The following is a 57671-nucleotide window of genomic DNA, read 5'->3' as shown; positions in this document are numbered from 1 at the left end:
CATCGGGGGTTCTCGTTGTTTCAGCAAGCAATTTCGTTTTTTTCTTCTCTGCTACGGGGTAAATATGTATGCCGCAGATGGCAAGGTGCCTGTTCTGAATCATCCATGTGAGCCAAAAATATTTCCTGAACCGATTGCCATCCAGAGAAGTACAATATTGCCGCGCCAACTTCTATGACACCCCAAACAAGCCATTCTGTGCTCTAAGAGCAGTCAATACAAATCAGGGGGATGTCACGTTGTTCGTTAGCTTTTGTGAACGTTATCTCTCACTTGTTGGTTCAGTCGGTCCAGCGGCTTTTGCTGGGCGCTCTCATGTCGTTCACTGTTGCTGGTGTGCAGGTATTTCGAAGTGGTGTCGATGCTGTCATGTCCGGCATCGGCCTGTACGTGGGAGAGCGGCCGCCCGTGCAGATTGATGTCATGGGTGATCCCGGTATGGCGGATCGCATGGGGAGAGAGTTCCCGCATTTCGGCTGCATCCTGGGCAAATCCATCCTGCTCTGCCAATTCTGCGCCTTTACCGATGATCACCATGATCAAATCCCGTAGCTGGCGAATGCCAAGGTTGGCGTTGAGTTCTCCCTGATCGCGACCATGTGCTGCCGCTTTATGGCGAACGAACAGTGGCGTCTGTTCATCCGGTGTCGGCAAGGGAGAGAGACCGAGGAAACGGCGGTAGCGTTCAAGTGCCGCCAACAGTGCTTGGGATACCGCTACGGTACGCCGTTTGCCCCCTTTGCTTTGCGGAATAAAGTAGCCCCAGACGCCGGTTTTGCGATCCCGCCTGAACTGCCCCATCACAGGGGTAAAGCCCGGCCGGGCTGCAACTTCAGAGATCCGCAGATAGCAGGCGTACATCAGAATGGTGAGAAAACGGCTGCGCTCGTGCTGCTCCGGATGGTCGTTGGCAAGGGTATCGGCGGCCTGCATCACATATGACCACTGCAACTCGCTGAAGGCCTGCACCTGATCATCGGCCTCCTGTTGTTGCGGCCGTTTGACCCGCTGCAGCAGCAGAGCGGGATTCCTGTCCATGTACTCCTCCTGGATCAGGAACTGGAAGAAAGCCGACAGGATGGCGAGCTTGGTCTTCATCGCCTGCTCGCTCAGGCGATAGGGCAAGGTGCGGCCCAGCTCCCGTTTGCCCAAAAACGGTCGCCATTGCGGATTGGGCAACCGCTCTCCCCACTCCTTGTCGAGGACGAATTGCGCCACGTTGCGATAGGCGATCAACACGTCAGGGGGGGACTGACAGTAGTCGAGATAGCGGATCATGATGCGGCGAGTGAGGTCTTTCGGGCTGATGGCCGCCTCGCGAAAGCACCAGTGCAAAAAAGTGGTCAGTTCGCTGCGATAGGTTTTGTAGTTGTTTTCGCTGTTGCGCTGCTCCAGCAGCCAATCGACCGCCAGTTCGTAAACCAGCCCTGCATCGGGTACATCGTTGAGGCTGAGGTTGGCAAGGTACTGATTGACCTGCGGATTGCCAGCTTCCAGATAGATAAGGCTGTCAAACAGCGGCATGGCCGGCGGCAAGGATAATGGTTGTTTAATCATGGTGTTGCTTGTTGATGCTGAGATGAGTCGGATATGAGCCTGTGAGCCGAGTTGATAGAAAAGGGCTCGTGATAGATGAATGCGGCTTCTATTGGGATTGGTACTGCCTCTTGTTGCTGATTAAGGTCACCGGGAGCGATCTGGATAACGTTCTCTTCACTATTTGCTCATTATTTCCTCATAGTTCTGGCTGATGTCGCTCAGTGGTTCACGCTATTCAGTTATGCATTGGATATGCACCGTTGTTAAAAAAATCTCGGGGTAAATAGCCGTAAAAATGGTTTTAAATGCAAATAAAGTGAATGAATTGAGCCATTTATCCCGAGGAATAAGGTCTGTGCAATCAGGCCACCTGCTTTAGTGGCTTCTCCTTGCGCTTGGCTGCTGGGGCCTCTTCCTCTTTCGTGCCTGCCTGAACCTTGCCGCCACGCATCAGGGTTTGCAGCACATCACGCTGCTCTGCCAGGTAGAATGCCAGACTCTCTTGCTGCTCTGGCGCCAGCTCGATCGGGGCGCCAGCCAACAGGGTCATCAACTCATCGGCCGTATCCAGCAGCTTGTCATAGGCATCGGCCTCTTTTTTGCTGGCAAAGGTCATTTTTTCCACTCCCCCACGAACAACCACATATTTGATCTCGACAGCCATGATGGCCTCCTCTTGGTGATGATGGATAGAGTATATGTATGGATATACAGTATTGCAAATAACCTCACCGGAAAAGAGTTCGCCGGGGTTTAGCGACAAAAGCCGCGCTGGATCAAGCTGTCTCAAAGTGCCATTTGACTTCCACGCCTGACTGGTCGGATCATGGCCTTATGACGATCGTACGACACCTGTTTATCCTGCTGATGGTAGAGGTGCTGCTCCTCGGGAGTATCGCCCACTTGGTCGTGGGACTCCCCTGGTTGCTGACCCTGCTGTTTGTTGTGTTTGCCCTGCTTGGGTTGCGTTGTCTGGTGGTGCTCGGCAGCTGGCTGTTTACCCGCTTCTACCCCTCCCCGGCTATCGGCCCCTGGCGCAGGGTGAAGATGATGGCGCAGGAGATGCTGGCCTACCTTTACACCTTCACCTTGCTGTTGCCATTCGAGCCTTTGTTGATGGCACCCGATCGGCTGCGGCTATGCCAGCGCCCCGTATTGTTGGTGCATGGTTACGGTTGCAGTCGCGGGATCTGGCGCACCCAGCGCACCCGGCTGGAGACCGCAGGCCATGTGGTCGCCACCATTACCCTGATGCCACCATTTGGTCATATCGATGAGATGGTGCCGCTGCTGGCCACCCGGATTGACGATGTGTTGGCGCAGACCGGGGCTGACAAGCTGGTGCTGGTCGGTCACAGCATGGGGGGGCTGGTCTGCCGCGACTATCTGGCTATCCATGGCGGTGACAAGGTAGATCGCCTGATCACCCTGGCCACCCCCCATCAGGGCAGTCAGCTTGCCGCCCTTGGGCTTGGGGCCAATGCCCGCGAGATGGAGCCCGGTTCCGGCTGGTTGCAGCGTTTTGCCTCTGTGCCGCTTTGCGTGCCCGGCATTTCGGTGCGCACCAGTCACGACAATGTGGTGATGCCGCAGGAGCGGCAACGATTGGTGGGAATGGAAGATATCGAGTTGCCCGCCATTGGCCATCTCTCTTTGCTCTACTCCCGTCGCACGACTGATCTGCTGCTTGATCTGCTGTCCCGAGTCTGATTCTCCTTATTCGACCTTCAACTGTTATTCCAAATAAAACAGGGGCCTGATTGCTCAGGCCCCTGTTGATCTCTTTATCCCATCATCCGGTTAGAAGTGTATCCCCTTGATCAGGGTCGAGACGGCAACCTGATCGGCGGTGGCTTTGGATTTGTCGCCATCCTTGGGATCGGCAAAGGTGCGGAAGCTGGTGTTCATGATCACCTGGGCGACGCGTGGTGCCAGGGCATGCACCACCTGACCGAATACCCCGAGGCGAGTGGCCAGTCGCACATGCTTGTTGATGATGGTATCGCACACCAGATCGGCCGCCTCTTCCGGCGTCATCATCGGCACCTGCTCATAGACCTTGGTCGGCGCGACCATCGGCGTTTTCACCAGCGGCATATTGATGATGGAGAAGCTCACCCCTTTATCGGCAAACTCGGAGGCGGCGGTACGCACCCAGGCATCGAGGGCCGACTTGGAGGCAACATAGGCGGAGAAGCGCGGCGCATTGGTCAACACCCCGATGGAGGAGATGTTGATGATGTGCCCTTTTTTCTTCTCGATCATGTTGGGTAGCACCCCCATGATCACCTTGAGCGCGCCAAAATAGTTGAGCTGCATGGTGCGCTCCAGATCGTGGAAGCGATCGAAGGAGTCCTCGATGGAGCGGCGGATGGAGCGGCCGGCATTGTTGACCAGAATATCGACGCCACCGTGATCGGCCACGATGCGAGCGGTGAGCTCCTCGGCTTGCGCCAGATTGGAGAGATCCCCCTGATAGATCTCGATGGTCAGCCCCAGCTCGGCAAACTCCGCTTTAGTCTCGGCAATCTTCTGCTCGTCGCGGGCGATGGTAACGACGTTGGCCCCCGCCCCCGCCAGCTTGCGTGCGGTTGCACGGCCAATGCCGGAGGTGGCCCCGGTCACCAGCACCACCTTGCCCTCTACCCGACCACGCAGAGAGCGATCGATGAAGAGCTCCGGGTCGAGGTGACGCTCCCAGTAATCCCACAGCCGCCAGGCATAGCTGTGCAGCGGCGGCACTTCGATACCGGTCCCTTTCAGTACCCGTTGGGTTTCGCGACTGTCGAAACGGGTGGGGTAACTGATAAGACGGAACACATCCTTGGGCAGGCCCAGATCGGCGATGGCGGCATCGCGGATGCGGCGCACCGGCGCCATGGTCATCAGCATGGCGGTCAGGTGGCGAGGAATGAAGTTAAAGAGAGAGGCGTTGATGCGGATCGCGGGCTCCGGCGCATGGGCTGCGCGGGAGAAGGTGCTCAGCATGTCGCCAACCCGCATCGGGTTGGGGTCGGTCAGGTGGAAGGTCTTGTTCTCCTCGCCCTCTTGATGGGCGATATGCACCATGGCATCGACCACGAAGTTGACCGGCACGATATTGATGCGCCCGCCCTCAACCCCGATGGCGGGCATCCAGGGCGGCAGCAGACGGCGCAGCTTCTGGATGGTCTTGAAGAAGTAGTAAGGGCCGTCGATCTTGTCCATCTCGCCGGTATTGGAGTCACCGACAACGATCCCCGGTCGATAGACTCGCCACGGAACTGTGCACTCATTGCGCACAATCCCTTCCGCTTCGTGCTTGGTCTGGAAGTAAGGCATGTCGAGGTGTTCGGCCTCATCGAACATGTCCTCGCGAAACAGACCGTCAAACAGGCCCGCTGCAGCGATGGAGCTGCAGTGGTGGAACTGCCCCGCCGCCAGCCGCTCGGCAAGTTGAACAGCCTGACGGGTCCCTTCGGTGTTGACCTGCTGCTGGATCCCTGCCTTGGCGTTGAGATCATAGATGGCCGCCAGATGGAAGAAGTGGTCTATCTTGCCGATCAACGGCTCCTGTATCTCGACCGATACCCCCAGCAGCGGTTGCGTCATGTCGCCAAAAACCGGGACTGCACGCGATTCATCCACATTCCAGAATGCAAATAACTCCGGCAATTTATCCTGATGAGAGGCGCGCATCAGAAAATAGACGATACAGTCGGGATGCTGTTGGAATAACTTTTTGATCAATCGACGCCCGATAAAACCACTACCGCCAGTAATGAAATAGTTCATAAAGAGAATCCTGCTACTGATTAGGGTGTTACTAGGTTGTTAGATATATCACGATTCATATGGGAATCCGCAATTTGATTGTCGGTTCGTGAGCAAACCCTAATTTCGGTGGTGTGCCTGTTCCGTTATTAGGTAGAACCCTCTATTTTTTGTCCCTAGACTGAAGTTGAAAAATCAGTAATGCCACAACCCGATTGCAGTTTCGTTGTCGCCATTACATTTAACTGTCGTTATTCAAGGAGAAGATCATGGCTAAGAAATTGAAAGCGCTGGCAGGGTCAGTGACCGACAACCAACTCACCTCCACCATCAAGGAGTCCACCCAGCAGATCTGGTTGGCGGGTCTGGGTGCCTATGCCAAAGCGCAGGAAGAGGGTGGCAAGATCTTTGAAGCTCTGGTGCAGGAAGGGGAAGCATTGCAGGCCAAAACCCGTCAGAGCGCAGATGAGAAGATTGCCGCTGTGACCGACAAGACAGCCAATACTTGGGGCCGTCTGGAGCAGGTGTTTGAAGATCGCGTGGCCCGCGCTGTGGCCAGCCTCGGCATTCCGACCCGCAAGGATATCGACAAGCTCTCCAAGCGCATGGCCGAGCTGACCGACGTGGTCCAGCAACTGCTGGATGCGCAGGAAGAGGAAGCCCCTGCCGCTGAAGCCAAACCGGCTGCCGCCAAAAAGCCCGCTGCCCGCAAGCCTCCGGTAAAGAAGGCACCGGTAGCCAAGGCTAAAGAGGCCGTAGTTGAGCAGGCCGCCGATCTCCTCTCCGCTGCGGAAGATGCGGTGAAAGAGGTGAAGGCCAAAGCAGAGAGCGTCCTGCCCTGATCCCTCGTGGTGACGGAAGGTGATTGATACCGGCCCATGCCCTGCGCTGGGCCGGTCTTGTCATGGTGAATGTCATGGATAGAGAGGCGACGCTATGAGTACCATCGCAATTGCCCTTGCTGGCGGCGGGCCGCTCGGCGGCATCTACGAGATCGGTGCCTGCGCTGCCCTCTCTGACAGCATCAACGGCCTGCGCCTTGATCATGCCGACATCTATGTTGGCGTCAGTTCGGGGGCCGTGGTGGCCTCTGCGCTGGCCAACGGCATCTCGCCGGCTAAGCTGGTGCGGATCCTGCTCAGCGATGATTCGGGGGAGATGTTTGACCCGGCCACCTTGCTGCGCCCCGCCTTTCGTGAATATGCCGACCGTCTGACCTCGATCCCGCCGCTGGCGTGGCAGAGTCTGACCTACTATCTGGCGGCGCCCTGGAAACGCAGCCTGTTTGAATCGCTGCAGGGGCTCTCCAAGGCCATTCCGACCGGACTGTTCGACAATCGCGGGGTGGATCGCACCCTGACCCAGTTTTTCTCTCGTCCCGGTCGCAACAACGATTTCCGCCAGCTGCGCAGCAGACTGTTTGTGGTCGCTACCGAACTCGACACCGGCCATCCGGTCGCCTTCGGCAGCCCGGGGCTCGATGACGTGCCCATCTCTGCGGCGGTACAGGCGTCAGCCGCCCTGCCCGGCCTCTTTCCCCCTTCATTGATTAACGGGCGTTACTATGTGGACGGGGCGCTGATCAAGACTCTGCACGCTTCGGTAGCGCTGGAAGAGGGGGCGGATCTGGTGTTCTGCATCAATCCGCTGGTGCCCTATGATGCGGACATGGCCGCCGGCGCGCCGACCAATCTGGTGGACAGCGGTCTGCCGGTGGTACTGGCCCAGACTTTTCGCGCCATCATCCACTCCCGCATGCATGTGGGGATGGATCGCTACAAGCACCAATATCCCGACGCTGACGCATTGCTGTTTGAGCCCTCTTCTGCCGATGGCGAGATGTTCTTCACCAATGTGTTCAGTTACCGGGATCGTCGTCGCCTCTGCGAGCACGCTTACCAGCATACCCGCCGCGATCTCTGGCAGCGTCGTGACGAGCTGGCGCCGGTGCTGGCCAAGCATGGCCTCGAGCTCAATCTGGCCGCACTGGCCGATGAAGATCGCACCCTGTTGGCCCCCGGCATTGGCTCGGTTGCCGCCCTCGACAAGTCGCTGGAGCAGTTGCAGCACTGGCTTGCCAAACGCTATCGCCACGGCGTGCGCCGTTCATCACCAAAGGAGTAGCATGGATCGCAAACCCAAACGTCGTACTCGGGAGCGGATCCTGACCACTGCCCTCGCCTGCTTCAATCGACAAGGGGAACCCAGCGTCACCACCTCGGCCATTGCGGCCGAGATGGAGATCAGCCAGGGCAATCTCTACTACCACTTCCACAACAAGGAGGAGATCGTCAACGCCCTGTTCTGCGAATTTGAACAGCAGATGGATCGCCTGCTGGAGGCGGTCAGCACCCCGTCCGATGAGCCCGAAGATATCTGGCTCTTTCTCCACCTGATGTTTGAAGCCATCTGGCAGTACCGTTTCCTCTACTACGATATCGCGACCCTGATGAGTGGTTATCATCAGGTGGAACAGCGCTTTTCCGCCCTGCTGCGCCGCAAGGAGCAGACTGCCATCGCCATTTGCAACCATCTGCAAACGGTCGGGCTGATGGAAGGCACGGCGCAACAGATGCGCACGCTGGCGGCCAATGTGGCGCTGGTTGGCACATTCTGGATCTCTTATCAGCGGGCACTGCACCCCAAGGCGGACGCCGATATTGCCCTCGGCGTCTTTCAGGTGATGCAGCTGGTTGCACCCTATTTGCGGGCCGATGCCCGCGCTCATCTGGGCGCCCTCGCCCACCACTACACCGACAAGGTTTGATTCACATGCTACAGGGAGAACAAGCATGACCACTTCACAACTCGAATTTGTCCCCTTCCCCTACGCGGATGCGGCCTATGAGTATGCTGGCCAGAAGCTGGCGGACAACTGGGATCGTCTCCATCAGGGGGATGCCGAACCCTGGCCCGAGGATGAGCAGGTACAGGATGCCTGGCGGGCCTATCATGCCGGGGATTTTGCCCGAGCCGTCGCCCTTGGTGAAGCGGCCGGTGAGGCGGGGCTCAATGTGGCAAACAAGGCACTGGTGATCCACGCCAGCTACCTGCTGGAGGACAAGTATGCCAAGCGCGCCGCCTTCGAGCGGGCGGCCAGCCATGCCGAGAAGCTGCAAAAACGCCAGCCCAAGAACGCCAACGCCTGGTATTTCCACGCGCTGGCACTCGGTCGCTACAGTCAGGTGATCTCCATCTCCAAGGCCCTCTCGCAAGGCATTGGCGACAAGATCAAGGCAAGCCTTGAGAAGGCGCTGGATCTGGCACCAGATCACGCCGAGGCCCATATCGCCTTTGGCGCCTGGCATGCGGAGATCGTCGACAAGTTGGGGGCCATGATCGGCGGCCTCACCTATGGCGCCAAGAAGGAGGAGTCCGAGCGTCACTTCAAGGAGGCGCTGGCGCTGATCCCCGACTCGGCTATCGCCCGCATGGAGTACGCCAACGCTCAGGTGATGCTGCACGGCAAGAGCCGCCTGAAAGCAGCCGAAGCCCTCTATGCCGAAGCGGCCGAGTGCGAACCGATGGATGCCATGGAGCGCCTCGATGTGGAGGCGGCGCGCGAAGAGCTGGAGGATTAATCCCCTGCTTTACGCAGCTGCGTCAGGCAACAGATAGCAAAGAGGCCAACCCGCGGGTTGGCCTCTTTTTATTGGGATTTTTACGTATCGGATCAACCCAGCAGTGCATCAAGGCCGTTGGGGTCAAACAGCAGCTCCGGCTCCATCAGCACCAGCAACAGCAGTTGCTCGAACTCCACCGCAAACCGCTCGACCACCCGATCCGGATCAGGTACCAGCTTCTTGTCGGTGATAAGGCCCAGCTGCACCTTGTGATCGTAAGAGAGGATGGAGACGCCGACGCCGATATCCCCCGATTGCGGCACCCAGAACAGCGGCTGACGCAATTTTGCTCCAGCCAGATAGAGGGTCTGCTGCGGGCCAGGCACATTGGTGATCACCGCGCTGGCCTTGGCCGTGAGCAGCTCGACGGCCTGCTGTTGCACCGCATTGGGGGCCATGCCAAGGGCATGTAACAGGTTGAGCACCACCACGGGTTGCAGCGAGGTGCGCAGCGCCTGCATCCGGTCACGCACGGTATAGAGCCGCTGCAACGGGTGTTCAACATCCAGTGGCAAGTCCAGGGCCACCAGCCCGAAGCGGTTGCCAAGTGCCCCCTCATCATCTGGCGCACGCATATTGACTGGCACCAGGGCGCGGATCTTGACCTTGTTGGCATCATCCCCCTTCTCCTGCAGGTAGTGGCGAAACGCACCTGCGGTGGCGGCGATCAGCAGATCGTTGACCGAGCAGCCCAGTACCTTGCCCACTGCCTTGATATCCGGCAGATCAATTTGCTCCGACCAGGCCACCCGCTTGGTGCTGGTGGTCTTGCCCCGCAGGCGGCAGGGTGAGTCATCACCGAGGGTGGCGATATTGCACAGCTCGCTCGCCACATCCCGTCCGGTCTTGAGGTAATCCACCGCCTTGGTGGGATGGGTGACCACTTCGACATATTTGGACCAGAGGCTACCGGTCAGCTTGAGGCCGGCCCGCACCAGACGGCTGCCCTGGTGGCAATCCTCCTCATCCTCGTCATCGCTGTCATCCAGTGGCTCCGGTGACAGTGGTCGCGGCGCCCCTTCCGGGGTGTTATCCATCATGGTCAGCATGGCCCGCACCAGCGAGAAGCCGTCGCCCATGGCGTGGTGAATGCGCACCACCAGCGCTTGCCCACCCAGCGACGTGTCGGTCAGGTGCATATCCCACAGGGGGCGCTGGTGGTTGAGCGGCGTCGAGGCGAGATCGGCCACCAGCTTCTCCAGCTCCAGCTTGCCCGCTTCACCCGGCAGGATCACTCGCTTGAGGTGTTGATCGAGATCGAAATCGGGATCATGGCGCCAGTAGTAGGAGCCCCCCTCCAGCATGGCCCGCTGATGAAAGCGGGGTTGCACCGAAATGGTGTGGCGCAATCCGGCCCGCAGACGCGTTTCATCAAGCTCTCCTTCAAACATCAGGACACCGATGATCTGCATCAGGTTGTTGGGTCTGTCCATGCGTAACCAGGCGGTATCGACGCAGGAGATAAATTCACTCAGTGGCATGGTTGTTTCCCTACAAAATGAATTTACCGAGGCGGCAAATTGCTCCTTCCCTCATATCCGGATGAAGGCTTGATGCAATCAGAATAACTTTAATGAGTGCCGACTCGAAATATGAAATAAAGATGAAAGATTACTTACAAAATAGAATCGAGACCTTGCCGAATAATAAATCTGACAAACCATATGGCTTGCCAACTTATTTTAAACAGCCATCGTTTACCGCTGGTTTATTTAAAACTAGTGCAACGAAGAGATTCAAACACGTTTGGGGCAAGGTAAGCGATTGTCGACATAATCGAGGATCTCTTGCTCCAGTACGCTGCGTACCGGCAACAGCATCAAGCCAAGATGTACTTCCAGTTCCAGGGTATCTTCGTCCAGGGTGAGAGTGCCATGTACCCCTGAGCCGCGAAAGTGTAGCTCGGTCTCCTCTTCATCCGCCCATTCGCAATCGAGTTGATAGCTCTCGCTCATGTCCGCAGCGATGGCTTCGGCCGCGATCCGGGCGGCGGCCAGTCCCAGCGGATGCTGACGGCTGATCTGGATGGTAGAGAGTGCGCTGCTGCCAGCGAGCGAGTTGAAGAACATGGTCGTTACTCTGGGTCATAAGTTAGTTATTGATATTAAACACATGTTCACAACAAATGAAAGGATGGTTCACATAAATGGGACTCACTTAACAGGGTCGAGAGGGATGCAGGCCATCAGCGGGGCATGGCATTTATTCCCTCCCCCGTGCGCGCTACACTTGTCACGGAACGGTCAGCAAAAGCTGCTTGTTTTTCATTCACTTGTATCTTCGTATCACCCAATCCCCATCAATCGGCCCAAGGCCAGAGAGCTGTAGATGACGCATCAAGAACATGCCCACGACGACGATAGCACCCTGGGTCGGCTATACCGCCAGCTCAAGCGGGTTGCAGCCTTGCGCGAGCAGATGCGTGCCCACCCGGAAGATCAGCAGGATCGGGATCGGTTACGCCAGTGGCAGGCTGACCGGTTGGGGCGAACCCACCGTGATCTGCTGGAGAGTGACCGCTACGGCCCTGCCGCCGAGTTTTTCCTGACCGACCTCTATGGCCCCGGGGATTGCGCCCGCCGCGATGCAGACGTGATGCGGGTGATGCCGGCCGCCGAACGGCTGTTGCCGGAGTCCGGCCTCAAGGTGCTGGCGCAAGCGATCGAGCTCGACGCTCTCTCCGAAGAGCTGGACTACCTGATGGTGGTGGCGCTGCGGCGCATTGATGGCATTGATCCAATCACACCGGGTCATTACACCATCGCCTATCGTGCCGTAGGTGAACAGGCGCGCCGGGAACATCAGATTGCGTTGGTGAGCGAGCTTGGCATGACGCTGGACAGGCTGGCGAGAAAACCGCTGCTGGGGGCAACCCTCAAACTGGTGTCAGGTCCTGCCCATCTGGCGGGGCTTGGCGAGCTCTTCTCCTTTGTCGAGCGTGGTTATCAGGTGTGTCATCAGATGGGGCGTGCCAACGAGTTTCTCGAGACCATCGCCAGTCGTGAGACGGCCATCATGACGGCGCTCTTTAACGGCGACAGCAGTGCGCTGGGGTAAGGCTTATCGAGGGATAAGCCGCCAGAATAACCAAGCGGGCCGATGAGCCCGCTTTTCGTTTATCACAGTTTGCCGATATGTTGGCCAATACAAGACCGGTCAGATCACCAGCAGATCCATAAAGGCGTGTACCGGGGTGGCGGCAAGGCGCGGCCCATCCTGACAGAGGGCCAGAATATCGTTGACCCGTTTGGCCGGGAAACGGGTGGCCAGATTGTGCTGGAATTTCTCCACCAGCAGCGGGATCCCCTCCTCCCGACGGCGACGATGGCCGACTGGATACTCCACCTCCACCTTGGTGGTGTGAGTGCCGTCCTTGAAGAAGATCTGGATGGCGTTGGCGATGGATCGCTTATCCGCCTCCAGATATTCGCGGCTGTAGCGTTTATCCTCCTGCACCACCATCTTGCTACGCAGCGCGTCGATGCGGGGATCGGCAGCGATGCCATCTTCGTAATCCTCGGCGATCAGGCGACCGAAGATGAGCGGTACCGCCACCATGTACTGCAGGCAGTGATCCCGATCGGCCGGGTTATTGAGGGAGCCGACCTTGCTGATGATGCGAATGGCCGACTCATGGGTGGTGAGCTCGATACGGTCGATCTCCTCCAGCCGTCCCTTCACCTGCCCATGCAGCTTCATGGCGCACTCTACCGCAGTCTGGGCGTGGAACTCGGCGGGATAGGAGATCTTGAACAGCACGTTCTCCATCACATAGCTGCCGTACCCCTGATTCAGGGCGAACTGGTTGCCCTTGAACAGCACGTCGTAGAAGCCCCACTTGGGCGCGCTCAGTACGCCTGGATAGCCCATCTCGCCGCTCATGGTGATAAGGGCGAGGCGCACCGCGCGAGAGGTGGCATCCCCCGCCGCCCAGCTCTTGCGCGACCCCGCATTGGGGGCATGCCGGTAGGTACGCAGGCTCTGGCCATCGACCCAAGCCTGGGAGACCGCATCGATCACCTGATCACGGGTGCCACCCAGCATATGAGTCACCACGGCGGTGCTGGCGACCTTGACCAACACCACGTGATCGAGACCGACCCGGTTGAAGGAGTTCTCCAGCGCCAGCACCCCCTGAATTTCGTGGGCTTTGACCATGGCCACCAGCACATCTGCCATGGTGAGCGGCGCCTTGCCATCGGCCACGCGAGTACGGGAGAGCCAGTCGGCGGTGGCCAGAATGCCCCCCAGATTGTCGGATGGGTGACCCCACTCGGCGGCCAGCCAGGTGTCGTTGTAATCGAGCCAGCGGATGATGGCGCCGATATCCCAAGCCGCCTTGACCGGATCGAGGCAGAGCTGGGTACCGGGCACCCGGGCACCATGGGGTACCAGTGTACCGGGGACTATGGGGCCAAGGTGTTTGGTACATTCGGGGAAGCGCAGGGCCAGCAGGCCACAGCCAAGGGTGTCCATCAGGCAGTAGCGGGCAGTGTCGAGGGCCGCCTCGCAGGTTACGGGGTGGTTGCAGACATAATCGGCAATATCGACCAGCACCTGATCAGGGTCTGGTCTGTGGTTGACGTCGACGTTGGCGGACATCGTGACTTCCTTATCGTTGTTGTAGAGAGACAAAGTGACGGGGGGCCGGGCCGACATAATCGGCGCTCGGGCGGATGATCCGGTTGTGCTCGCGCTGCTCCATCACGTGGGCGCACCAGCCGGTGACCCGCGAGCAGACGAAGATAGGCGTGAACAGCTTGGTCGGGATCCCCATGTAGTGATAGGCGCTGGCATGGAAGAAGTCGGCGTTGGGAAAGAGCTCTTTCTCCTCCCACATCACCTTCTCCGCCTCGCAGGAGACGCGATAGAGCCGATCATCCCCCACTGCCTCGGCGAGCTTGGCCGACCACTCCTTGATGATGACGTTGCGCGGATCAGAGGTGCGGTAGATGGCGTGGCCAAACCCCATGATCTTCTCCTTGGCCGCAAGCTTGGCCAGCAGTTCGCGCCTTGCCTGCGTCTCATCTTGCCAATGTTCGATCATCGCCATGGCCGCCTCGTTGGCCCCGCCATGGAGCGGGCCGCGCAGGGTACCGATGGCGGCGGTGATGCAGGAGAACATGTCGGAAAGAGTTGAGGCGCAGACTCGCGCCGCAAAGGTGGAGGCGTTGAACTCATGCTCGGCGTAGAGGATGAGGGAGACATGCATCACCCGCCGCTCCAGCTCGCTCGGTGCCTTCTGGTGCAGCAGCGCCAGAAAGTGGCCACCGATACACTCCTCGTCGGTATCGAGGGCGATACGAATACCTTCATGGCTGAACTTGTACCAGTAGATCAGAATGCCCGGAAAGGCGGCCAGCAGCCGATCCGCCACTTCATGCTCATGCTCGAAACCATCTTCCGGCTCCAGATCGCCGAGCATGGAGCAGCCAGTGCGCAGCACATCCATGGGATGGGCATCGGCGGGAATGCGCTCCAGTACCTCCAACAGCGGCTGGGGCAAGGTGCGCAGGCGACGCAGCTCGCGCTTGTACGCGTCAAGCTGCTGCTCACCGGGCAACTCCCCCTTGAGCAGCAGATAGGCGACTTCCTCGAACTGGGCGCTGTCGGCCAGCTCCTTGATGTCGTAACCGCGATAGGTAAGCCCGGTGCCGCTCTTGCCCACGGTGCAGATACTGGTCTCCCCTGCACTTTGACCGCGCAGACCTGCTCCGCCCAACGGTTTCTGTTGTCCCATAAGCTGCCTCCTATTCCTTGGCTGAAAACAGACGATCCAGTGTCTGCTCGTAGTGGTGATATCCGAGGAAGTCGTAGAGCGACTCCCGGGTCTGCATGGTCTCCACGACGGCCCGTTGATGGCCATCCTGGCGAATATGGTGATAGACGTTGAGGGCGGCCTGATTGGCTGCGCGGTTGGCGCTTAACGGGTAGAGCACCATGTCGACCCCGTGCGCGGCGAGCTGCTCTTTGTCAAACAGCTCGGTTTTGCCGAACTCGGTCATGTTGGCGAGGATCGGCACTTCGGCCGCCTGCTTGAACTGGTCGTACTGGGCAAGCTCGGTCACCGCCTCGGCGAAGATCATGTCGGCACCGGCTGCCACATAGGCAGCGGTGCGTTCAAGAGCCGACTCCATCCCCTCCACCGCCAGTGCATCGGTGCGGGCCATGATGACGAACTCGCTATTCTCGCGGGCATCTACTGCCGCCTTGATCCGATCACACATCTCCTCCAGAGACACCACCGCCTTGTTGGGGCGATGACCGCAACGCTTCTGGGCAACCTGATCTTCCATATGGACAGCGGCAACCCCGGCTCGCTCGAACGCGCGAATGGTGCGGGCGATATTGAATGCCCCGCCCCAGCCGGTGTCGATATCGACCAGTAGCGGCACTCGGGTCGCTGCGGTGATCCGTTCGGCATCGATCAGCACGTCGTTGAGGGAGGTCATGCCGAGATCCGGCAAGCCGTAGGACGCATTAGCCACTCCGGCGCCGGAGAGATAGATGGCTTGAAAACCGCTGCGCTCGGCCATCAGCGCCATATAGGCATTGATGGTGCCGACGATCTGCAGGGGATGTTCATTGGCAAGGGCGGTGCGAAAGCGCAGGCCTGCCGAGGGGGACAAACTGGACATCATGACTCCTTTCACCTGTCTAGTCTGGCTATCTAATATCACGTTTACGTTAACGTCAATTATACTTTCGTAACATTCCGGTCGCAGGCAAGACAGGAAACCGGTTTTAGGGTAAATTTCACCAATTCCTTCAACAGGTTGAATTGTATGATGGAGCCCGGTTCCGTAATTGTCTGTCCGGCGTGCGACTTGCTGATCCAGCGCAAAGCACTGCCGTTGCGTCGCCATGCCCACTGCCCGCGTTGTCACCAACATCTCTATGGCCGTTATGCCTTTCGTCCTTCCCAGTTGATGGCCCTGACCATTACCGGTTTTCTGCTGCTGCCCTCCGCCTTTTTCGAACCCCTCATCTATCTGCGGCTGGCTGGGGTCAACACCGACGCCGACCTGCTGCGCGGTATCTTGGTGCTGTTTGGCGAAGGTGAATGGTGGGTAGCCAGCCTGGTGCTCTGGTGCGCGGTGTTGGCGCCAGTGGGGTTGTTGGCGGGGATCTTTGCGCTGGCTTCGGGTCTGGCCAAACGTTGGCACATTCTTCCCGTCACCTTGAAGCTGGTCGAGGTGTTTCGCCACTGGGCCATGCTGGAGGTCTATATCGTCAGCCTGCTGGTTGCCCTGTTCAAACTGATCGACATCGCCGATGTGCGCCTCGGTGGCGGCTTGCTCAGTCTCGGTATTCTGATGCTGCTCAACATGACCCTGCTGATCCTGTTTGACCCCGCCCCCTACTGGGCGCGGATCCCGTTAAAGGAGCCGGAACATGACCAGCGCCCGTGAGATGGGGCTCTGCCGCTGCCATACCTGCGGTCTGCTGGTGCGCTATCAAGCCGGGGCAGTCTGCCCCCGTTGCAGCAGCAAATTGCAGGTGCGCATTCCCCGCTCCCTCGCCTGGTCGTGGGGCTTGCTGGCGCTCGCCACCTTCATGTTGTTGCCTGCCAATCTGTTGCCCATTACCCATTTCTACAACAAGGGGTTACTGCAGTCAGATACCATCTTCAGCGGTATCATGATGCTCTATCGCAGCAAAATGAGCGGGATTGCCACCATAGTTCTCACCGCCAGCATACTGGTGCCAGTGGGAAAAATATTGGGGCTGGGCTGGATCTGCTGGCAGTTGCAGCGGGCCAAACCGGTGCGGCGCAAGCGCCAACTGGTGATGTATCGGGTGATCGATTTTATCGGTCGCTGGTCGATGCTGGACTTGTTCGTGATTTCGCTGATGGTGGCACTGGTCGATCGGGGTGTGCTGCTGAGTGTCCGCGCAGGCCCCGGAGCCACCGCCTTTGCCGGTGTGGTAGTGCTGACCATGATGTCGGCCCGCATGCTCGATACCCGTTTACTGTGGGACAAGGCGGCCCGTTAATGATTTCTCTGTTTTTGTCTGATGCGCTGTTTAATCCAGCCAATAAGGAGTCACTATGATCGGGGCTGAACCCGTCATCGAAAAGCGCCGCTGGTTATCGCCGGTCTGGCTGTTACCCCTGATAGCCCTGCTGCTGGCAGGTGGCTTTCTCTATCAGCAGGTATTGAGCCGTGGCCAGCTTATCCAGATCAACTTCGCCCAGGGCAACGGCATCTTGCCGGGTAAAACCCAGGTTCGTTATCAGGGGGTGGCCATCGGCGTGGTGCAAGAGCTGGAGCTGGCTGAAGATGGCCGCAAGATTGCGGTGATGGCCAAGATTGACAGCCGTGCCAGACCGCTTATCCGCAAGGGATCCGACTTCTGGCTGGTGAGCCCCAAGGCGTCGCTCACCGAGATCTCCGGCCTCGATACCCTGGTCTCCGGCAACTACATCAACCTGCAACCGGGGCGTGAAAGCAATCCGCTGGAGGAGACCTTCGATGCACTGGAGGGCCCTCCTCCCGGCTATCAGGCTCAGGGGCGCATGCTGCACCTGACCGCCGATTCGCTGGGTTCGGTTGGGATTGGCGCCAAGCTCTATTTCCGCGGTATCGAGGTGGGCAGCGTCATCAATACCCGTCTGGGTCAGGACAACCAGAACGTCATTCTGGATCTGGTGATCGAGCCGCGTTTCGAACATCTGGTCAAAGCTGATACCCGCTTCTGGAACATTAGTGGCATCAAGGGCTCCTTCAGTCTGGCCGGGGTGAGCGTGGAGGCTGGCAGCCTCACCTCCATTCTGAGCGGCGGCATTGCCTTTGATTCACCCAAAGATTCACCGGAACCTGAGAAGGGACAGACCTTCGTCCTCTATAAAGGGCTGGCGGAAGCGGCACGCGGTGCGCGTATCGACATTGCGGCTGGCGATCTTCCGGTCAAGGAGGGGATGCCCATCCTCTATGAGGGGATCGAGATCGGTCGTATCGACCCCATTCGGCTTACCGATAAAGGCCGGATGGTCACAGCGCTGATCAACCCGGAGCAGGCTTATCGCATTACCGACAAGAGTCAACTGGTGTGGGAGAGCGTCTCCCTCTCCGCGACCGGCGTGCAGCATGCAGATCGCCTGCTCTCAGGCCCTGCCATTCGTCTCGACTATGTGGTGGGCAAACCGGCACAGAAGATGACCCTGACCGATCGCGCCCCCCAGAGCGGCACCAAAGTGACGCTGCAGGCTGACGATCTGGCGGGGCTCAATCAGGATGCACCTGTCTGGTACAAGGGATTGCAGGTGGGCCGCATCAGCCAGCTCACCCTGGATGCGCGCGGCAATGCCAGCGTCGAGCTGGTGATGGCGCCGAACTATGGCCATCTGCTCAACCGTGCCCGCTTCTATCGCGCCGCCCCGTTGCAGATCGATGCCGATCTGAGCGGCATCAAAGTAGAAACCAGTCCGGCCAGTGCCTGGTTGGGAGGCGGGATCAAGCTGGTACAAGCCAGCAGTGGCGAGCGGATTAACCGTCTCTACCCGAGTCAGGAGCTGGCACTGCTCGGTACCCGTGATGCCAAGCCCCAGCGCTGGTTGCTCAAGGCAGATCAGGCCGATGGCATTGGCATTGGTTCGCCTGTGCTCTATCTGGGATTGGAAGCGGGCAAGGTGAAACAGCTGCGCGCCGCCAAAGAGGGGGTCGAGATCGAACTCGAGATTGATGGGGTCTATGCTCCCCTCCTCGCCCAACAACCCCAGTTCTGGAAAAAACCGGCCATCGACACCAAGGTGCGGGTCGATGGGGTGCAGGTCAAGGTGGGCAACCTCGGTACCCTGCTGCGCGGTGCCATCGAGTTTGATCGGTTGGCCAATGGCCGCAGCAGCCATCAACTGTTCGATTCCAGGGAGCAAGCCAAGGCCAAGGTGCGCCAACTGTCACTGGTGGCAGAGAGTAACCCGGGGCTCGGGATTGGCAGCCCGATCCGCTATCGCGGTGTCGATATCGGCAAAATTGAAGAGATCGAGCTGGAGCCGTCACTGGGTCAGGTGATCTTCAAGGCGGAACTCGATGGCCACTACGCCGAGCGTTTCCTGCAGTCCGGCGCCCGCTTTACTCTGGTGCAGGCCAAGCTGGGGCTGGGCGGTGTCGCTCACCTCGACACCCTGATCAAGGGGGCGTTTGTAGAAGCACAACCCGGTAAAGGCGCTGGCAAAGATCGTTTCCCTTTGAGTCAGACCGGTCCTCTGGGTCTGGCCCTGACCCTCAAGAGCCCCTCCGTCAATGGCCTGAGCGTCGGCAGCCCGCTACTGTTTCGCAAGATGGTGGTGGGCAGTGTCACCAAGGTGGCACTGGCTCGGGATGGTAGCGAGGTGGTGATCGACGTTAACGTCGATCAGGAGTATGCCCATTTGGTGCGGGCCAACTCCCGTTTCTGGAATGTCTCCGGGGTCAAGGCGGATATCGGCCTGACTGGCGGCACCATCGAAGTGGAGACAGTACAGAGCCTGCTGGCTGGCGGCATTGCTTTCAATACGCCGGAGAAAGAGATGGGTCCAACCGTCAAGGCAGGACACAGCTATCCGCTCTACGGCAAGGCCGAGAAAGAGTGGCTGGAGTGGAGTCCGCGTATCCAGCCCTGATCTCTTCCCTTTAAGCCCGGCACAGTGCCGGGCTTTTTTATATTCCGGTGCCTGTTGATAGGGTTCAGATTCAGAATATTCTTAGCCTTGTGGTAGGATATCGCCCCTCTTTTTCGGTCAACGAGACGGCACAGTGCACGACAACACCTTCCTTCCCGATTACTTTTTACGCCACATTGCGGCCATCATGCCGGCCCATCTCTCGATGGATGAGTTTGTGGCCAGTTGTCGACGTCCGCTGCGCCGCAGCATTCGGGTCAATACCTTGAAGATCGCCGTCTCGGATTTCGTCGCCCTGATGGAGCCACTGGGTTGGCAGCTTGACCCTGTCCCCTGGTGTGATACCGGCTTCTGGCTGACCCGCAGCGATGAAACCGTCCCACTTGGCAACACCGCCGAGCATTTGAGCGGGCTCTTCTACATTCAGGAAGCGAGCTCCATGCTGCCGGTGACGGCACTCTTTGCCAGCGACAAGATCAAAGCGGATGGCATGTTGCTGGATGCGGCGGCGGCCCCCGGCTCCAAGACCACCCAGATCGCGGCCCTGATGAACAATCAGGGAATGCTGGTTGCCAACGAGTTTTCCAGCAGCCGGTTGAAAGTGCTTAGCGCCAATATCCAGCGCTGCGGCGTGACCAATGTGGGGATGACCCATTTTGATGCCAAGGTATTTGGCCAGTGGTTGCCGGAGACCTTCGATGCCATCCTGCTCGACGCCCCCTGCTCCGGTGAAGGTACGGTTCGCAAGGATGAAGATGCACTGCGCAACTGGAGTATCGAGAGCATCGACGAGATCGCGGCGGTGCAGCAGGGGCTGCTGGAGAGTGCCTTCCATGCCTTGAAACCGGGTGGCGTACTGGTCTACTCCACTTGCACCTTGAGTGAGCAGGAGAACCAAGCGGTCTGCCAATCCCTGCTGGACAAGTTTGGCGATGCTTTGAGTTTTGACTCGCTGGCAGACCTGTTCCCTCATGCAGAGCAGGCCTGCACATCCGAAGGATACCTGCACGTTTGGCCCCAGATCTTCGACAGTGAAGGCTTTTTCGTCGCCAGATTGCGCAAGCATCACTCGGTTCCCAACACCATGTTCAAGCCGGGCAAGCTGGGTAAATTCCCCTTTGCGCCGCTTCCTGCCAAAGAGGCGGAACCCATGTTGCGCGAGATCGAAGCCAACTTCGGGGTGGCACCACAGGGTCTGCTGTTTGGCCGCAATGACGAGATCTGGCTCTTCCCCCAGCGGTTTGATCAGGTGCAGGGCAAGTTGCGTTTCGATCGCATCGGCATCAAGTTGGCCGAAACCTTCAAGAAAGGTTATCGCCTCACTCATGAGTGGGCATTGGCCTATGGCGATAAAGCGAGCAAGGGCGTGGTCGAGCTGGATAGCGCCAATGCGCGGGAATTCATGATGGGGCGGGATGTCTGGCCAGAACAGGATGCTGGCACTGGCGAGGTGATCGTCCGCTATCAGGGGCATACCCTAGGCATGGGGAAATGGGTGGGGAGTCGGGTCAAGAATGCCCTCCCCCGCGAGCTGGTGCGTGACAACAATCTGTTCAATGCCTAGTGGGTTGTTCGGTGCATAAGCACTTGAACGAGTCTGAAATACCCACACTCTGGTTGAACTTTTCTTCGGATCTTGAAAAGCCTTGAGCCTTGTCTAAGCTTAAGGCAATCCGAACACCAGTTAGCGCACGGCTCTGCAAGGAGCCAATTCCCCTATGCCAGGTACAAGGAATTCGTACCTGGCTTTTTTTATCTCTTCACGTATCGCTGTTACTTCACTCTTGTGTCTATTCAACGGTCTCTTCGACCTGTGTGGCGACTCTGTTTTCAAACGGAGGTTCTCTACCCAGCTCATGTTGGTAGAGCAGATCGATCGCCTGCTCGATGAGTGATGCCTGACTGTCTTCGAGATGAAGACCTAGTGCGGCCAATCGTTCGGCGTGGCGATTGCTGATCCAGCATTGCAGCCGGGTATGGGTCTCCTGCTTGCGTTTTACATGTTGGCGCTGCCGCTCGGCATTGTTTTGGGGCCCCGCCTCTTGCTCTTCACGCACTGTCATTTCTTGGCTCATATGTCCTTGCGATATTACGTTTCCGAGTTTGTTATCTCTCATCACATGCCATTATCCATTGGAAGATGCCCCTTCCACCTTGGGCTGCTGGCTGCACGGCAAATATATCATCAGATCAACAAGATATCATTTAACATAAAAAATGCAGTAGCGCAGTTGTGTCAAAGCAAGCCATCAAGGGCATGATCGGAGAATTTATGGGCGTCATCGAAGTACTCCTGCAGGGTTCGCATATCCTTGTGGCGCGTCACCTCAATGATCTTGTTCATCGGTTTGCCGGCTGTTACCGCCGAGGTGATAAAACCGCGGCGCAGGCTATGGCCACTGACGTAAAGATCGTCGATGGTTTGGGCGGTTCGGCGTTTGATCATCAGATTGATGCCCTGGGGGCCGAGTGGTTCGGCCATCAGTTGACCCCAGCGGTTCATGCGCCGAAATAGCGGTCCCTCGCTGATCCGGCTTTTGTGTAGCCATTTTTTCAGTGCCGACACGGGGCAATAGTGTTTGCCCGGGATCAGGGCTATCTCGGTTTCATGCAGCTGATGCTTGCTCGGTTTGAGGCGAAGGCGGATCCCCTGCCCCACAAAATCGAGATCGCTCACCTCAATTCGGGCTGCTTCCGAGCGGCGCAAGGCGCCACTGAACATCAAGAGCAGCAGGGTGTGATCACGCAAGCCAGCCAGATCACCGGTGTCGATGCCATCCAGCACCTGGGTCAATGGTTGCAGCGTCAGGGCACCGGTTTTGCGCTTGCGGTTATCCCCCAACCTGACAATGCCGCGCATCATCTCCTTGATTTCAGGATGCTCGGTGGGCATGGGATGAATGCCTTTCTGCTTGAAGGCATAACGGATCCCCGCCAGCCGTCTCACCAGGGTTGCCGGTTTTCGAGGCTCGCCATTACGCAACTCCCCTTTCCCCTCCTCTTTATCCAACCATACCCAGTCGGCCAATACGCCGTCAGCCTGATCAGCGAGAAAGTTCATGATGTCATGATGGGTTGTTTGTAGCGGATCCAGCCCGTGCAATTGGCACCAGAAGACAAAAATACGGGTATCCGCCTGATAGGCATTGAGGGTGGAATCCGCTTTTGCACTGCGTAAAAAGCGTCGTGCTCGGCTATTTAGCTGGGCATCGAAAACAGTCTGCAGTGACTGATGAACTGGATTGGACAAGGTTGGATATGCCACGGAACTCTATGATTCATATGAAGTTTGAGAGGATCTTACAGGATCCTTCCCATACATCAAGTATCGATAATGAATATTATCGATACTTAGAACATCTTGTTTTAATACCCTTTGACCACGCTGAATAAAGGAAACATAGGAATATCATTCAACCCAGTTTGGCAGAAACGAAAAAGTAAAATTGGCAGGAATAAGTGAGAGATAACGTATCTCGGTGTTGATATTCAGATGGGTAATCAGCTTGGTATTTGAAATATATAAGCCCCGAGCAACGGGGCTTCTGTGTTATTGTTTCGCCAGTTTGAATAGTTCAAAGAAATTCCGGCTGGTGGCTTCTGCCAATTCATTAAGCGGAATATGACGCAGATCGGCAATAAACTGCGCAACGTCTCGCACAAAGGCGGGTTCGTTCTCCCTCCCTCGATGCGGCACGGGGGCAAGATAGGGCGAGTCGGTTTCGACCAGCAATCTGTCGAGGGGAAGTGCCTTGACCACCTCTTGCAATGCAGACGCATTTTTGAAGGTGGCGATCCCGGAGATGGAGATATAGAACCCCATCGCCATCGCAGCTTGCGCCATTTCGAGGGATTCGGTGAAGCAGTGCAGCACACCGCCAACCTGATCAGCGCCCTCTTCGCGCATGATCTGCAAGGTATCTTGCTGGGCATCGCGGGTATGGATGATCAGCGGCTTGTTCAACGCGCGCGCAACCCGGATATGTTCGCGGAAAGAGGCTTGCTGAACTTCCTTGTTCTCGGGCGAGTAAAAGTAATCGAGACCGGTCTCACCGATGGCCACCACACGTGGATCGGCAGCTTGCTTGAGCAGCAACTCGGCATCGACACCGGGTTCCTGATTGAGCGGGTGTACCCCGCAGGAGGCAAACACCTGGGGATAGGGAGCGATCGCCTCGAGCATGGTCGGGAACTGTGCCTGAGTCACACTGACACAGAGAAAATATCCCACGTCCAGTTTCGCGGCCTTGGCCAGTACATCAGCCATGCTGGTCTGCTTGCTGCCATAGCTGAGGCGATCGAGATGACAGTGGGAATCAACGAGTAACATATAAAACCTTTCTGCTTGTCGGTACTTATAACCAGCGACTGAGCCAGTTCATCAGATGGATGGTGGGATTGGAGAGCTGACCCGGCTGGCATGCCGCTTTCAGGGCAACCAGATCTTGTTCTGCCTCCAGCAGTTTTTCGCTGGAGTGCTGCTCCGCCAAACGTTGACTCAAGATGGCCAGATCAGGCATTGCCAGCTGATGGTGACCACATCCGGCCTGGGTTTTCAGGGCATCGCACAAGAAGAGCTGCAACCAGTGCAACCTGACCTGCGTCTCCTGACCAAGCTGGCTGCACAATGCCGTCGCCTTGACCGGAATTTGACTCAGGGCGACAAACTGCTCCAGCAATTCGCGGCGAGTCCCGTCCTGTTGTTGCTCGATATAGTCGAGTACCCGCAGCGGGGCCCCCTGACAGATCCGCACCTGAGCCAGAGTGGCCTGATGACCCTGCTCGGCCAACCAGCGTACTGTCTCCCCTTCCGCAGGCAACTGACAGACATGTTTGTGACAGCGACTGAGAATGGTGGGAAGCAACCGGGAAACCTGGGAAGCGATCAGCAACAGCAAGCTGTCGCCGGCCGGCTCTTCCAGGGTTTTCAGCAGGGCATTTGCCGCCGATTCGGTCATCCGCTCCGCATCAGGAATGATCACCACCTTGCCACGGCCGAGCTGGGCAGAGCCCTGCAGCCGGGTGCAGATCTCGCGAATGGCCTCGACCCCGATGGTCTTGCTGTCGCGAGTTATGGTGCCGAGATCCGGGTGGTTACCCTTGTCAAACAGCTGGCAGGAGTGGCACTGACCGCACGGCTCTCCGCGATCCGGTTGCTGGCAAAGGTGTAAACGCGCCAGCCGCTCGGCCAGTTGCTCCTTGCCAAGACCGGGATCTCCTAGCAACAACCAGGCGTGGCCGAGACGACCGGACTGGGCCGTCTGGCTCAGGGCATGCCAGTCGGGGATCAGCCAGGGATGCATAGCGGCTCGTTCGACAGATAGTGATCCAATGCACACTCAATGGACGTTTTGACCTGTTCCGGCGTTCGCGCCGCATCGATCACCACAATGGAATCATCCTTGGCGGCCAGTTCGAGATAACGAGTTCGGGTACGCTCGAAGAAGCTCAGTTGCTCCAGTTCGATGCGATCCAGCTCGCCGCGATGGCGAGCGCGCTGCAAGCCAAGGGCAGGATCGATATCGAGATAGAGGGTGAGATCCGGCTTGAAGTTGCCGAGCACCGCCTGCTTGATGGCACCGATAAGCTGGGCATCGATACCACGGCCGCCACCCTGATAGGCCTGGGAGGAGAGATCGTGGCGATCTCCCACCACCCAGACACCGTCGGCCAGTGCCGGCTTGATGCGGGTCTCCACCAGTTGTACCCGGGAGGCATACATCAGCAGCAGTTCCGCCTCGATGGTGAGGCGCTCGTCGTGCACCTCTTTGACGATGGCCCGCATCCGCTCGGCTAGCGGCGTACCACCCGGCTCGCGGGTGCACTCGATCCGGTTGATGCCATGGCGCTGCAGATAGTCGGTCACATAACGCACGGCCGAGCTCTTCCCTGCCCCTTCCAATCCTTCGATCACAATAAATTTAGACATTAGGGTTTCTTCAATATGTATTCACGAACCGCCCGATTGTGTTCATCGAGGGTCTTGGAGAAATAGTGGGCACCGCCCCCCTTGGCGACAAAGTAGAGATAGTCGGTCGATTTGGGGTTAAGCGCAGCTTCGATGGATGCCTTGCCCGGCATGGCGATAGGCGTGGGCGGCAGACCGTCGATCACATAGGTGTTGTAGGGATTCTTGTCGGTCAGATCGCTGCGGCGAATGTTGCCATCGTAGCGATCTTTCACCCCGTAAATAACGGTGGGATCGGTTTGCAACTTCATGCCCAGACGCAGACGATTAACAAACACCGAGGCGATCTGCGCCCGCTCGTCCGGCTGGCCGGTCTCCTTCTCGATGATGGAGGCCATGATTAACGCCTCATAGGGGGTCTTGTAAGGCAGGTTGGCCTGACGTTTCTCCCAGCTCTGCTGCAGGAAAGTCTCCATATCCTGATGGGCGCGACGCAGTATCGAGAGATCGCTGGCATGGGTGGTATAGGCATAGGTTTCCGGCAGGAACCACCCCTCCAGCTTGCCATTCTCGATGCCGAGCTCCTGCGCCAGGTCGGCTTCGGATTGCTCGACGGTCAATCGCTCAAGGTATGGGGCGCTGGAGAGCTGCTTCTGCCAATCCTCGAAACGGGAACCTTCGACGAAGGTGAGGCTGAAGTGAAACTCCTTGCCCGATGCGAACAGAGAGAGGGTCTCCTTGAGAGGGGCACCTTCCTTAATTTCATAGGTGCCCGATTTGATGGCCACCAGTTCGGGATGGCTGCGCAGCCAGAGCCGCACCGCCCAGGGGCTGGTTTCCCCCTCCCCCAGTTCGGCGATGAGACGCGCCGCATGGGCGCCCTTCTCCACCGTAAAGAGCCGGGTCGGCCCCTTGTTGGTGAGCGTCTCTACCTGTTGCCATTTGTAATGTACATAGCCCCCGGCAGCGGCTACCGTCAGTGCCGCCCCCGCGAGCAGGGTGTAAAGCCGATTAAACTTCAATGACCAAACGCTCCTGTAAACGGCGACTCAATACCGCTGGGGGATAGTGAATATCCTCGATGCCATTGACCGGCACGATCCCCATCAAGGTATTGGTGAGCCACACCTCTTCCGCCTGCCATAGTGACTCCAGCGGAGCCTCTACCACGCGCAACTCAATACTCATCTGTTTCAGCATCGCCATCACCTGGCGGCGCATGATGCCATCGACACCACCGCGGGCGAGATCGGGCGTAAACACCGTCTTGCCCCGACGCCAAAACAGATTGGCACTGACCCCTTCAATCAGAAAACCGCGACTGTTAAGCACTATCCCTTCGACTGCATTTCGGCTGACAAGTTCGCTTTTCAGCAATACCTGCTCCAGACGATTCAAGGTTTTAAGCCCGGCCAGCATGGGCGCATCGCCGATCCGCTGGCGGCACACCACCATCTCGATCCCCTCCTGTTGCCACTGGCCATAGTGAGTGGGAAATGGCGCCAGAGTGACAATCCGGGTTGTGTGTTGACATCCGCTGCCATCATAGCCCCGCCCCCCCTCGCCGCGGGTCAGGATCACCTTGGCCACGCATTGTGGCTGGTCGGCCACCATCTCTTCAACCTCCTGGGTCAAGAGATCCCAGTCCGGTTCAACCAATCCCAGCCGGTTGTTGGCCAGCTGCAACCGTGCCAGATGGGCAGGCCACTGCAACACGCGACCCTCCCTGACCGCCATGGTGGTGAAATGACCGTCACCATAGGCCAGCCCCCGATCATGGGCCGAGATGGTATCAAGCTTCATACCATTGATAAGCAAAGGGATCCCTCCGATAAAAAAGGCCCGATACCGGCAGTATCGGGCCTGTGTCTTTGCCCTGCGGCAAATTATACGCGTTTGAAGATCAGTGAGCCATTGGTGCCGCCAAAACCAAACGAGTTGGAGAGGGCGTATTCAAAGCTGCCTGGTTTGGCCACATGGGGTACCAGATCCAGATCGCACTCATCATCCGGGTTGTCCAGGTTGATGGTGGGCGGAGCCACCTGATCACGCAGGGCCAACACAGTGATGATCGCCTCGATGGCACCGGCGGCGCCCAACAGGTGACCGGTCATGGATTTGGTGGAGCTGACCATCAGGGATTTGGCGTGCTCACCAAACACCGACTTCATGCCACGCAGCTCGGCCACATCACCCAGCGGGGTGGAGGTACCGTGCGCGTTGATGTAACCAATCTGCTCGGGGGCAATGCCTGCATCCTTGATGGCGTTTTTCATGGCGCGGGCGCCACCGTTACCATCAGCGGGAGGCGCAGTCATGTGGTACGCGTCACCGCTCATGCCAAAACCGACCAGCTCAGCGTAGATCTTGGCGCCACGGGCCTTGGCGTGTTCGTACTCTTCCAGCACCAGTACACCGGCACCGTCACCCAGTACGAAACCGTCGCGATCCTTATCCCACGGACGGCTCGCTTTTTGCGGCTCGTCGTTGCGGTTGGAGAGTGCCTTGGCGGCAGCAAACCCACCCATTCCCATAGCGGTGGAGGCTTTCTCGGCACCGCCAGCGACCATCACATCGGCATCACCGTAAGCGATCATCCGGCCAGCCATACCGATGGCATGGGTACCAGTGGTACAGGCGGTAGTCACGGCGATGTTCGGCCCTTGCAGACCTTTCATGATGGAAAGATGACCGGACACCATATTGATGATGGTGGACGGAACGAAGAAGGGACTGATCTTGCGCGGGCCTCCGTTGACCAAGCTTTCGTGGTTCTGTTCAATCAGACCCAGACCACCGATACCGGAGCCAATCGCCACGCCGACACGCTCGGCATTCTCTTCATTGATGGTCAGGCCGGAATCATCCAGCGCCTGCATACCGGCCGCGATGCCGTATTGAATGAAGAGATCCATCTTGCGAGCGTCTTTACGGTTGATACCGTACTGCTCGGGATCGAAATCCTTGACCAGGCCAGCGAAGCGGGTTGCAAACTCGCTGGCATCAAAATGTTCGATAAGGGAAATGCCGCTCTGCCCGTTGAGCAGTGCTTGCCAGCTGGATTCGGCAGTGTTACCCACCGGGGAAAGCATCCCCAAGCCGGTCACCACGACTCTGCGTTTTGACACTGAGGTAGTCTCCGAGAGGTGTTTTGAAAGGGAACAAATACAAAAGAAGCGGCCCTTGGGCCGCTTCTTTCAGAACAGGAACTTATTCCTGATTAGCGGTGATGTAGTCGATAGCCGCTTGAACAGTGGTGATCTTCTCGGCTTCTTCATCAGGAATTTCGGTATCGAATTCTTCTTCCAGCGCCATTACCAGTTCAACGGTATCCAAAGAGTCAGCGCCCAGGTCGTCGACGAAGGAGGCAGCGTTCTTAACGTCTTCCTCTTTAACACCCAGTTGTTCGATGATGATTTTCTTTACGCGTTCTTCGATGTTGCTCATGACCTGAATTTTCCTTTAAAAATACGCTATTTGCGTCTGGTTGGGGTAGTTTATTCAATTGACGTGAGTTTGCAAGTAGCTTGCCGCTGGTCAAACCACGAAATGTGCCAAACTTCGGCGTACTATCGCAAATTTGAACAGATCTTACGACAAATTGATTACACCATGTACATCCCGCCATTAACATGCAGGGTTTCGCCGGTGATATAGGCTGCTTCATCAGAAGCCAAGAATACCACAGCTGCGGCAATTTCTTTTGGATCACCCAAACGGGCGGCAGGCACCTGACTCATGATGCCGGCACGTTGATCGTCATTCAGGGCACGGGTCATGTCGGTTTCGATGAAACCGGGGGCAACCGCGTTCACTGTGATACCACGGGATGCCACTTCCCGCGCCAACGATTTGGTAAAACCAACCAGACCGGCCTTGGCGGCAGCATAGTTGACCTGACCGGCATTGCCCATGGTTCCCACCACGGAGCCAATGCTGATGATGCGACCGTGACGTTTCTTCATCATGGCACGCAACACCGGTTTGCTCAGACGGTAAAGCGAGGTCAGATTGGTATCGATGATCTCGTTCCACTCGTCATCTTTCATCCGCATCAACAGGTTGTCACGGGTGATACCCGCGTTGTTGATCAGGATGTCGATGTCGCCAAAGCGCGCCTTGATGGCGGCGAAGACGGCTTCGATGGATTCCTGGCTGGTCACGTTCAGTGCCATGCCGCAACCATTCTCGCCCAGATAGGCGCTGATCGCCTCGGCACCGCTCTCGCTGGTCGCCGTACCGACCACTTTCGCGCCACGGGCCACGAATGTTTCGGCAATCGCACGGCCGATGCCACGACTGGCACCGGTCACCAACACAACCTTATCGGTAAAGCTCATCACTTGCTCCTGTTTACTTGATCTGGGCCAGCGCCTGCTCGAAAGAGGCGGCATCGTTGGCGTGAATACCTTCCACGCGCTTGTCGATGCGCTTGGCGAGCCCGGTCAACACTTTGCCCGGTCCCATCTCGATCTCGAGGGTAACGCCCTCATTGGCCATCCGCTCGACAGTCTCGGTCCAACGAACCGGGCTGAACAGCTGACGTACCAGTGCTTGCTTGATGGCGGCCGGATCCTGTTCACAGGATACGTCGACATTATTGATGACAGCGATGGTTGGAACCTTGATCTCGATCCCGTCCAGCGCAGCTGCTAGTTTTTCTGCGGCAGGTTTCATCAGCGCGCAGTGAGACGGCACGGAGACCGGTAGCGGCAGCGCACGCTTGGCGCCCGACTCTTTCATCAACACGTTGGCACGCTCAACGGCCTCTTTGTGACCGGCGATAACTACTTGGCCCGGGGAGTTGAAGTTGACCGGAGAGACCACCTGCCCTTGTGCCGCTTTTTCGCAGTTGGCTGCGATGGATTCGTTATCCAGACCGATGATAGCCGCCATGGCGCCGGTGCCTTCCGGTACCGCTTCCTGCATGGCCAGACCACGCAACTCGACCAGTTTGACCGCATCGGCAAAATCGAGTGCGCCGCTGCAAACCAGCGCGGAGTACTCACCCAGGCTGTGACCCGCCATCATGGCAGGAGTTGCCCCACCCTGCTGTTGCCACAGGCGCCACAGGGCGACAGAGGCCGTCAGCAGCGCAGGCTGAGTGCGCCAGGTTTTGTTCAGATCTTCAACCGGACCATCCATCACCAGGGCAAACAGGTCATAACCCAGCACCTGACTCGCCTCGGCGAAGGTCTCCTTGATCACGGCATGTTGTTCGGCCAGCTCGGCCAGCATGCCAACGGACTGGGAACCTTGTCCCGGGAAGGCAATGGCAAATTGGGTCATCATTGATTCCTTTTAGATAAGACAAAAATGAAATCGGTGACGGGATGATGGAAACACCATCCCGCCGAAGATCAAAGGCGAACCAGCGCCGAGCCCCAGGCAAAACCGCCGCCAAAGGCCTCCAGCAGTACCAGCTGACCCGGTTTGATCCGGCCATCTCGCACCCCTTCGTCGAAGGCAACCGGAACGGAAGCGGCAGAGGTATTGCCGTGCTTGTCGAGGGTCAGCACCACTTTATCGAGGCTCATACCCAGCTTCTTGGCGGTGGCACTGATGATGCGGAAGTTGGCTTGATGCGGCACCAGCCAGTCCAGCTTGCTCGGCTCGATGCCAGCAGCGGCCAACGTTTCGGTGACGATCTCGCTCAGACGGGTGACCGCGACCTTGAAGACATCGTTGCCCTTCATATACATGTAGGCTTCGAGCTCGGCACCCGGCATGCCGCGGCGAGGGTGCGGCAGCTTGAGCAGCTCGCCATAACGGCCATCGGCATGGAGATGGGTAGAGAGGATGCCCGGCGTCTCGCTGGCACCGACAATCACAGCCCCTGCCCCATCACCAAACAGGATGATGGTGCCGCGATCTTGCGGATCGCACATGCGGGAGAGCACATCGGCCCCAACGACCAGCACATGGCGGGCGGCACCAGATTTGACGAACTGATCGGCAATAGAGAGTGCGTAGGTGAAACCGGCACAGGCAGCAGCCACGTCAAAGGCAGGAATGCCCGGTACGCCGAGCAGCCCCTGCAGCTCGCAGGCAGCAGCCGGGAAGGCATTTTCAGCACTGGTGGTGGCCAGCACTATCATATCGAGATCGGCAGCGGTCAGACCGGCTGCTTCCAGGGCCCGCAGGGCGGCCTGGCAAGAGAGGGTGGCAACGGTTTCGTCAGCCCCGGCAATGCGGCGCTCACGGATACCGGTGCGTTCCACGATCCACTCATCACTGGTCTCAACCATCTGCTCGAGATCGGCGTTGGTACGCACTGAACTCGGCAGGTAGCTGCCAGTACCCAGAATTTTGCTATGCATAGAGTTCTTATAGATCCCTGTCAGAGAAGACAGCTTCAAGGCGATCTGCTATTTGCAGTGGAAGTTGATGTTTGGCCTCTTGTGCGGCCAGCAGGATCGCATTACACAGAGCGCGCCGTTCGGCCCGCCCATGACTTTTTACCACAATGCCGCGCAATCCTAACAGACTTGCCCCGTTATACTGGTCGGGGTTCAGGTAAGAAAAACGCCGTTTGAACATAAATCCGGCGATTCGGCCAAGAAAAGTGCGTTTCTTGCGGGGATATCCGGCCAGGTGGGCCATCATCCGCACCACCCCTTCTGCCGTCTTGAGGGCGACATTGCCGACAAAACCGTCGCAGACGATCACGTCGCTGTCGCCGCTGAAGATGCGATCCCCTTCGACGAACCCGACATAATTGAGCGCGTGGCACTGACGCAACAATTCGGCGCTGTGGCGCACCAGATCGTTGCCCTTGATCTCCTCCTCGCCGATGTTGAGCAAGGCAACACGGGGTGATGCAATGCCTTCTACCTTTTCGGCCACGACAGAGCCCATCACGGCAAACTGCAGCAAGGTATCCGCATCGCAACTGACATTGGCGCCGAGATCCAGCATCACGGTGCGTTTGCCACTCAATGTTGGCAACGCCTTGATGAGGGCGGGTCTGTCTACCCCGGGTAGGGATTTGAGCACGCACTTGGCCATCGCCATCAACGCACCGGTATTGCCGGCACTGACGCAGGCATCGGCCTCACCGGCTTTCACCAGATTGAGTACCACCCGCATGGAGGAGTCTTTCAGAGTACGCAGCGCCACGATCGGTTTATCGCCCATGCCAACCACCTGGGATGCATGTACGAAACGGACTCGGGGATGATTCAGCAAGCCATGTTGCTGCAGCAAAGAAGAGGTCTGGTGCTGGTCGCCGACCAGGATCAGTTTTAGCTGGGGTAAAAGAGACAGTGCCTGCACGGCGGCAGGCACTGTTTCCGAGGGGCCAATATCTCCCCCCATGATGTCTAGCGCGACAGTTTGCGTAGACAAAGGCAATCCTTAAGCGATTACCTTTTTACCGCGGTAGAAACCATCGGCAGTCACGTGGTGACGACGATGAATTTCGCCACTGGTCTGATCAACAGTCAGGGCAGCTGTGGTCAGCGCATCGTGGGAACGACGCATGCCACGCTTGGCACGGGTTTTACGGTTCTGTTGTACGGCCATTGTAGGCTAACTCCTAAATTCACTTACGTTTAAGCTCTTCAAGAACTGCAAAGGGATTCGGCCGCTCATCAGCAGGTTCGATTTCACCCCAGGTCATCTCCATGTTTCCTCTCGGGCAGGCATCCAGAGAATGCATTGCGACTTGAGGCAACGAGAGGATGAGTTCATCCTCCAGGATTTGATGAAGATCTATCTCGCCGTTTTCGTCCAACTCAATGGGCTCATAAGCTTCCGGCAGTTCTTCCTCGTTTGTTCTTTCGAACAGCGGAGTGTAGATAAATTCAGCTTCACAGAGGTGTTCGAATGTCTCTCCGCAACGTTGGCAAACCAGATCAACCTTGGCATGGGCAGTGCCTTTCATAACGGTCAACTTCTGGACATCTTTGCCAAAGTGCAGTGATACCTCGATATCACTCTGCAAGCCAGCGGTTGATTCCTCCAGCCTGGGCATCTGCGACTTTTCCACTATCCCGATGTAATCGAGCAGCTTCAAGGCACTACGGACTGGATCAACCTTAACGGGCAACTTCACCTTTTGCATAGGGCGCGAATAATATAGGTCCAACAACTGATAGTCAAAGGAAAAAGTCCTTACCGCCGATGATTTTAACGTCACAAGTCCCTAGAATGCCGGTACTCGCTTTCATCGGTACCTGATTATGCCACAGAATCTGATCCTCGCCTCAACTTCTCGCTATCGCAAAGCCCTGCTGGAGAAGCTCGGCCTCCCCTTTGAATGTGCCGCCCCCGATGTGGATGAACGCCCGCTGGCTGGCGAATCCGCCGAGGCGCTGGTGGCCAGACTGGCTCGTGCCAAGGCTGATGCCATCGCCCGACATCGTGATCACGGCTTGATCATCGGATCTGATCAGGTGTGTGTCTGCGATGGACGCATCCTCGGCAAACCGGGCACCATCGACAATGCCATCGCCCAGCTGATGGCGGCTCAAGGTCGCAGCGTCACCTTCTATACCGGCCTGTGCGTGGTAAATGCCGCAACCGGTGAGGCTCATCAACTGGTGGAACCTTTCACCGTCCATTTTCGTAACCTCGATGAAGCCGCCATTCGCCGCTATGTAGAGGCAGAATTGCCCCTAGATTGTGCGGGCAGCTTCAAATGTGAAGGGATGGGGATCGTTCTGTTCAAGGGGCTGGAGGGGCGCGACCCTAACGCATTGATCGGTCTGCCACTGATCGGCCTGATCGAGCTGCTGGAGCGCCACGGTATTGCCCTGCCCTGATTGCGGACGAATAGATAAGCTAGAACGAGAATATAAAAAGCCCGGTCAATAGACTGGGCTTCTGTTATCAATCAGATCGATGTCTCTTAAAGAGAGGCGTCTATAACAGCACGCGAAGAGCCGTCATGGAGTCCACCACCGCCACAGGTCCGTGACGACTGAGGGCATCCCGACTATCTACACCCCAAGTAACGCCAATGCGCGGCATGGCAATTGCCTCGGCCATCGCCATATCGTGAACAGAGTCGCCGATCATGACGGCCTGCCGGGGTGACAGCCCCAGCTCGTCCAGGATCTGCTCAAGCATCAGCGGATCAGGCTTGGAGCGAGCCTCATCGGCCCCACGACTGGTCACAAACAACGGGTGCAGCCCGGTCTCATCCAATACCCGAGCCAGCCCACGGCGCGATTTGCCAGTAGCGACGGCCAGTTGCAGCCCCCGTGACTGCCAGTCATGCAGCAGCTCCCCTGCCCCAGAAAACAGCGGGCTGGGGGTGGTGTCGTGCAGATAGTGATGACGATAGCGATCGATGAGCATGGCAATCTGGCGCTCATCAATGGCGGTGCCACTGTCGCTACGCAAAGGGAACAGGCGGGACATGGCGACATCGAGGCTCAATCCGATGATCTGCCGGATCTGGGCTGGCGCAGGTACCGCCAGCTCACAATCTCTGGCAGCCCCCTGCACACAGGCAACAATCCTGCCCACCGAATCCATCAGAGTACCGTCCCAATCGAAAATGGCGAGCCGGATATCTTGCATCAGCGTGGCAAGCCGTTGAGGAAGTTGTCGAGCTCAGGAGCGAGCGGCGCTTCTACCTGCATTTCGCGACCATCGGCCGGATGGGTGAAGCTGAGCTTCCAGGCATGCAAAAAGAGCCGTTTCAGACCTTGGCTGCGCATTTTCTCGTCAAACGCTGCTTCACCGTACTTATCGTCACAGGCGATCGGATGACCGGCATGCAGGGTGTGCACGCGGATCTGGTGAGTTCGACCGGTGATCGGGCTACATTCGACCAGAGTCGCTTCGGCAAATTGACGCACGATACGGAACCGGGTTTCGGAGGGCTTGCCATCGGCACTGACCCGCACAACCCGTTCGCCTGACTGCAAATCGTTTTTGCGCAGCGGCGCATTGACCACCTTGACGTGAGCCTGCCATTTACCACGCACCAGCGCCAGATACTGCTTGCGCATGGTCTTGACCCGCAACTGCTCATGTAAGCTGCGCAGGGCGCTGCGTTTTTTGGCAACCAGCAATACACCAGAGGTGTCGCGATCCAGTCGATGAACCAGTTCGAGGAAGCGGGCTTCCGGACGCAGGGCGCGCAGCCCTTCAATCACGCCAAAGCTCAGACCGCTGCCACCGTGTACTGCCATGCCGGAGGGCTTGTTCAGCACGATCATGGCATCGTCTTCGAACAGGATCTGGCTCTCCAGACGCTGGATAACCCCGAGGTTTGCCGAAGGCAGCTCATTCTTCTCGGCAACGCGCACGGGGGGCACCCGTACCTCGTCACCTGCGCAGAGTTTGTACTCCGGTTTGATGCGCTTTTTGTTTACTCGCACTTCGCCTTTACGAAGGATGCGATAGATCAGGCTCTTGGGGACGCCCTTTAGCTGAGTCTTGAGAAAATTGTCGATGCGCTGCCCGTCATGCTCAGCTTCGATGGTGAGCAGCTGCACTTGTTGTTGTATCTGTGTCATGGCGCAGATTTTAACACTGCCAGCGCCCCTTGGCTGCATGGTTTGTTGAAAAATGGCGCCTTGCTATAAAAGAGGTTTAAATGGGATAATAAACAAGGTTTTGTCATTGTGTTCAAGCCTTGTACTAAGTGGCCAAAAAGTATGCCACCCAATCCCGAAACACCGTGTATACAAGAACATGACGGTTCCCGGGTGCGAGGTACAACGCATGGAGAACACAAACATCACCGTTTATTTGTCTCCATTTCGGCATCCTTATTCATTCCTTCTCGAGAAGTGATGACCAGAACGCCCTTAGTTTGCGCCTCATGCATACCCCAACCGGGAGGTTGCCCCAGTATGCTGAAGACCCGAGGCCGGCGCTGGCAGGACCCAGATGGAGGAAATCAAAATGACACAATAATGAGAACTCAATGAAAAGAATGCTTATCAACGCAACTCAAGAAGAGGAGTTGCGCGTAGCGCTGGTTGACGGACAACAGCTCTACGATTTGGATATTGAAAGTCCGGGACACGAGCAGAAGAAAGCGAACATTTACAAGGGTAAGATCACCCGCGTAGAACCCAGCCTTGAAGCTGCTTTTGTTGACTACGGCGCCGAGCGCCACGGTTTCCTGCCGTTGAAGGAGATCGCCCGCAATTACTTCCCCTCCGGTTACTCCTATCAGGGTCGTCCCAACATCAAAGAAGTGGTCCGCGAAGGTCAGGAAGTTATCGTCCAGATCGACAAGGAAGAGCGTGGCACCAAGGGTGCAGCCCTCACCACCTTTATCAGCCTGGCAGGTAGCTACCTGGTACTGATGCCCAACAACCCCCGTGCCGGTGGTATCTCCCGCCGCATCGAGGGTGATGAGCGGACTGAACTGAAAGAAGCCCTGAGCGGATTGACCGTGCCGGAAGGCATGGGCCTGATCGTGCGCACTGCCGGTGTAGGCAAGTCTCCGGAAGAGCTGGAGTGGGATTTGAACGTCCTGCTCAACCACTGGGACTCCATCCACAAGGCCTCCCAGGAGCGCGCTGCGCCGGTGCTGATCCACCAGGAAAGCAACGTCATCGTGCGTGCCATCCGTGACTATCTGCGTCGCGATGTGGGCGAGATCCTGATCGACAATCCGGTGATTTTCGAACGCGCCAAAGCCCATATCGAGCTGGTACGTCCCGATTTCCTCAACCGTGTGAAGCTGTACAAGGGTGAAGTTGCCCTGTTCAACCACTTCCAGATTGAGAGCCAGATTGAATCAGCCTTCCAGCGTGAAGTGCGCCTCCCCTCCGGCGGCAGCATCGTTATCGATCCGACCGAAGCACTGACCTCCATCGATATCAACTCCTCCCGCGCCACCAAGGGCGGCGATATCGAAGAGACTGCGCTGCAAACCAACCTGGAAGCGGCCGACGAAATTGCCCGTCAATTGCGTCTGCGCGACCTGGGTGGCCTGATCGTAATCGACTTCATCGACATGACCCCGGTTCGCCATCAGCGTGAAGTGGAAAACCGTCTGCGTGAAGCGGTGCATCAGGATCGTGCCCGCATCCAGCTGGGTCGGATCTCCCGTTTCGGCCTGCTGGAGATGTCTCGCCAGCGTCTGCGCCCCTCCCTCAACGAGTCCAGCAGCCATATCTGCCCCCGTTGCCAGGGTCAGGGCGTGATCCGTGACAACGAATCCCTTGCTCTGTCCATCCTGCGTCTCATCGAAGAAGAGGCCATGAAGGACAACACCGAGCAGGTTCACGGCCAGGTGCCGGTGGATGTTGCCGCCTATCTGCTTAACGAGAAGCGTGCCGCCATCGCCAGTCTGGAACAGCGCAATGATGTGCGTGTTTACATCATTCCGAACCAGCATCTGGAAACCCCGCACTACGAAGTGACCCGCATTCGTCAGAACGAGATCCCGGAAGCTGCCAGCTACGAGCTGAAAACCGAGATTGCCAAGCCGGTCTACCAACCGAAGCAAGCTCAGGTGATCGAGCGTGAGCAACCGCTGCTGCAAGGCTTTGCCCAACCGGCACAACCGGCCCCTGTTGCACCGCAACAGCCGGCGGCTCCCGTTGCTGCGGCCCCTGCCGAAGCTGGCTTCTTCAGCAAGCTGATCAAAGGCATTACCGGCCTGTTCAGCAGCGATGCAGCCCCTGCCGATGTGAAAGCGCCCGCCGAGAAACCTGCAGCTCGTGAAGCGCGCAAGGATGAAGGTCAACGTCACCAGCGCGAAGAAGGTCGTGGCCGTGGTCAGCGTCCTCGTCGTGACGACAATCGTGGCAACCGCAACAATGCGGAAGCAGGCGAGAAGCGTGAAGGTGGCAACCGCGAAGCTGGTGAAAACCGCAATCGCCGTCCCCGCAAAGAGCGCGAACCTCGTCAGGAGCGTGAAGCTCGTGGCGAAGTGCGCAGCGAACAGCGCATGGAACGTGAACCCCGTCAGGAGCGCGAGCCTCGCGAGCCGCGCCAGGAACGTGCGCCACGTCCAGCCCGTGAACCTCGTGCTCCCCGTGAGCCGCGCGCCGAAGTCGTTGTTGACGCGGTAGACGCCGTTGATGCAGCTGCCGCCCAACCACGTCAGGAGAAAGAGCAGAAAGTGGCCGAGCGCCGCGAACGTCGCCAACTGCGCAAGCAGATCCGCGTCGATGTCGCCGCTGCTGACACCCCTGCCCTGCCGGTTGACGAAGTACCAGCGCAAGCTGACGTGATCGATAGCACTGTGGGCAACGAGCAGGAAGAGCAGAGTGAAGGCCAGCGCCGCTCACGCCGCACTCCGCGCAGCCAGCGTATCGAAGGTCAGCGCCGCAAGCGCATCAACGAAGATGCCCGCAGCCAACGTGACGAAGAACAGCAAGATACCACCACTCTGACCACCGCAGCCCAGGCAGATATTGCCAAAGCGCAGGTTGAAGAACCGGTAGTGCCTGTTGTTACCATCCCGAGCGCTGAAGCCGTCGCTGCTGCCCTGCAAGCCTCTGCGGCACTGACCGAGCATGTGGTTGTCGAAGCCGTTGCTGAAGAAGCTGCCGAGCAGGCTGCTGCCCAGGTTGAAGCAACTCAAACCGATGTGACCGCTAGCCCAGTTGTTGCAGCTGTCGCAGAAGTCGTGGTTGCAGCAGAGCCGGAAGTTGCCGTTGTCGCCGCTCCGGCTGTCGACGAGGCTGCCGCTACCGTGGTTGAAACCGCTCCGGTTGTTGAAGAAGCCCCTGCAGTCAACACTCCTGTCGTGGAAGCTGTACCGGCTGCAGTCGAAATGCCAGCTGCTGTTGTCGAAGCCCCGGCTCCTGTCGCTGCCGTTGCGGTGGAAGAGACTCCGGTCGTGACCAAACAGGTAGCTCACGGTGCTGGCCTGCTGGCTCGTGCCCGCAAAGCATCCGCCCCGATGGCAACCCCTGCCGAAGCCCCTGCCCTGCCTGTCCGTGAGCCGGTTAACTACCCGCCGCTGGTACGCAACGAAGTGAGTACATCAGGTCGTCATGGTGGCAGCACGGCCGCCGTCAACGTGGCCACCTGCCCGGCCGGTCGCCCCTAAGCAACCCGGGTTGCCCCCCTAAACAAAAGCCACACCAACCGGTGTGGCTTTTTTTATTTCTCTTTTCCCCTGTGCACTCACAGACACATTAATACCCATGCTCTGCAAAGCAGCTTTGTCTGTTATCTCTCTATCATTGAACACTGCGTTAACTCATGTTTACTTTTTCACGTAACAGAGAAGCCAGTTTTTCAGCGCCTATGTTCAGCATTGAGGCCAACTGATTTTGTTTGTTTAAAATCTTGCTTGTTGGCATACAAATGGTTGTATAGACGACGGTCTGCAATGGGCTGGTGTGGGGTTCAAGATTCATTTGATATGGAACCCTCTGGTTCAATGCATACTTGCCAATCAGGGCATTCGGTTGTACCGAAACCTGAATCCTCCTTTCGCAGAATTGAGGAGGTTTGTCATATAGCAAACCTGCCTCAGGTCTTGTTCAACTGATGATAAACTCAGATTGCATCTGCACAGATGTACATATAGGCAACTGTCGTTGGTATAGATTTGCTTCCCGGGAACAAGCCAGCCCCCCTATCCTAGCGGCAGCACAATCTATACACGAGATATTGGTTACGACCCTTCCCCACACAATCAAGTGTTGAAACTGAGCAAAACGCTGGCCCTAATACACGAGAATTCAGTAACCGCTGCTCAACGATTCTGTTTAAAAGGCATATAAAAATGCCGCCCGGCTTTGCAACCGGGCGGCATTGAACTGCTTGCTTTGAAAGTGGAATGACTATCAGGCTGTTGCCAGCTTGGCCTGCTCTTCACCGCGCTTGAGCATGGCGTAGGAGACACCGGTCAGCAGTGACCCTGCGGCAATGGCAACGATATACATCATGACGTTGCTGATGGCGTGCGGGATAAAGAGCACGAACAGACCGCCGTGGGGTGCCATCAGCTCACAGCCGAACAGCATGGAGAGCGCTCCGGTCAGGGCGCCGCCGACCATGCAGGCCGGGATGACGCGCATCGGATCCTTGGCGGCAAACGGGATGGCCCCCTCGGAGATAAAGCACAGACCCAGTACGAAGGATGCTTTGCCCGCTTCCTGCTCCGCCTTGATGAACTTGGTACGGGCCAGGAAGGTCGCGATCCCCATCCCCAGTGCCGGCACCATACCGGCGGCCATCACCGCAGCCATGGGGGCATAGGTTTTGGAGGCCAGCAGGCCGACACCGAAGGCGTAAGCCGCCTTGTTGACCGGGCCGCCCATGTCAAAGCACATCATGGCGCCGATGATGACACCCAGCAGCACGGCGTTGGCAGAGCCCATGTTGTTGAGGAACTCGGTCATGGCATTCATGATGCCGGCCACCGGGCCACCCACCACGTAGATCATCACCAGACCGGTAAACAGGCTGGCAAAGAGCGGAATGATCAGGATCGGCTTGAGCGCTTCCAAGGTAGTCGGCAGGCGCACCTTGTCGCTCAGGTACTTGGCACTGTAACCGGCCAGGAAACCGGCCACGATGCCGCCAAGGAAACCGGCACCCAGCGAGCTTGCCAGCATGCCGCCGATCATGCCGGGAGCGAGACCCGGGCGGTCAGCGATGGAGTAGGCAATGTAACCGGCCAGCACCGGGATCATCAGGGCAAAGGCAGAGCCGCCACCGATCTTCATCAGGGCGGCGGCCAGGGTGCCTTCCACCTTGAACGCCTCGATACCGAACACGAACGAGAGCGCGATGATAAGGCCGCCCGCCACCACCATGGGCAGCATGAAGGAGACACCGGTCAGCAGATGCTTGTAGGGGCCAGCTTTTTCCTCTTTCTTGGGCTGGCTGGCACCGCTGTGACGATAGGTTTTCGCCTCACTCCATGCCTTGTCGAGCACGGCGCGGGTTTTCTTGAGCGCCGCACCGGTACTGGTACGGTAGACCGGCTTGCCATCGAAACGGGCCATGTCCACTTCGATATCGGTGGCGAGGAACACCAGATCGGCAGCGGCAATCTCCTCGGCAGTCAGGGCGTTCTGGGCACCGACTGAACCTTGGGTCTCGACGCGGATCTGATAACCCAGCTGTTTGGCCATGGTCTCCAGCGCTTCTGCCGACATAAAGGTGTGGGCAACCCCGGTCGGACAGGCAGTCACCGCCACGATACGCTTGCCTGCGGCGGCGGGTTTAGCTGCTGCGGGAGCGGCTTGATGACGATAGACGCTGGCACCGCTGGTTGCGGCTTCCAGCAAGGCTGCGGGATCCTGCAGGGCGAGATCCATGCTGCCCTGATAGACCCGCTTGCCATCATAGGCGGCGAGATCCACCGGGGCACTGGCGACAACCAGCACCAGATCGGCGGCGGCAATCTGCTCCTTGTTCGGCACCTGGCGGGGTTGCACGCTGGAGCCGACGTCGAGGGTGAGTTCCCAGCCAGCCAGTTTGGCCTGCTGTTCTATCCGTTTTGCAGCGAGAAAGCTGGTGGCAATGCCCGCAGGGCAAGCCGTAACCAAGATTGCTTTCATTGGGCATCTCCTGAGTTTTCCATTGAGGGGGTATTGCATTGAACCGGTGACAGCTCATCCAGAGGCTGTACGCGCACCTGTTCAAGCAAGGGGTTGAGCACATTGATATCGTCAAAGCCGACCGCCACCTGACTGACCGCCAAGGCCGAGACGGCGGTGGCCAGACGCAGGGTCTCCTCCGGCGCCCAGCCAAGGCTGAGACCATGGGCGAGACCTGCCACCAGAGAGTCGCCAGCCCCCACGGTACTGACCACCTGCATCCGCGGCGGAATGGCCTGCCAGACGGCATCCGGGGCAAACCAGATGAGGCCATCGGCGCCGTTGGAGATCACCACATTGGGGATCCCGCTTGCCTGCAGCGCGCGGGCACACTCGGCCTGCTCGCTCAGTGTCTTGATGGGGCGGCCCGCCCACTGGCCGAGCTCCTCCAGATTGGGTTTGACCAGGGTCGGCGCCGCCTTGATCCCTTCGCTTAAGGCCGCACCGCTGCAATCGAAGATCACCTGCTTGCCCTTGGCTTTGAGCAGGCGGATCAGATGGGCGCAGTAATCGGGGGCTACCCCTTTGGGCAAGCTGCCCGCCAGCACAAACCAGTCGGCGTGAGGGGCCAATTGGTCGATGGCCTGCTCCAGCGCGCTCACCTCCCCTTGCTGGATGGTGAGCCCCGGCAGATTGAGATCGGTGACCCGACCGGATTGCTCGGAGATCTTGACGTTGATGCGGGTGCTGCCCGCGACACGGACAAAGTGATCATCCAGCGCCCGCTCTGCAAACAGGGAGACAAAGCTCTGTTCATTGTCAGCGCCCAGCCAGCCGGTGACGCCTACCTCGCGGCCCAAATCCTTGAGCACCATGGCGACGTTGATCCCCTTGCCCGCCGCACGCAGGTTGGCCTCGCTCACCAGATTGACCTCGCCAAGGCTCATCGCCTCGAGACGAGTGGTGAGATCAAGGGCGGGGTTGAGGGTAATGGTGACAATCTTCATCAATGCGCCCCCTCGCCGAGACCAGCGGCGATCGCCTCACCGATCCCCTTGAGAGCCGCTTCGGCATCCGCCCCTTCGGCGCGAAATGCCAGACGGTGCCCGCACTTGACCCCAAGACCGATCACCTTCATCAGGCTCTTGGCGGAGACCGCCTCGCCGCTGCCATCCAGATTCGCTACCCGGATGTCGGATTCAAACTCTTTGGCCACTTTGACCAGCATGGCGCCGGGGCGGGCGTGCAACCCGTGGGGGTTGATGATGGTGAAGGTTTCACTAAGACCGCTCGCCGGGCCCGCTTGCAACATGGCCAGCCCCTCGCCGCCTGCCAGCGTAGCCAGCTGACCGGCAGCGGCCAGTTTGGCCAGGTTGTCGAGCTGCGCCAGATGACCGCTATCTGCGGCGCACAGCAGCAGCAGGGCGCTGACCGGCAGATCCCCGGCGTTCAGTGCAATGCTAGGCGTGGCCAGCACCCAGCCGGTCTGGGCGGCTTGTGCCCGGGCCAGCCAGACGCCCTCGCCCAGGTAGGCGGGTTCACTTGCCAGCAGGGCGCTCACCATGGCGGCATCACCCCAGCCAGCGGATTTGGCGCGGGCGGCGGCGCCCAGCAGCAGTTGGTCGCGATCGTCTGCCGGGAAGTCCGCCAGGCTCAGGAACTGCACCTCTTTGGGCGCCGTGGCACCGGTCAGGATGTTGATGATGGTGTCGGCATCGGTGGCCTCTTTCAATTGCGCTGCTGCCTGCTCGTCACCCAGCACGTGGGTGAGCTGGCGCAAAATGCCCAGATGCTCGTCGGATTTGGCGGCGATGCCGATGGCGACGTAGGCGATCTGCCCCTCATCCCACTCGATGCCATTAGGGAACTGAGCCACCATGACGCCGGTGTTCTTCACCAGATGCCGGGTGTCGGTGGTGCCGTGGGGAATGGCGATGCCGCTGCCAAGGTAGGTGGCGTGCTGCGCTTCGCGGGCCAGCATGCCATCTACATATCCCGCTTCCACCAGACCGGCTTCGGTCAGTTTGCCTGCCAACAGGGCAATGGCTTCGGCCTTGGTCGCCACCGACTGCCCCAGCAGGATCTGCTGTCGCGCCAACTTCAACATAGAGATTCTCCATCAGGTGCCGGGCGGTCTGACCGTACCGGCGCATCAAACATAACCATTCGTACCACTCGCCTGCTGACAATAGACCGGATTGCATCCCTTCGGGAGCCATGCCGGGTTTTTATGCCCGGCCATCGATTGTCTGCTGACAAGCTGAATCGTTTCACTTACACTCAGACTGAATCGTTTCAGCGAATTGATCAAGTACCCACTAAGAGTGGTTTTCAATGATATGATCCCGCGCACACTTTTCGGTGCCCTCACCAGGCAGTGCCCGTGGGCCTTGCAACTCAAACAGAGCCAATATGATGAAACTGGATGAAATCGCCGCCCTCGCCGGTGTCTCGCGCACCACGGCCAGCTATGTGATCAATGGCAAGGCCGACCAATACCGCATCAGTCAGGCCACCCGCGACAAGGTGATGGCGGTGGTCACCGCCCACAACTACCAGCCGGACAGCCGCGCCGCCTCCCTGCGTGGTGGCCAGACCAGAACCCTGGGCTTTATCCTGCCCGACCTCGAGAACGCCAGTTACGCCAAGCTCGCCAAACGGCTGGAGCAAGGGGCGCGGGTACAGGGTTATCAGCTGCTGATCGTCTGCTCGGAAGATGACCCCGCCACCGAGAAGGAGCTGGCCGAGATGCTGGCCAGCCGCCACGTGGATGCACTGCTGGTGGCCAGTTGCCTGCCGCCCGAAGATCCCTTCTACCTCGGCCTGCAGACGCGCGGCATCCAGGTGCTCGCCATCGACCGGGCCATGGCGGCCGACAAGTTCGTCACCGTCGCCAGCGAAAACCAGAAGGCGAGCTTTGATCTCACCGCCTCCCTGCTCTCGCCGGCAATCAAGCACATCGCCTTGATCACCGCGCTGCCGGCGCTCACGATCAGTCGTGAACGCCGAGCGGGCTTCGAGCAGGCTGTTGCCAGCCACAGCACGGCTTGCCATCTGTGTGAAGGGGCCCACTTCTCCCGCGCCGAAGGCTATCGCCTGATCAAGACGCTGCATCAACAGCTCGGCCAGCTGCCCCAGGCACTGGTCGCCACCTCCTACATCCTGATGGAGGGGGTGCTCGACTATCTGCTTGAGCAGGAGACCGACATGAGCCGGCTCGCCATGGCCACCTTCGGCGATGATCGCCTGCTCGATTTCCTCCCTTTCGGCATCAACTCCCTGCCCCAGCAGCACGATGCCCTCGCCAGCCAGGCGCTGGAGCTGGCACTCAAGGCAGTCAATGGCGACTACCAGAACGGGCTGCACTATGTAAGCCGCACCCTCAAATGCCGTCGCTAAGCCGCCAGCAACAACCGCCCACGACCGCACAGGCTGCCGGCACAAACTGCCTCATGAGCAGCCATAAAACTGACAGCCTGTGCGGCTGCTCTTCTCAGCGCCCACCTTTGCACGCGTCTGTTTGGCCATCGAGATCGGCCAACCGGCCGACAGGGCTGCAACCCCTGCTCAGGGCCCGTTTATCGCCCCATCGGCTCGCTATAAATTGAATTTATGGTTTTTGGCCATATGACCCTTTTTTTACTTATACAGAGCCATCCGGGCCGCTAGCGCCCCCTTTTGCCCTATGCCGCCCCTTCCCAACGCCTGTAGCAACCCCCTCCGATCCCGAGGGCCGGTTCAAGCGGATTGGCATCGCCCCCTCAAGGCGCACATTTTTTCGGCGCATAGCGCCAAGTGTCATTTTTTATTTCCACTTAAATGCCTTCCACAGCACAAGATCCGCTTTTTAGGGGTTGTCTCCGCTATTTCGATCCGTTAACGTGGCAACCATATTTTACAACCGACAGGTTTCAGGTACAGATGTTTCCACGCCGATATTGCTAGCCTCCGGCTTTTCCCCCGGAGGCGCCTCCCGACACAGCCAACTGGCTCTCTCTTGTTTGCAACATCTCCGCTCACTTTCGGATGGATAACATGAACACCAAGACTCTGGGTTGTACCCTGTTGATTGCCGGCACCACCATAGGCGCCGGTATGCTGGCCCTGCCGCTGGCCTCCTCCTCCCTCGGCGGCCCCGCCACCCTGCTGCTGATGGTCGGCCTCTGGGCCCTGATGGCCTTCACCGCCATGCTGCAAGTAGAGGCAAGCCTCAACACCGGCAAGTGGTACCTGCACCAGCTGGCGGATCATCTGCTCGGCCCCTGGGGCAAGCGCATCGCCTCCTTCTGTATCCTGATGCTGTTCTACTCGCTGGCCTCCGCCTACATCAGCGGCGGTAGCAGCCTGCTGGCACAGGCGCTGGCCGATGCGGGCATGACCCTCAGCCAAGAGCAAGCCGCCTGGGCCTTTACTCTGCTGTTTGGCGGCATGGTCTGTGTCGGTACCCGATCGGTGGATTACCTCAACCGGCTGATGTTCACCGTCAAACTGGTGATCATGGTGGTGGTGCTGGCGTTGCTGCTGCCCCGCACTGAAGGGCAGCATCTGCTCTCGATGCCGCTGGGTCAGGGCCTGTTGCTGGCGGGCCTGCCGGTCATCTTCACCTCGTTCGGCTTTCACGGCTCCATTCCGAGCGTGATGCTCTACCTCGGTGACTGCCCCAAGCAGCTGCGTCGGGTCTTTGTCTGGGGCTCAGCCCTGCCGCTGATCCTCTACGTGCTGTGGCAGGTAGCGATCCTCGGTCTGCTCGGCCAGCAAGCCCTGCTGCAAACCGGTGGAGCGCTGGACAGCCTGCTGGCCAACGTCGGCAAGCTGGTGAGTTGGCCCGCCTTCAATCAGGCCATGCACCTGTTTGCCGATCTGGCGCTCGCCACCTCCTTCCTCGGGGTAACGCTGGGGCTGTTCGACTTTATGGCCAAGGTAACCCGCCGCAAGGACAACTGGCAGGGCCGCAGTCAGACAGGTCTTATCACCTTTGTGCCACCATTGCTGTTTGCCCTCTACTTCCCGCAGGGCTTTATCATGGCGCTCGGCTACGCTGCTATTGCGCTGGCGATCCTCGCGGTACTGCTGCCGGTGGCGATGGTGTGGCAGAGCCGCAAACAGGCGCCAGCCCACCACTACCGCGCCCCGGGTGGCGTAGTGGCGCTGGGAGTGGCCGCCGCCATGGGTATGCTGATTGTCGGTGTACAGATCAGCGTCAGCCTTGGAATGCTGCCAGCGCTGTAATCCCCGATACTAAACGCCCCAAATAGCCAAGCCCCGCCAATTAACTTGACGGGGCTTTTTGTTGGAAAAGAAATCAAGTGGATACAGGCATCAGCCATTAATTAAGACAGCGCCCCTTACCAAACAAACACCCAAACCTTCAGCTATATACCGACCTTTTTACTACCCAACCCTGAATAATCAGTTCAAAAACCGTTCATGCCCCTTCGCTACACTGCCCGCTCGTTTATCGCTATCAGGAGTTTGAAAACAATGATGTTGCACCTCAAGAAGAGCACCCTTGCCCTCGTCCTGCTTGCCGCCAGCGGCGCACTCAGCGCAGCCGAAATCGCCAACAACAATATTACCGAGGCGGAGATCAAGGCCGCGCAGGATGGTTGGGGCGCGGCGCTTATCAAGATCAGCGATGACTATCGCGCCGGTGGGATTGAGCGCGCCAAGGCGACCGCCGAGTCGGTGCTCGACAGCGCTTATGGCTACCAGCAGGGGCCGGTGCTGTTCAAGCCGACCCTTGCCGGTGGCGAGCAGACCTTTCGCACCAACCGCGAGGGGGCGCTGGCCTACTTTGTCGGCAACAACAGCGCCTACCCCACCGACAAAGGGTTCGCCCTGAAAAACTGGCAGAGCTATCGCTATGACAATGCAGCCGTCTATATCAACGGCGACATGGCGCTGACCATGGGCAAGGTGCATCTGGTGGATCGCGACAACAAGGAGACCACGGTCGACAAGACCTGGGGTTTCAAGAAGGGGGATGATGGCAAGGTGCGTATCGTGCTGCACCACTCCTCCCTCCCTTACGAGGGGTAATGACGGGGCTCTGCCCACCATCAACACGGTCAAATACAGCCCTGCCACCTCGGCAGGGCTGTTTGTTTTGCGCCTGCGCTTGGCAGATGGCAAGTGAATAGATGACGGTCGTGCTAACGCAGTTTGCTGCTACCCTCAAGGCAAACCATTGAGATGCCGAGCAATATCGCGTCTCTGAACACCAACCACTCGATATCATCACACAAGGAGCCAGATACCATGACCATACTGCCTGTTTACGCGGCCCTGCTAGCGCTGCTTTTTGTGTTGCTGAGCATTCGAACCATTCGCACCCGCCATAGCCGCAAGGTGGCGCTGGGGCATGGGGATGACCCCGCCATGCTGCGGGCCATGCGGGTACACGCCAACTTTGCCGAGTATGTCCCCCTCGCCCTACTGCTGATCTATTTCGTCGAAACCGGCAGCCATACCCCCTGGCTTATCCATCTGCTGGGGAGCGCCTTGCTGCTTGGCCGCCTCTGCCATGCATTTGGCATGAGCCGCACGCCGGAGAACTTCCGTTATCGGGTGGCGGGAATGGGGCTGACCTTCACGGTGATCCTGGTGAGCGCGGCCCATATCCTGATCACTGCGCTGCTCCCCTGACCCGGCCGTCACGAATAGCTGGCGAAGCGGTCTGCCAGCCATCCCCATCGGCTATTCTTCACTGCACAGATAGTCGCAACAGTGCTGCTTAAACAAGCCCGATTCAGGAGTACGATATGAAATGGATTGGCTGGTTACTGCTTGTCGGGCTGACTCCCGTTGCCCACGCAACCCCGCTAAAGCTGGCGGCAGCGGTCGAACACACTGCGATATTGCGCCCTTTTATTCATGACTGGTTTGGCCGGGCTGGCATCGACTTTCAGTTGATCCCCTGCACCTATGCCCGCTGCGAAAAGTTGATTGAGGCAGACCATGCCGTCGATGGCGATATGGCCCGGATCAAGGGCTTTGATCAGACCTATCCCCACTTGCTGCAGATCGGTGCCCCCATCTCGGAGGCGGCGATTTATGGTCAGCCAAGGGATAACCCGAACTGGCCCCCTGCCGAGGGTACCGTGATTGGCTGCCTGCGCGGCATCCAGTGGTGCGAACGCTTCCTCGGCAACTATCAGGTCATCTGGTTGAACGATGAGAAGCAAGGGCTTGCCCAACTACATCGAGGCAAAGTGGACTGGCTCATCAAGATGCGCCCTGCCTCTCAACCTGCACTGGCGTCCCCCTGGCAGAAGATCACCAAAGAGCAGGTCTTTCTCTACCTCGATAAAAAGCACCGCGCGGAAATTGCGGCCCTGCTCAAGGTACAGCTGGCGTTTATCAATATCGGCCGCTGGCTGGCGATGCAACAGCAGTACCTCTCCGCCATCTAGCGCTGTTCTCGCAGCACCACACAGTGCCGATTACATGGCTGAAAAAACAAAAAGCCCTGCCAGATTGGCAGGGCTTTTCAGTCAACCGCATAGCTGGGGAGTCAAGCTCCCGAGCCGCTTACTGGTTGTGGGTAGAGCGACGTGGACGACGGGCCTGAGCCGGTTTGCCAGCGCCATCAGCCGGACGCTGACCACCTTGCGGCTTGGGCTTGCCACCGTTACCGGTACGTGCACCACCCGCATTGCCATTGGAGGCGGAACGACCGGCCCCCTGACGCTGGCCTTGACCTTGCGGACGCGGCGCACGGCGCTGCTCGCTCGGATCGCGGGGCTCTTTGCGCAGCGGCGCGCCGATACCACGGGCGATATTGTCCAGGGTCTCGCGGGAGGCTTCGAAACCGGCCACCTGCTCGCAGGGGATGTTCTGCTTGGTCAGACGCTCGATCGCCTTGATAAGCTTCCCTTCATCGGCAGCAACCAGGGAGATGGCGTGACCGGCAGCACCGGCACGACCGGTACGACCGATGCGGTGAACGTAATCTTCCGCCACGTTGGGCAACTCGAAGTTGACTACCTGCGGCAGCTTGTCGATGTCCAGACCACGGGCGGCGATGTCGGTCGCCACCAGCACCTTGACGCTGCCATCCTTGAAACCAGCCAGGGCGCGGGTACGGGCCCCCTGGCTCTTGTTGCCGTGGATGGCGGCGGCGCTGACGCCGTTCTTGTCGAGGGTCTCGGCAACACGGTTGGCCATGTGCTTGGTACGGGTGAACACCAGTACCTGCTGCCAGTTGTTGCTGGTGACCAGATGACTCAGCAACGCGATCTTGTTGGCCTTGTCGCACGGATGCACCAGCTGCTCGATACGCTCGGCAGTACTGTTGCGCGGGGCGACTTCGATCACCGCCGGGTTATCCAGCAGACCGGTGGCCAGTTCGCGGATCTCGTCGGCGAAGGTGGCGGAGAAGAGCAGGTTCTGACGCTTCTTCGGCATCAGAGCCAGGATGCGGCGGATGTCGCGGATAAAGCCCATGTCGAGCATGCGATCAGCTTCGTCCAGGACCAGGATCTCCACTTCGTCGAACTTGACGGCGTTCTGGTTGTAGAGATCCATCAGGCGGCCAGGACAGGCCACCAGCACGTCCAGACCACGGCGAGTCGCCATCATCTGCGGATTGATGCTGACGCCGCCGAACACCACGTGGCTGCGCATTGGCAGGTGTTTGCCGTAGTTACGCACGCTCTCGCCCACCTGGGCGGCCAGCTCGCGAGTCGGGGTCAGCACCAGCGCACGAATGCGGTTCGGAGAAACCTTGCGCTTGCTCTCCATCAGACGTTGCAGCATCGGCAGGGTAAAGCCTGCGGTCTTGCCGGTCCCTGTTTGGGCCGCCGCCATCAGATCGCGGCCAGCCAGAACGGCGGGGATCGCTTGCTGCTGAATGGGAGACGGGGTGTCGTAGCCTTGTTCGGCAACGGCACGCAACAAGGGTTCGGCCAGACCGAGGGAAGTAAAACTCATAATTACCTGCTAGAGATAGGGGCGCCGGGGATTTGTGGTGGGGCTCCTCTGCTGAGCCGATGCCATCTCACAAGATCTGGGCCTATTGAGAAAACAACGATTTCCCCGGGGAGCAGAGCAAAGGGGAAAGAATAGAGGCGCAGTCTAACGGAGTTGTCCGGGATAAACGAGAAAAATGTGATGCTCCTCCCAGCACGAACAGAAAATCCCCCTCCTGTCCCCCGAATAATCCCGTTGATTGATGTCGCACGCACCACACTATTAACTGGCAACACAATATCAGCCCTCGCAGGCATGGCTCGCAGGGCAAAAGCACGGGATAAAAGAACACAATAACGAGGTTTAGCTATGACCACGCCATATCGTCCCCGCGGCAGCTGGCAGGCAAGGATTGGCCTGCTGCTTCTGCTGCTAAGCCCTGCACTGCAGGCCAGTCAGACCCTGACCGTGGCCTGGAGTCACTGGCCCCCCTTCAGCCAAATCAACAACCGGGGTGAGCTGGATGGGCTGGATGTCAGCCTGACCCGCCAGATCCTTACCCAGGCGGGCTTTGCCCCCAAGTTTCGCGAGCTTCCCTGGGCGCGGGCACTGCATATGGTAGAACACGATCAGCTGGATGTGGCGATGGCCGCCCTCCCTCTGCCGGAGCGCCAGAGCTATGCCCGCTTCTCAACCCCCTACCGCCAGAGTGCCTATGTGCTGCTGAGCAATGACCCTATCCCCGGCCATCAGGATCGCTGGGCACAGCTCGATAATCTGCCCGCGTTGTGCAACGAGAAAGGGCTCAAGATAGGCAAATTGCGCGGCACTCACCCCATGCATCAGATGGATAGCTGCCCGGCGCTTAAAATGGCGACCGAATACAACGCCGATGAGCGGATGATCGATCTGCTGCTGGCTCGCCGCCTCGATGGCATCATCATGGAGTGGCAATATGCCCGCTACCGACTGGCCCAACTGGGGGCCGAAGAGTTTATCAGCTGCCAACTGTTGCTACACCACCAGCCGGTCAGTCTGATGTTTGCCAAAAACAGCGTGAGCGAAGAACAGATCCTCAAAGTCAACGAGGCCATTCATGCCTTGCCCAAACCCCACAACAAGTTCTCGCCCCCCAGGTGTCGTCTCAATGCCGATCCGGGCGCCGCGGATCTGCTGACCCGCACTCTCCGCAAGCATTGACGGGATAAGCCGCCACTTGAAATAGCAAAGGCGACCCGAAGGTCGCCTTTTTGGTATTGTCGAACTTGTTCCCCGAACATGGAGCGATCAGCGCAGCTGCGGGGTATGGGTCAACACCCCCTGATTCTGGGCACGATGGCGCAGCAGGTGATCCATCAACACCAGCGCCAGCATGGCTTCGGCGATGGGCACGGCGCGAATGCCGACACAGGGATCGTGACGCCCCTTGGTGATCATCTCGATTGCCTCGCCTTCGGTATTGATGGTCTTGCCCGGCACAGTGATGCTGGAAGTCGGTTTGAGCGCCATGCTCACCACAATATCCTGACCCGACGAGATGCCGCCCAGAATGCCGCCCGCATGGTTGCTGGCAAAGCCCGCCGGGGTCATCTCGTCGCGATGCTCGGAGCCTTTTTGCTCCACCACCGCAAAGCCATCACCGATCTCCACCCCTTTCACCGCATTGATGCCCATCATGGCATGGGCAATGTCGGCGTCGAGACGATCAAACACCGGCTCACCCAGGCCCACCGGCACATTGCGCGCAATGACCTGCACCTTGGCACCGATACTGTTGCCCTCTTTTTTCAGGTCGCGCATATATTGATCGAGCGCTTCCAGCTTGCCCGCATCGGGGAAGAAGAAGGGATTCTGCTCAATCTGCACCGCGTCAAACGCCTCAGCCTTGATGGGGCCGAGCTGGGAGAGAAAACCGGTGATCTCGATGCCATGTACCTGTTTCAGGTACTTCTTGGCAATCGCCCCCGCCGCCACTCGCATCGCGGTCTCGCGTGCCGAGGAGCGACCACCGCCACGATAGTCCCGCTGGCCATACTTCTGGTGGTAGGTGTAGTCAGCATGACCCGGCCGGAACAGATCCTTGATGTCGGAGTAATCCTTGGAGCGCTGATCGGTATTCTCGATGAGCAGCCCGATGGAAGTGCCGGTGGTCTTGCCTTCAAACACTCCAGAGAGGATCTTCACCTCGTCCGGCTCACGGCGCGGCGTGGTGTAGCGAGAAGTGCCCGGCTTGCGCCGATCCAGATCCCCCTGCAGATCCGCCTCGCTGATCTCCAGCCCCGGCGGGCAACCATCGACCACGGCGCCCAGCGCCAGGCCGTGGCTCTCGCCAAAGGTGGTGACCCGAAAGAGTTGACCAAAACTGTTCCCTGCCATGCGCGCTCCTGCTTAGTTCTTGTAGATGGCGAAATGATCCTGATACTGCACCAGCTCGTCACGGGTCATCACAAAGACGCCGTGGCCGCCGTTTTCGAATTCAACCCAGGTAAAGGGGATCTCGGGGAACTGGGCTTCCAGATGGATCATGCTGTTGCCCACTTCGACCACCAGCACACCGTTATCCTTGAGGAAATCTGCCGCATGGGCCAGCAGACGTTTGGTCAGCTTGAGACCATCGGAGCCGGACGCCAGCGCCAGCTCGGGCTCGTGACGGAACTCGTCCGGCAGATCCGACATATCTTCGGAGTCCACATAGGGCGGGTTGGAGACGATGAGATCGTACTTGTCGCCCGCCGGCAGATCGCGGAACAGATCGGAGCGGATCGGAATGACCTGCTGCTCCAGCCCGTGATCGTTGATATTGCGCTCGGCCACGTTCAGCGCATCGACGCTGATGTCGATGGCATCCACTTCCGCTTCCGGGAACTCGTGGGCCATGATGATGGCGATACAGCCGGAGCCGGTGCACAAGTCCATGATCCGGGTCGGTTCATGTTTGAGGAAGGGCGCGAAACGGTTGGCGACCATCTCGGCAATGGGGGAACGGGGAATGAGCACCCGCTCGTCCACGTAGAACTCCCAACCGGCATACCAGGCCTTGTTGGTCAGGTAGGCGGCGGGTACCCGCTCCTGTACGCGGCGGATAATCAGCTCGGCGATACGGTGACGCTCGCTGCTGGTGAGACGGGAGTGGCGCATGGCCGGGTCTACATCCGGTGGCAGATGTAACGCGGGCAGTACCAGCTGCACAGCTTCATCCCAGGCGTTGTCGGTTCCATGACCGTAAAAAATCCCGGCGTCGTTGAAACGACTCATGGCCCAACGCAACATGTCCTGGATGGTGTGCATCTCGGCAACCACCTCATCGATAAATATCTTGTCCAAATCCACCTCCAAGTCGAGTAATATCCGGCCCGAGCCCCGTTTACCTGACGGGCAAGACGCATACCTAATACATGAGCATCTGATGAAAAAAACGCCCTCACCGACAGACGAGGAAACCCTGCTGTTCCGCGATGCGATAAAAGGTACCCGGAAAATCAAGCAAGATACCATAAGGGCCGAGTTACGCCCGGTCAAGCAGAAACGCGAATTGCGCGAAACCCGCGAAAAGCTTGGGGTTGACCACTATTTCAGCGATGAGTATCAGCCCCATCTCGACGATGATGGGCCGACCCGTTACGTGCGGGAAGATGTGTCAAAATTTGAGCTGAAAAAGCTCAAGCGGGGCATTTATCCGCCGGAGATCTATCTCGATCTGCACGGCATGAACCAGCAGCAGGCAAAACAGGAGCTGGCCGCCCTGCTCACCCTCTGCCAAAAAGAAAACATTCACGTCGCCTCGGTGATGCACGGCATCGGCAAACATATTCTCAAGCAGCGCATTCCCAGCTGGCTGGCCCAGCACCCCAATGTTCGCGCCTTCCATCAGGCTCCCCGCGAATGGGGCGGCGACAGCGCCATTCTGGTGTTGCTGGATATCGAAGAGTAGTTAGCCAAACGACCACACTATACTGAATATCAATATGTTATTCGCCGTGGAGGTCGCATGTTTACACAGGGTTCCCATGCCGACATAAAGTCATCTCTCGACGCCATCGGCGCCGCCGTGGCGGTGTTCAGCCTCGACAAGGATGATCACTTTGTGCTGGTCTCTGCCAACGATACCTTTGCCAAGGCGTTCGAGCTGGATGTCCTTGGCAGCATTGGCAAACAGCTGAGCGAGATGTTTCCCCGCTACATCACCAATACCATCGAGCCGCCAATGCACGAATGTGTGCGCATGCAGACCGGGCTCGAGAGCGAGCTGCCTATCGACAGCCTGTCGCGTACCAGTTGGTGGCGCTTTATTCTCTCCCCCATCATCCCCGAGCAGGCACGGATCAACCGGATCATTGTCACCGCCATCGACATCACCGCCAGGATGCAGCTGGAAGAGGCGCTCACCACCAGTCGTCGTCGCTTCGAGGCAGTGGTCAACTCCGCCTATGACGGCATCATCAGTGTCAGCAGCGAATCGCGCATCGAGCTTATCAATACCGCCGCCTGCGAGATGTTCGGCATCGACGAGAGTTATCTCGGCAAGCGGCTGGAAACCCTGCTTCCCCAGCGTTTTCGCGCCAATCACGAGACCTATTTCAAAGCCTTCAGCAGCTCCCCCATCAATTCGCGCCCGATGCACGCCCGCGCCTCGGTGATGGGTCTGCGCCGAGACGGCAGCGAATTTCCGCTGGAGGTGACCATCGCCAAGATCAATCTGGGACCGACCACCGAGATGACCGCCATCTTGCGGGATATCTCGGAGCGAGCTCGACTGGTGGAGGAGTTGAAGGTCGCCGCTACCACGGATCCCCTCACCGGCATTGCCAACCGGCGCCGCTTCAACGAGCTGGTCAACGCCGAGATGCAACGCTGCCAGCGTTTCGGCCATACCATGAGCCTGCTGCTGATCGATATCGACCACTTCAAGGAAGTAAACGACACCTTTGGCCATCAACAGGGAGATCTGGCGATCCTGAGTCTGGTGAAACGGATCAGCAAACAGCTGCGGGAGGTGGACATGCTGGGTCGCTGGGGTGGCGAAGAGTTTATCGTGCTGCTCCCGGAAACCTCCCTCGAGCTCGCCTGGGCCAGCGCCGAGCGGATCAGGCTCGCCATCGAATCCCAGCACCATGCACTGGACGGGGCTCTTGAGATCTCCCTCACCATCAGTATCGGGATCAGCGCCAGCAAGGGCAGCCATGACACTGTAGAGAAGATGGTTAGACGAGCCGACACCGCCCTCTATCTGGCCAAAAAGCAGGGGCGCAACTGCTGCCGCAAAGAGGAGCCGGAGCCAACTTAAGGACGCACGCCCCTGCACTCTGGTGACACAGCCAACCTGTGCCAGCAGAGATAACCAACCGCAACGAATACAAAAGACAGCGCTACTCTCTTCGGTAGCGCTGCTTTTTTCATTCTGCTTTTGGTGCACTCCTCAATCACCACCATCAAGAGGACGGCTAAAGCGCAGTGGGCCGCCATCAGCCAGAGAGAGCCTCACCGACAGCATGCCTCCGTTGGGCAATTGCCACTCGAAGAAGTCATCAAAACCGGCCATCGTTACAGCGCGGATCACCTTGGCGACCACACCGTGCGCCACCAGCAGTATCCGCTCCCCTTGCATGGTCGAAGCAAGTTTCGTGAGTCCCTGCGAGACCCGGGCAATCACCTCATCAATGGTTTCACCACCGGGAGGAGCGTCAGCCCAGCGCCTAGTGATATTGCGCGCCCACAGTTCGGGATAGCGTGTTCTTGCCTCTACCTGCGTTAGCCCTTCAAACAGGCCGACATCCCGCTCACGAAAGGCAGGCACAAGCTCCACAGGCAATCCCAGCTGACGAGACAAGATGGCAGCACTCTCCCTTGTTCGCAGCAGGGGGGACGCCAGCAGCCGATCGAACGGGGCCTGAGTGGCCGCTACCTCGTCAGCCAATCGGGCAATGTGCCTCTGGCCACTCTCATTAAGCCCGATATCCAGTGCACCCTGATACCGTCCTTCCGCATTGGCTTGCGTCTCGCCATGGCGGATAACTACCAGCTCCATGTCAACCTCCCTTGTTGGGGCTACCTTGGTTTTACTTCCCTTTGCGATAACGGGGATGCTCGTCCTGGATCGACAACCAGGGCAGCTGGCTGTCGGTATGGATGTGATAGGTTGGCGCAACAGCCTCTGGATTATCGAGAGAGGCGATAGCCAACGTGAGATAGTCAGGGTACTGGGTGCTGCGATACGTGAGGGTGGAGCCACACTCGGCGCAAAATCCCCGTCGGATAAAATCTGAAGACGCATACTCGGTCGGTTTGCCGCATAACCACTGCACCTGTTCGGCGTGAAAGTCCATCCAAGCCCCGACCGGTGCCCCCGTGGTGCGCTGGCAATCCCGACAGTGACAAAAATCGGCCGCAAAAGGTGCAGTCAGCATCTCATAACGGATCGCCCCGCAATGACAACCCCCCCTTCATCTTGCCCCCTTGTTGCAATTTTGCACAAGCCAAAGAGATTACCAATATAAACCGGCCGTTTACATCTATTTTCTCAAGGGAATAAGCGACAATGTACCTAGATAAAGCTGAGTGATATAGCCAGACCTCACTATTTCAGGTGATAAATGACAGTTTACCAATAGAGAAGATACTCCTCATATTCGCAATGAGAGGTTTCATTTTATGGTGGAAAATGAATTCGCAAGTAGCGCACTACGCTCATCAGAAGACGCTAGTTTATGGGGGCTAACGAACCTGAATATAAATTTTATTCTCAACTTTGACTCAACACAATTTCATTTCAATTTTCAGATAAAAAATTCACCTTGTCAGTTAGAACATAAGCACCATTGAAAATACAAGATAATATTCAGTGATGCACTGTTGATAATTAATGAGGAGAAGGAGTTATCCCCCCTCTCCTCTTTGGGAGTTAAATT

The 57671-nt window shown here is 58.3% G+C and carries 53 protein-coding genes and 1 pseudogene; 20 read left to right on the top strand and 34 right to left on the bottom strand.

From position 1 onward, the window contains the following. Positions 1-246: 246 nt before the first annotated feature. Together VF684_RS06950 and VF684_RS06945 are read right to left on the bottom strand one after the other, a co-directional pair. Positions 247-1524, bottom strand: coding sequence for a tyrosine-type recombinase/integrase (locus VF684_RS06950; protein WP_279477121.1), 1278 nt, complete (start codon positions 1522-1524; stop codon positions 247-249). Positions 1525-1900: 376 nt separating this feature from the next. Continuing rightward, entirely contained in the window at positions 1901-2203 is a 303-nt protein-coding gene (locus VF684_RS06945; RefSeq protein ID WP_244776639.1) for a YebG family protein, read from the bottom strand. Between the two features lie 170 nt (positions 2204-2373). Between VF684_RS06945 and VF684_RS06940 the strand changes: the two genes are divergently transcribed. Beyond that, positions 2374-3249 carry an esterase/lipase family protein gene (locus VF684_RS06940; RefSeq protein WP_279475176.1) on the top strand — a complete coding sequence of 292 codons (876 nt, stop codon included), beginning with the start codon at positions 2374-2376 and terminating at the stop codon, positions 3247-3249. A gap of 90 nt (positions 3250-3339) precedes the next feature. Here the strand turns inward: VF684_RS06940 and VF684_RS06935 are convergent, their stop codons facing one another. Beyond that, the gene (locus tag VF684_RS06935; protein ID WP_236341595.1) at positions 3340-5313 is read right to left on the bottom strand and encodes an SDR family oxidoreductase; all 1974 of its coding nucleotides are present in this window, start codon (positions 5311-5313) and stop codon (positions 3340-3342) included. A gap of 248 nt (positions 5314-5561) precedes the next feature. Between VF684_RS06935 and VF684_RS06930 the strand changes: the two genes are divergently transcribed. From VF684_RS06930 to VF684_RS06915, 4 genes are all read left to right on the top strand, one after another. Next, positions 5562-6134 (top strand): phasin family protein, encoded by a 573-nt coding sequence (locus tag VF684_RS06930; protein WP_005333118.1) that lies wholly within the window; start codon positions 5562-5564, stop codon positions 6132-6134. Positions 6135-6228: 94 nt separating this feature from the next. Further along, positions 6229-7416 carry a patatin-like phospholipase family protein gene (locus VF684_RS06925; protein ID WP_279475171.1) on the top strand — a complete coding sequence of 396 codons (1188 nt, stop codon included), beginning with the start codon at positions 6229-6231 and terminating at the stop codon, positions 7414-7416. Position 7417: 1 nt separating this feature from the next. Further along, positions 7418-8059, top strand: a complete 642-nt coding sequence (locus VF684_RS06920) for a TetR/AcrR family transcriptional regulator (protein ID WP_005345492.1) — start codon at positions 7418-7420, stop codon at positions 8057-8059. A gap of 25 nt (positions 8060-8084) precedes the next feature. Then, positions 8085-8873 (top strand): hypothetical protein, encoded by a 789-nt coding sequence (locus VF684_RS06915; protein WP_058058147.1) that lies wholly within the window; start codon positions 8085-8087, stop codon positions 8871-8873. A 92-nt stretch (positions 8874-8965) separates the two neighbouring features. On the opposite strand, the gene VF684_RS06910 is transcribed toward VF684_RS06915, so the two are convergent. Both VF684_RS06910 and VF684_RS06905 read right to left on the bottom strand, forming a co-directional pair. Beyond that, on the bottom strand, positions 8966-10396 hold the full coding sequence (locus VF684_RS06910) for a wax ester/triacylglycerol synthase family O-acyltransferase (RefSeq protein WP_139441358.1): 1431 nt from the start codon (positions 10394-10396) through the stop codon (positions 8966-8968). Positions 10397-10651: 255 nt separating this feature from the next. After that, the gene (locus tag VF684_RS06905) at positions 10652-10984 is read right to left on the bottom strand and encodes a polyhydroxyalkanoic acid system family protein (protein WP_139441359.1); all 333 of its coding nucleotides are present in this window, start codon (positions 10982-10984) and stop codon (positions 10652-10654) included. A 259-nt stretch (positions 10985-11243) separates the two neighbouring features. Here VF684_RS06905 and VF684_RS06900 point away from each other — a divergent pair, with 259 nt between their 5' ends. Beyond that, positions 11244-11972 carry an FFLEELY motif protein gene (locus VF684_RS06900; protein ID WP_279475169.1) on the top strand — a complete coding sequence of 243 codons (729 nt, stop codon included), beginning with the start codon at positions 11244-11246 and terminating at the stop codon, positions 11970-11972. Positions 11973-12071: 99 nt separating this feature from the next. On the opposite strand, the gene VF684_RS06895 is transcribed toward VF684_RS06900, so the two are convergent. From VF684_RS06895 to prpB, 3 genes are read right to left on the bottom strand one after another with little or no spacing between them, the layout of a single operon-like run. Next, positions 12072-13517, bottom strand: a complete 1446-nt coding sequence (locus tag VF684_RS06895; RefSeq protein ID WP_257725064.1) for a bifunctional 2-methylcitrate dehydratase/aconitate hydratase — start codon at positions 13515-13517, stop codon at positions 12072-12074. A 10-nt stretch (positions 13518-13527) separates the two neighbouring features. After that, a complete protein-coding gene (gene prpC, locus VF684_RS06890) occupies positions 13528-14655 on the bottom strand; it encodes a bifunctional 2-methylcitrate synthase/citrate synthase (protein WP_201914712.1) in 1128 nt (375 codons plus the stop codon). Between the two features lie 10 nt (positions 14656-14665). Beyond that, positions 14666-15553 carry a methylisocitrate lyase gene (prpB, locus tag VF684_RS06885; protein ID WP_139441394.1) on the bottom strand — a complete coding sequence of 296 codons (888 nt, stop codon included), beginning with the start codon at positions 15551-15553 and terminating at the stop codon, positions 14666-14668. 147 nt (positions 15554-15700) lie between these two features. Between prpB and VF684_RS06880 the strand changes: the two genes are divergently transcribed. The 4 genes from VF684_RS06880 to rsmF all read left to right on the top strand — a co-directional run bounded on the left by VF684_RS06880 (position 15701) and on the right by rsmF (position 21085). After that, on the top strand, positions 15701-16327 hold the full coding sequence (locus VF684_RS06880; RefSeq protein WP_005333129.1) for a paraquat-inducible protein A: 627 nt from the start codon (positions 15701-15703) through the stop codon (positions 16325-16327). Next, positions 16311-16913 (top strand): paraquat-inducible protein A, encoded by a 603-nt coding sequence (locus VF684_RS06875; RefSeq protein ID WP_005333132.1) that lies wholly within the window; start codon positions 16311-16313, stop codon positions 16911-16913. The genes VF684_RS06880 and VF684_RS06875 overlap by 17 nt, the downstream gene beginning before the upstream one ends. Before the next feature lie 55 nt (positions 16914-16968). After that, on the top strand, positions 16969-19521 hold the full coding sequence (locus tag VF684_RS06870) for an MlaD family protein (protein ID WP_139441362.1): 2553 nt from the start codon (positions 16969-16971) through the stop codon (positions 19519-19521). Positions 19522-19654: 133 nt separating this feature from the next. Further along, complete coding sequence (rsmF, locus tag VF684_RS06865) at positions 19655-21085, top strand: 16S rRNA (cytosine(1407)-C(5))-methyltransferase RsmF (protein ID WP_201914726.1); 1431 nt, start codon at positions 19655-19657, stop codon at positions 21083-21085. A gap of 226 nt (positions 21086-21311) precedes the next feature. Here rsmF and VF684_RS06860 read toward each other — a convergent pair whose 3' ends face one another. The 15 genes from VF684_RS06860 to yceD all read right to left on the bottom strand — a co-directional run bounded on the left by VF684_RS06860 (position 21312) and on the right by yceD (position 33494). Continuing rightward, entirely contained in the window at positions 21312-21596 is a 285-nt protein-coding gene (locus tag VF684_RS06860) for a RepB family protein (protein ID WP_041235150.1), read from the bottom strand. A 161-nt stretch (positions 21597-21757) separates the two neighbouring features. Continuing rightward, complete coding sequence (locus VF684_RS06855) at positions 21758-22786, bottom strand: site-specific integrase (RefSeq protein WP_139441364.1); 1029 nt, start codon at positions 22784-22786, stop codon at positions 21758-21760. A gap of 285 nt (positions 22787-23071) precedes the next feature. Further along, a complete protein-coding gene (locus VF684_RS06850; protein ID WP_139441365.1) occupies positions 23072-23851 on the bottom strand; it encodes a TatD family hydrolase in 780 nt (259 codons plus the stop codon). A 25-nt stretch (positions 23852-23876) separates the two neighbouring features. Beyond that, entirely contained in the window at positions 23877-24824 is a 948-nt protein-coding gene (gene holB / locus VF684_RS06845) for a DNA polymerase III subunit delta' (protein WP_440173998.1), read from the bottom strand. Then, a complete protein-coding gene (tmk, locus tag VF684_RS06840; RefSeq protein WP_201914733.1) occupies positions 24809-25450 on the bottom strand; it encodes a dTMP kinase in 642 nt (213 codons plus the stop codon). The genes holB and tmk overlap by 16 nt, the downstream gene beginning before the upstream one ends. Further along, positions 25450-26451, bottom strand: a complete 1002-nt coding sequence (gene mltG / locus VF684_RS06835; protein WP_005333156.1) for an endolytic transglycosylase MltG — start codon at positions 26449-26451, stop codon at positions 25450-25452. Before mltG ends, tmk begins: the two co-directional genes overlap by 1 nt. Further along, entirely contained in the window at positions 26441-27247 is an 807-nt protein-coding gene (pabC, locus tag VF684_RS06830; protein ID WP_139441368.1) for an aminodeoxychorismate lyase, read from the bottom strand. Before pabC ends, mltG begins: the two co-directional genes overlap by 11 nt. A 68-nt stretch (positions 27248-27315) precedes the next feature. Beyond that, positions 27316-28557, bottom strand: coding sequence for a beta-ketoacyl-ACP synthase II (gene fabF / locus VF684_RS06825; RefSeq protein WP_005360452.1), 1242 nt, complete (start codon positions 28555-28557; stop codon positions 27316-27318). 82 nt (positions 28558-28639) lie between these two features. After that, on the bottom strand, positions 28640-28876 hold the full coding sequence (acpP, locus tag VF684_RS06820; protein ID WP_005300909.1) for an acyl carrier protein: 237 nt from the start codon (positions 28874-28876) through the stop codon (positions 28640-28642). A gap of 158 nt (positions 28877-29034) precedes the next feature. After that, positions 29035-29769 (bottom strand): 3-oxoacyl-ACP reductase FabG, encoded by a 735-nt coding sequence (fabG, locus tag VF684_RS06815; RefSeq protein WP_005333159.1) that lies wholly within the window; start codon positions 29767-29769, stop codon positions 29035-29037. 13 nt (positions 29770-29782) lie between these two features. After that, positions 29783-30718, bottom strand: a complete 936-nt coding sequence (gene fabD, locus VF684_RS06810) for an ACP S-malonyltransferase (protein ID WP_005333161.1) — start codon at positions 30716-30718, stop codon at positions 29783-29785. Positions 30719-30789: 71 nt separating this feature from the next. Continuing rightward, a complete protein-coding gene (locus VF684_RS06805; RefSeq protein WP_139441369.1) occupies positions 30790-31749 on the bottom strand; it encodes a beta-ketoacyl-ACP synthase III in 960 nt (319 codons plus the stop codon). Between the two features lie 7 nt (positions 31750-31756). Beyond that, positions 31757-32776, bottom strand: a complete 1020-nt coding sequence (gene plsX / locus VF684_RS06800; RefSeq protein WP_139441370.1) for a phosphate acyltransferase PlsX — start codon at positions 32774-32776, stop codon at positions 31757-31759. Positions 32777-32785: 9 nt separating this feature from the next. Then, the gene (gene rpmF / locus VF684_RS06795; protein WP_005300935.1) at positions 32786-32953 is read right to left on the bottom strand and encodes a 50S ribosomal protein L32; all 168 of its coding nucleotides are present in this window, start codon (positions 32951-32953) and stop codon (positions 32786-32788) included. Positions 32954-32972: 19 nt separating this feature from the next. Then, entirely contained in the window at positions 32973-33494 is a 522-nt protein-coding gene (yceD, locus tag VF684_RS06790; protein WP_005345553.1) for a 23S rRNA accumulation protein YceD, read from the bottom strand. 118 nt (positions 33495-33612) lie between these two features. Here yceD and VF684_RS06785 point away from each other — a divergent pair, with 118 nt between their 5' ends. Then, complete coding sequence (locus VF684_RS06785) at positions 33613-34194, top strand: Maf family protein (RefSeq protein ID WP_139441371.1); 582 nt, start codon at positions 33613-33615, stop codon at positions 34192-34194. A gap of 100 nt (positions 34195-34294) precedes the next feature. Here VF684_RS06785 and VF684_RS06780 read toward each other — a convergent pair whose 3' ends face one another. Together VF684_RS06780 and rluC are read right to left on the bottom strand one after the other, a co-directional pair. Next, positions 34295-34957 (bottom strand): HAD-IA family hydrolase, encoded by a 663-nt coding sequence (locus VF684_RS06780; RefSeq protein WP_139441372.1) that lies wholly within the window; start codon positions 34955-34957, stop codon positions 34295-34297. Beyond that, a complete protein-coding gene (gene rluC, locus VF684_RS06775; protein WP_005351815.1) occupies positions 34957-35901 on the bottom strand; it encodes a 23S rRNA pseudouridine(955/2504/2580) synthase RluC in 945 nt (314 codons plus the stop codon). Before rluC ends, VF684_RS06780 begins: the two co-directional genes overlap by 1 nt. A 413-nt stretch (positions 35902-36314) precedes the next feature. Here rluC and rne point away from each other — a divergent pair, with 413 nt between their 5' ends. After that, on the top strand, positions 36315-39407 hold the full coding sequence (gene rne, locus VF684_RS06770; RefSeq protein WP_139441373.1) for a ribonuclease E: 3093 nt from the start codon (positions 36315-36317) through the stop codon (positions 39405-39407). A gap of 148 nt (positions 39408-39555) precedes the next feature. On the opposite strand, the gene VF684_RS06765 is transcribed toward rne, so the two are convergent. The 4 genes from VF684_RS06765 to fruB form a co-directional block, all read right to left on the bottom strand. Next, complete coding sequence (locus VF684_RS06765; RefSeq protein WP_162516098.1) at positions 39556-39720, bottom strand: hypothetical protein; 165 nt, start codon at positions 39718-39720, stop codon at positions 39556-39558. Positions 39721-40152: 432 nt separating this feature from the next. Next, positions 40153-41877 carry a PTS fructose transporter subunit IIBC gene (fruA, locus tag VF684_RS06760; protein ID WP_279475155.1) on the bottom strand — a complete coding sequence of 575 codons (1725 nt, stop codon included), beginning with the start codon at positions 41875-41877 and terminating at the stop codon, positions 40153-40155. After that, complete coding sequence (gene pfkB, locus VF684_RS06755; protein ID WP_257725815.1) at positions 41874-42863, bottom strand: 1-phosphofructokinase; 990 nt, start codon at positions 42861-42863, stop codon at positions 41874-41876. The genes fruA and pfkB overlap by 4 nt, the downstream gene beginning before the upstream one ends. After that, positions 42863-43963, bottom strand: coding sequence for a fused PTS fructose transporter subunit IIA/HPr protein (gene fruB / locus VF684_RS06750; protein WP_376898294.1), 1101 nt, complete (start codon positions 43961-43963; stop codon positions 42863-42865). Before fruB ends, pfkB begins: the two co-directional genes overlap by 1 nt. A 305-nt stretch (positions 43964-44268) precedes the next feature. On the opposite strand from fruB, the gene cra reads away from it, so the two are divergent. From cra to VF684_RS06725, 5 genes are all read left to right on the top strand, one after another. Then, positions 44269-45255: a catabolite repressor/activator gene (gene cra, locus VF684_RS06745; protein WP_376898292.1), complete on the top strand. Its 987-nt coding sequence runs from the start codon at positions 44269-44271 to the stop codon at positions 45253-45255. Positions 45256-45891: 636 nt separating this feature from the next. Next, positions 45892-47085 carry an aromatic amino acid transport family protein gene (locus tag VF684_RS06740; protein WP_201914748.1) on the top strand — a complete coding sequence of 398 codons (1194 nt, stop codon included), beginning with the start codon at positions 45892-45894 and terminating at the stop codon, positions 47083-47085. A 252-nt stretch (positions 47086-47337) separates the two neighbouring features. Beyond that, positions 47338-47895 carry a hypothetical protein gene (locus VF684_RS06735; protein ID WP_058057663.1) on the top strand — a complete coding sequence of 186 codons (558 nt, stop codon included), beginning with the start codon at positions 47338-47340 and terminating at the stop codon, positions 47893-47895. 219 nt (positions 47896-48114) lie between these two features. Beyond that, positions 48115-48501, top strand: a complete 387-nt coding sequence (locus tag VF684_RS06730; RefSeq protein WP_127005567.1) for an MAPEG family protein — start codon at positions 48115-48117, stop codon at positions 48499-48501. A 116-nt stretch (positions 48502-48617) separates the two neighbouring features. Beyond that, positions 48618-49268, top strand: coding sequence for a hypothetical protein (locus tag VF684_RS06725; RefSeq protein WP_440173989.1), 651 nt, complete (start codon positions 48618-48620; stop codon positions 49266-49268). A 118-nt stretch (positions 49269-49386) separates the two neighbouring features. Here VF684_RS06725 and VF684_RS06720 read toward each other — a convergent pair whose 3' ends face one another. Beyond that, positions 49387-50787, bottom strand: a complete 1401-nt coding sequence (locus VF684_RS06720; protein ID WP_005333194.1) for a DEAD/DEAH box helicase — start codon at positions 50785-50787, stop codon at positions 49387-49389. 348 nt (positions 50788-51135) lie between these two features. Between VF684_RS06720 and VF684_RS06715 the strand changes: the two genes are divergently transcribed. Further along, positions 51136-51966 carry a substrate-binding periplasmic protein gene (locus VF684_RS06715; protein WP_279475152.1) on the top strand — a complete coding sequence of 277 codons (831 nt, stop codon included), beginning with the start codon at positions 51136-51138 and terminating at the stop codon, positions 51964-51966. An 87-nt stretch (positions 51967-52053) separates the two neighbouring features. On the opposite strand, the gene aroC is transcribed toward VF684_RS06715, so the two are convergent. Both aroC and prmB read right to left on the bottom strand, forming a co-directional pair. Continuing rightward, positions 52054-53142 carry a chorismate synthase gene (gene aroC / locus VF684_RS06710; protein WP_201914756.1) on the bottom strand — a complete coding sequence of 363 codons (1089 nt, stop codon included), beginning with the start codon at positions 53140-53142 and terminating at the stop codon, positions 52054-52056. A gap of 12 nt (positions 53143-53154) precedes the next feature. Then, positions 53155-54090: a 50S ribosomal protein L3 N(5)-glutamine methyltransferase gene (gene prmB / locus VF684_RS06705; protein WP_058051987.1), complete on the bottom strand. Its 936-nt coding sequence runs from the start codon at positions 54088-54090 to the stop codon at positions 53155-53157. A gap of 82 nt (positions 54091-54172) precedes the next feature. On the opposite strand from prmB, the gene smrB reads away from it, so the two are divergent. Next, positions 54173-54697: an endonuclease SmrB gene (smrB, locus tag VF684_RS06700; protein ID WP_005333198.1), complete on the top strand. Its 525-nt coding sequence runs from the start codon at positions 54173-54175 to the stop codon at positions 54695-54697. Between the two features lie 57 nt (positions 54698-54754). Beyond that, positions 54755-56050, top strand: a complete 1296-nt coding sequence (locus VF684_RS06695) for a sensor domain-containing diguanylate cyclase (protein WP_042083013.1) — start codon at positions 54755-54757, stop codon at positions 56048-56050. A gap of 132 nt (positions 56051-56182) precedes the next feature. Here the strand turns inward: VF684_RS06695 and VF684_RS06690 are convergent, their stop codons facing one another. Both VF684_RS06690 and VF684_RS06685 read right to left on the bottom strand, forming a co-directional pair. Continuing rightward, on the bottom strand, positions 56183-56791 hold the full coding sequence (locus VF684_RS06690) for a histidine phosphatase family protein (protein ID WP_139730883.1): 609 nt from the start codon (positions 56789-56791) through the stop codon (positions 56183-56185). A gap of 31 nt (positions 56792-56822) precedes the next feature. Further along, positions 56823-57191 (bottom strand): annotated as a pseudogene (locus VF684_RS06685) (GFA family protein); the annotation flags it as partial. Between the last annotated feature and the right edge of the window lie 480 nt (positions 57192-57671).

The organism is Aeromonas sp. Lyrl_2 (genome assembly GCF_051948815.1).
Lineage (GTDB): Bacteria > Pseudomonadota > Gammaproteobacteria > Enterobacterales > Aeromonadaceae > Aeromonas > Aeromonas veronii.
This window is presented reverse-complemented; position numbering and strand designations above follow the sequence as displayed.

Coding starts and splice junctions, on each gene's coding strand:
- VF684_RS06785 (WP_139441371.1), top strand. CDS start 33,613: ATGCCACAGAATCTGATCCTCGCCTCAACTTCTCGCTATCGCAAAGCC.
- VF684_RS06780 (WP_139441372.1), bottom strand. CDS start 34,957: ATGCAAGATATCCGGCTCGCCATTTTCGATTGGGACGGTACTCTGATG.
- holB (WP_440173998.1), bottom strand. CDS start 24,824: ATGCATCCCTGGCTGATCCCCGACTGGCATGCCCTGAGCCAGACGGCC.
- VF684_RS06805 (WP_139441369.1), bottom strand. CDS start 31,749: ATGCATAGCAAAATTCTGGGTACTGGCAGCTACCTGCCGAGTTCAGTG.
- VF684_RS06915 (WP_058058147.1), top strand. CDS start 8,085: ATGACCACTTCACAACTCGAATTTGTCCCCTTCCCCTACGCGGATGCG.
- VF684_RS06740 (WP_201914748.1), top strand. CDS start 45,892: ATGAACACCAAGACTCTGGGTTGTACCCTGTTGATTGCCGGCACCACC.
- VF684_RS06725 (WP_440173989.1), top strand. CDS start 48,618: ATGAAATGGATTGGCTGGTTACTGCTTGTCGGGCTGACTCCCGTTGCC.
- rne (WP_139441373.1), top strand. CDS start 36,315: ATGAAAAGAATGCTTATCAACGCAACTCAAGAAGAGGAGTTGCGCGTA.
- VF684_RS06950 (WP_279477121.1), bottom strand. CDS start 1,524: ATGCCGCTGTTTGACAGCCTTATCTATCTGGAAGCTGGCAATCCGCAG.
- VF684_RS06735 (WP_058057663.1), top strand. CDS start 47,338: ATGATGTTGCACCTCAAGAAGAGCACCCTTGCCCTCGTCCTGCTTGCC.
- VF684_RS06720 (WP_005333194.1), bottom strand. CDS start 50,787: ATGAGTTTTACTTCCCTCGGTCTGGCCGAACCCTTGTTGCGTGCCGTT.
- yceD (WP_005345553.1), bottom strand. CDS start 33,494: ATGCAAAAGGTGAAGTTGCCCGTTAAGGTTGATCCAGTCCGTAGTGCC.
- VF684_RS06920 (WP_005345492.1), top strand. CDS start 7,418: ATGGATCGCAAACCCAAACGTCGTACTCGGGAGCGGATCCTGACCACT.
- VF684_RS06850 (WP_139441365.1), bottom strand. CDS start 23,851: ATGTTACTCGTTGATTCCCACTGTCATCTCGATCGCCTCAGCTATGGC.
- prpB (WP_139441394.1), bottom strand. CDS start 15,553: ATGTCCAGTTTGTCCCCCTCGGCAGGCCTGCGCTTTCGCACCGCCCTT.
- VF684_RS06910 (WP_139441358.1), bottom strand. CDS start 10,396: ATGCCACTGAGTGAATTTATCTCCTGCGTCGATACCGCCTGGTTACGC.
- VF684_RS06875 (WP_005333132.1), top strand. CDS start 16,311: ATGACCAGCGCCCGTGAGATGGGGCTCTGCCGCTGCCATACCTGCGGT.
- VF684_RS06690 (WP_139730883.1), bottom strand. CDS start 56,791: ATGGAGCTGGTAGTTATCCGCCATGGCGAGACGCAAGCCAATGCGGAA.
- VF684_RS06900 (WP_279475169.1), top strand. CDS start 11,244: ATGACGCATCAAGAACATGCCCACGACGACGATAGCACCCTGGGTCGG.
- fabD (WP_005333161.1), bottom strand. CDS start 30,718: ATGACCCAATTTGCCATTGCCTTCCCGGGACAAGGTTCCCAGTCCGTT.
- VF684_RS06895 (WP_257725064.1), bottom strand. CDS start 13,517: ATGTCCGCCAACGTCGACGTCAACCACAGACCAGACCCTGATCAGGTG.
- fruA (WP_279475155.1), bottom strand. CDS start 41,877: ATGAAAGCAATCTTGGTTACGGCTTGCCCTGCGGGCATTGCCACCAGC.
- aroC (WP_201914756.1), bottom strand. CDS start 53,142: ATGGCAGGGAACAGTTTTGGTCAACTCTTTCGGGTCACCACCTTTGGC.
- tmk (WP_201914733.1), bottom strand. CDS start 25,450: ATGTCTAAATTTATTGTGATCGAAGGATTGGAAGGGGCAGGGAAGAGC.
- prpC (WP_201914712.1), bottom strand. CDS start 14,655: ATGGGACAACAGAAACCGTTGGGCGGAGCAGGTCTGCGCGGTCAAAGT.
- VF684_RS06860 (WP_041235150.1), bottom strand. CDS start 21,596: ATGAGCCAAGAAATGACAGTGCGTGAAGAGCAAGAGGCGGGGCCCCAA.
- VF684_RS06930 (WP_005333118.1), top strand. CDS start 5,562: ATGGCTAAGAAATTGAAAGCGCTGGCAGGGTCAGTGACCGACAACCAA.
- VF684_RS06925 (WP_279475171.1), top strand. CDS start 6,229: ATGAGTACCATCGCAATTGCCCTTGCTGGCGGCGGGCCGCTCGGCGGC.
- fabG (WP_005333159.1), bottom strand. CDS start 29,769: ATGAGCTTTACCGATAAGGTTGTGTTGGTGACCGGTGCCAGTCGTGGC.
- VF684_RS06945 (WP_244776639.1), bottom strand. CDS start 2,203: ATGGCTGTCGAGATCAAATATGTGGTTGTTCGTGGGGGAGTGGAAAAA.
- cra (WP_376898292.1), top strand. CDS start 44,269: ATGATGAAACTGGATGAAATCGCCGCCCTCGCCGGTGTCTCGCGCACC.
- VF684_RS06730 (WP_127005567.1), top strand. CDS start 48,115: ATGACCATACTGCCTGTTTACGCGGCCCTGCTAGCGCTGCTTTTTGTG.
- VF684_RS06940 (WP_279475176.1), top strand. CDS start 2,374: ATGACGATCGTACGACACCTGTTTATCCTGCTGATGGTAGAGGTGCTG.
- VF684_RS06935 (WP_236341595.1), bottom strand. CDS start 5,313: ATGAACTATTTCATTACTGGCGGTAGTGGTTTTATCGGGCGTCGATTG.
- smrB (WP_005333198.1), top strand. CDS start 54,173: ATGAAAAAAACGCCCTCACCGACAGACGAGGAAACCCTGCTGTTCCGC.
- rpmF (WP_005300935.1), bottom strand. CDS start 32,953: ATGGCCGTACAACAGAACCGTAAAACCCGTGCCAAGCGTGGCATGCGT.
- pfkB (WP_257725815.1), bottom strand. CDS start 42,863: ATGAAGATTGTCACCATTACCCTCAACCCCGCCCTTGATCTCACCACT.
- VF684_RS06695 (WP_042083013.1), top strand. CDS start 54,755: ATGTTTACACAGGGTTCCCATGCCGACATAAAGTCATCTCTCGACGCC.
- fruB (WP_376898294.1), bottom strand. CDS start 43,963: ATGTTGAAGTTGGCGCGACAGCAGATCCTGCTGGGGCAGTCGGTGGCG.
- VF684_RS06765 (WP_162516098.1), bottom strand. CDS start 39,720: ATGAATCTTGAACCCCACACCAGCCCATTGCAGACCGTCGTCTATACA.
- VF684_RS06715 (WP_279475152.1), top strand. CDS start 51,136: ATGACCACGCCATATCGTCCCCGCGGCAGCTGGCAGGCAAGGATTGGC.
- VF684_RS06870 (WP_139441362.1), top strand. CDS start 16,969: ATGATCGGGGCTGAACCCGTCATCGAAAAGCGCCGCTGGTTATCGCCG.
- VF684_RS06880 (WP_005333129.1), top strand. CDS start 15,701: ATGATGGAGCCCGGTTCCGTAATTGTCTGTCCGGCGTGCGACTTGCTG.
- acpP (WP_005300909.1), bottom strand. CDS start 28,876: ATGAGCAACATCGAAGAACGCGTAAAGAAAATCATCATCGAACAACTG.
- VF684_RS06905 (WP_139441359.1), bottom strand. CDS start 10,984: ATGTTCTTCAACTCGCTCGCTGGCAGCAGCGCACTCTCTACCATCCAG.
- rluC (WP_005351815.1), bottom strand. CDS start 35,901: ATGACACAGATACAACAACAAGTGCAGCTGCTCACCATCGAAGCTGAG.